Annotated in this window: 53 protein-coding genes, 1 tRNA gene, 5 pseudogenes and 1 other annotated feature (2 of these 60 cut by a window edge); of the genes and pseudogenes, 28 read left to right on the forward strand and 31 right to left on the reverse strand. The window is 41.0% G+C overall.

The genetic code is table 11. The features are described from left to right. Nucleotides 1–158 carry the 3' portion of a P-II family nitrogen regulator gene (locus B3Q63_RS05155; RefSeq protein ID WP_011514651.1) on the forward strand. The gene continues 181 nt to the left of window position 1, outside the view, so only the last 158 of its 339 coding nucleotides appear in the window; its start codon lies off the left edge, out of view; its stop codon occupies nucleotides 156–158. A gap of 83 nt (nucleotides 159–241) precedes the next feature. After that, on the forward strand, nucleotides 242–1504 hold the full coding sequence (locus B3Q63_RS05160; RefSeq protein WP_296174503.1) for an ammonium transporter: 1263 nt from the start codon (nucleotides 242–244) through the stop codon (nucleotides 1502–1504). Nucleotides 1505–1763: 259 nt separating this feature from the next. On the opposite strand, the gene B3Q63_RS05165 is transcribed toward B3Q63_RS05160, so the two are convergent. From B3Q63_RS05165 to B3Q63_RS05175, 3 genes are all read right to left on the reverse strand, one after another. Beyond that, nucleotides 1764–2147 (reverse strand): DUF2147 domain-containing protein, encoded by a 384-nt coding sequence (locus tag B3Q63_RS05165; RefSeq protein WP_201545882.1) that lies wholly within the window; start codon nucleotides 2145–2147, stop codon nucleotides 1764–1766. A 274-nt stretch (nucleotides 2148–2421) separates the two neighbouring features. Continuing rightward, nucleotides 2422–2685, reverse strand: a complete 264-nt coding sequence (locus B3Q63_RS05170) for a hypothetical protein (RefSeq protein ID WP_296174507.1) — start codon at nucleotides 2683–2685, stop codon at nucleotides 2422–2424. Nucleotides 2686–2759: 74 nt separating this feature from the next. Then, nucleotides 2760–3578, reverse strand: coding sequence for a DNA/RNA non-specific endonuclease (locus B3Q63_RS05175; RefSeq protein ID WP_296174510.1), 819 nt, complete (start codon nucleotides 3576–3578; stop codon nucleotides 2760–2762). A gap of 221 nt (nucleotides 3579–3799) precedes the next feature. Between B3Q63_RS05175 and B3Q63_RS05180 the strand changes: the two genes are divergently transcribed. Then, nucleotides 3800–3890 (forward strand) — tRNA-Ser (locus B3Q63_RS05180). Nucleotides 3891–4175: 285 nt separating this feature from the next. Next, entirely contained in the window at nucleotides 4176–5537 is a 1362-nt protein-coding gene (locus B3Q63_RS05185) for a tyrosine-type recombinase/integrase (RefSeq protein WP_201563709.1), read from the forward strand. A gap of 30 nt (nucleotides 5538–5567) precedes the next feature. On the opposite strand, the gene B3Q63_RS05190 is transcribed toward B3Q63_RS05185, so the two are convergent. Next, complete coding sequence (locus B3Q63_RS05190) at nucleotides 5568–7082, reverse strand: hypothetical protein (RefSeq protein WP_296174513.1); 1515 nt, start codon at nucleotides 7080–7082, stop codon at nucleotides 5568–5570. A 419-nt stretch (nucleotides 7083–7501) separates the two neighbouring features. On the opposite strand from B3Q63_RS05190, the gene B3Q63_RS05195 reads away from it, so the two are divergent. From B3Q63_RS05195 to B3Q63_RS05225, 7 genes are all read left to right on the forward strand, one after another. Next, nucleotides 7502–8404 (forward strand): YagK/YfjJ domain-containing protein, encoded by a 903-nt coding sequence (locus B3Q63_RS05195; RefSeq protein ID WP_296174516.1) that lies wholly within the window; start codon nucleotides 7502–7504, stop codon nucleotides 8402–8404. A 169-nt stretch (nucleotides 8405–8573) separates the two neighbouring features. After that, nucleotides 8574–8861, forward strand: coding sequence for a hypothetical protein (locus B3Q63_RS05200; protein ID WP_296174519.1), 288 nt, complete (start codon nucleotides 8574–8576; stop codon nucleotides 8859–8861). A 94-nt stretch (nucleotides 8862–8955) separates the two neighbouring features. Next, the gene (locus B3Q63_RS05205; protein WP_296174522.1) at nucleotides 8956–9948 is read left to right on the forward strand and encodes a DUF932 domain-containing protein; all 993 of its coding nucleotides are present in this window, start codon (nucleotides 8956–8958) and stop codon (nucleotides 9946–9948) included. 116 nt (nucleotides 9949–10064) lie between these two features. Continuing rightward, nucleotides 10065–11132 carry a YqaJ viral recombinase family protein gene (locus tag B3Q63_RS05210; RefSeq protein ID WP_296174525.1) on the forward strand — a complete coding sequence of 356 codons (1068 nt, stop codon included), beginning with the start codon at nucleotides 10065–10067 and terminating at the stop codon, nucleotides 11130–11132. Between the two features lie 123 nt (nucleotides 11133–11255). Then, on the forward strand, nucleotides 11256–12167 hold the full coding sequence (locus tag B3Q63_RS05215; protein ID WP_296174528.1) for a hydrolase or metal-binding protein: 912 nt from the start codon (nucleotides 11256–11258) through the stop codon (nucleotides 12165–12167). 168 nt (nucleotides 12168–12335) lie between these two features. After that, nucleotides 12336–12596: a helix-turn-helix transcriptional regulator gene (locus B3Q63_RS05220; RefSeq protein ID WP_201563721.1), complete on the forward strand. Its 261-nt coding sequence runs from the start codon at nucleotides 12336–12338 to the stop codon at nucleotides 12594–12596. Between the two features lie 132 nt (nucleotides 12597–12728). After that, nucleotides 12729–12995, forward strand: coding sequence for a hypothetical protein (locus B3Q63_RS05225; RefSeq protein WP_201563723.1), 267 nt, complete (start codon nucleotides 12729–12731; stop codon nucleotides 12993–12995). A gap of 401 nt (nucleotides 12996–13396) precedes the next feature. Here the strand turns inward: B3Q63_RS05225 and B3Q63_RS05230 are convergent. Beyond that, nucleotides 13397–14415, reverse strand: a pseudogene (locus B3Q63_RS05230) (IS3 family transposase). Then, nucleotides 14024–14140, reverse strand: a sequence feature (AL1L pseudoknot). (Overlaps the previous pseudogene by 117 nt.) Nucleotides 14416–14709: 294 nt before the next feature. On the opposite strand from B3Q63_RS05230, the gene B3Q63_RS05235 reads away from it, so the two are divergent. Beyond that, nucleotides 14710–14985: a CsbD family protein gene (locus B3Q63_RS05235; RefSeq protein ID WP_011512362.1), complete on the forward strand. Its 276-nt coding sequence runs from the start codon at nucleotides 14710–14712 to the stop codon at nucleotides 14983–14985. A gap of 138 nt (nucleotides 14986–15123) precedes the next feature. On the opposite strand, the gene B3Q63_RS05240 is transcribed toward B3Q63_RS05235, so the two are convergent. After that, nucleotides 15124–16119 carry a phosphatase PAP2 family protein gene (locus B3Q63_RS05240; protein WP_296174531.1) on the reverse strand — a complete coding sequence of 332 codons (996 nt, stop codon included), beginning with the start codon at nucleotides 16117–16119 and terminating at the stop codon, nucleotides 15124–15126. A gap of 370 nt (nucleotides 16120–16489) precedes the next feature. After that, complete coding sequence (locus B3Q63_RS05245; protein ID WP_201563728.1) at nucleotides 16490–16813, reverse strand: hypothetical protein; 324 nt, start codon at nucleotides 16811–16813, stop codon at nucleotides 16490–16492. Between the two features lie 386 nt (nucleotides 16814–17199). On the opposite strand from B3Q63_RS05245, the gene B3Q63_RS05250 reads away from it, so the two are divergent. Continuing rightward, on the forward strand, nucleotides 17200–17880 hold the full coding sequence (locus tag B3Q63_RS05250; protein ID WP_201563730.1) for a DUF421 domain-containing protein: 681 nt from the start codon (nucleotides 17200–17202) through the stop codon (nucleotides 17878–17880). Here B3Q63_RS05250 and B3Q63_RS05255 read toward each other — a convergent pair. Then, a complete protein-coding gene (locus tag B3Q63_RS05255; protein ID WP_227673518.1) occupies nucleotides 17877–18353 on the reverse strand; it encodes a CinA family protein in 477 nt (158 codons plus the stop codon). The two genes, B3Q63_RS05250 and B3Q63_RS05255, sit on opposite strands and share 4 nt — an antisense overlap. A gap of 371 nt (nucleotides 18354–18724) precedes the next feature. On the opposite strand from B3Q63_RS05255, the gene B3Q63_RS05260 reads away from it, so the two are divergent. The 3 genes and pseudogenes from B3Q63_RS05260 to B3Q63_RS05270 all read left to right on the forward strand — a co-directional run. Continuing rightward, nucleotides 18725–19354 (forward strand): DedA family protein, encoded by a 630-nt coding sequence (locus B3Q63_RS05260; RefSeq protein ID WP_201563734.1) that lies wholly within the window; start codon nucleotides 18725–18727, stop codon nucleotides 19352–19354. A gap of 181 nt (nucleotides 19355–19535) precedes the next feature. After that, complete coding sequence (locus B3Q63_RS05265) at nucleotides 19536–20114, forward strand: PepSY domain-containing protein (protein WP_296174546.1); 579 nt, start codon at nucleotides 19536–19538, stop codon at nucleotides 20112–20114. A gap of 275 nt (nucleotides 20115–20389) precedes the next feature. Then, a pseudogene (locus tag B3Q63_RS05270) lies at nucleotides 20390–20533 on the forward strand (IS256 family transposase); the annotation flags it as partial. Between the two features lie 246 nt (nucleotides 20534–20779). On the opposite strand, the gene B3Q63_RS05275 reads toward B3Q63_RS05270, so the two are convergent. Further along, nucleotides 20780–21508, reverse strand: coding sequence for a hypothetical protein (locus B3Q63_RS05275; protein WP_227671006.1), 729 nt, complete (start codon nucleotides 21506–21508; stop codon nucleotides 20780–20782). A gap of 735 nt (nucleotides 21509–22243) precedes the next feature. Between B3Q63_RS05275 and B3Q63_RS05280 the strand changes: the two genes are divergently transcribed. After that, complete coding sequence (locus B3Q63_RS05280; RefSeq protein ID WP_201563740.1) at nucleotides 22244–22399, forward strand: hypothetical protein; 156 nt, start codon at nucleotides 22244–22246, stop codon at nucleotides 22397–22399. 302 nt (nucleotides 22400–22701) lie between these two features. Here B3Q63_RS05280 and B3Q63_RS05285 read toward each other — a convergent pair whose 3' ends face one another. Next, the gene (locus B3Q63_RS05285; protein ID WP_110817436.1) at nucleotides 22702–23142 is read right to left on the reverse strand and encodes a hypothetical protein; all 441 of its coding nucleotides are present in this window, start codon (nucleotides 23140–23142) and stop codon (nucleotides 22702–22704) included. A 269-nt stretch (nucleotides 23143–23411) separates the two neighbouring features. On the opposite strand from B3Q63_RS05285, the gene B3Q63_RS05290 reads away from it, so the two are divergent. The 3 genes and pseudogenes from B3Q63_RS05290 to B3Q63_RS05300 form a co-directional block, all read left to right on the forward strand. Next, nucleotides 23412–23831, forward strand: a complete 420-nt coding sequence (locus tag B3Q63_RS05290) for a PPC domain-containing protein (protein WP_201563742.1) — start codon at nucleotides 23412–23414, stop codon at nucleotides 23829–23831. Between the two features lie 611 nt (nucleotides 23832–24442). Continuing rightward, nucleotides 24443–24715: a transposase gene (locus tag B3Q63_RS05295; protein WP_201563805.1), complete on the forward strand. Its 273-nt coding sequence runs from the start codon at nucleotides 24443–24445 to the stop codon at nucleotides 24713–24715. Between the two features lie 71 nt (nucleotides 24716–24786). After that, nucleotides 24787–25188, forward strand: a pseudogene (locus B3Q63_RS05300) (integrase core domain-containing protein); the annotation flags it as partial. A 142-nt stretch (nucleotides 25189–25330) separates the two neighbouring features. On the opposite strand, the gene B3Q63_RS05305 reads toward B3Q63_RS05300, so the two are convergent. Continuing rightward, complete coding sequence (locus B3Q63_RS05305) at nucleotides 25331–26194, reverse strand: DMT family transporter (protein WP_296174555.1); 864 nt, start codon at nucleotides 26192–26194, stop codon at nucleotides 25331–25333. A 147-nt stretch (nucleotides 26195–26341) separates the two neighbouring features. Here B3Q63_RS05305 and B3Q63_RS05310 point away from each other — a divergent pair, with 147 nt between their 5' ends. Beyond that, nucleotides 26342–27232 (forward strand): LysR substrate-binding domain-containing protein, encoded by an 891-nt coding sequence (locus tag B3Q63_RS05310; protein WP_296174557.1) that lies wholly within the window; start codon nucleotides 26342–26344, stop codon nucleotides 27230–27232. Nucleotides 27233–27556: 324 nt separating this feature from the next. Here the strand turns inward: B3Q63_RS05310 and B3Q63_RS05315 are convergent, their stop codons facing one another. Next, on the reverse strand, nucleotides 27557–28255 hold the full coding sequence (locus B3Q63_RS05315) for an LrgB family protein (RefSeq protein WP_296174559.1): 699 nt from the start codon (nucleotides 28253–28255) through the stop codon (nucleotides 27557–27559). Between the two features lie 9 nt (nucleotides 28256–28264). Continuing rightward, a complete protein-coding gene (locus B3Q63_RS05320; protein WP_296174562.1) occupies nucleotides 28265–28756 on the reverse strand; it encodes a CidA/LrgA family protein in 492 nt (163 codons plus the stop codon). A 135-nt stretch (nucleotides 28757–28891) separates the two neighbouring features. Between B3Q63_RS05320 and B3Q63_RS05325 the strand changes: the two genes are divergently transcribed. Then, nucleotides 28892–29779 carry a LysR family transcriptional regulator gene (locus tag B3Q63_RS05325; protein WP_296174563.1) on the forward strand — a complete coding sequence of 296 codons (888 nt, stop codon included), beginning with the start codon at nucleotides 28892–28894 and terminating at the stop codon, nucleotides 29777–29779. A 9-nt stretch (nucleotides 29780–29788) separates the two neighbouring features. Then, nucleotides 29789–29986 (forward strand): annotated as a pseudogene (locus tag B3Q63_RS05330) (integrase core domain-containing protein); the annotation flags it as partial. An 86-nt stretch (nucleotides 29987–30072) separates the two neighbouring features. On the opposite strand, the gene B3Q63_RS05335 reads toward B3Q63_RS05330, so the two are convergent. The 3 genes from B3Q63_RS05335 to B3Q63_RS05345 form a co-directional block, all read right to left on the reverse strand. Then, the gene (locus B3Q63_RS05335; protein WP_201563753.1) at nucleotides 30073–30435 is read right to left on the reverse strand and encodes a hypothetical protein; all 363 of its coding nucleotides are present in this window, start codon (nucleotides 30433–30435) and stop codon (nucleotides 30073–30075) included. A gap of 193 nt (nucleotides 30436–30628) precedes the next feature. Continuing rightward, nucleotides 30629–31222: a 2-hydroxychromene-2-carboxylate isomerase gene (locus B3Q63_RS05340; protein WP_201563755.1), complete on the reverse strand. Its 594-nt coding sequence runs from the start codon at nucleotides 31220–31222 to the stop codon at nucleotides 30629–30631. 36 nt (nucleotides 31223–31258) lie between these two features. Continuing rightward, the gene (locus tag B3Q63_RS05345) at nucleotides 31259–31987 is read right to left on the reverse strand and encodes an SDR family oxidoreductase (protein WP_201563757.1); all 729 of its coding nucleotides are present in this window, start codon (nucleotides 31985–31987) and stop codon (nucleotides 31259–31261) included. 102 nt (nucleotides 31988–32089) lie between these two features. Between B3Q63_RS05345 and B3Q63_RS05350 the strand changes: the two genes are divergently transcribed. Then, nucleotides 32090–32563 (forward strand): winged helix-turn-helix transcriptional regulator, encoded by a 474-nt coding sequence (locus tag B3Q63_RS05350; RefSeq protein WP_201563759.1) that lies wholly within the window; start codon nucleotides 32090–32092, stop codon nucleotides 32561–32563. On the opposite strand, the pseudogene B3Q63_RS13085 reads toward B3Q63_RS05350, so the two are convergent. Beyond that, a pseudogene (locus B3Q63_RS13085) lies at nucleotides 32558–32680 on the reverse strand (IS3 family transposase); the annotation flags it as partial. The gene B3Q63_RS05350 and the pseudogene B3Q63_RS13085 overlap by 6 nt on opposite strands. Nucleotides 32681–33115: 435 nt before the next feature. Here B3Q63_RS13085 and B3Q63_RS05355 point away from each other — a divergent pair. Next, complete coding sequence (locus tag B3Q63_RS05355) at nucleotides 33116–34888, forward strand: potassium/proton antiporter (RefSeq protein WP_296174575.1); 1773 nt, start codon at nucleotides 33116–33118, stop codon at nucleotides 34886–34888. 145 nt (nucleotides 34889–35033) lie between these two features. Here the strand turns inward: B3Q63_RS05355 and B3Q63_RS05360 are convergent, their stop codons facing one another. The 10 genes from B3Q63_RS05360 to arsC all read right to left on the reverse strand — a co-directional run bounded on the left by B3Q63_RS05360 (nucleotide 35034) and on the right by arsC (nucleotide 50462). Continuing rightward, nucleotides 35034–35888 carry a patatin-like phospholipase family protein gene (locus tag B3Q63_RS05360; protein WP_296174578.1) on the reverse strand — a complete coding sequence of 285 codons (855 nt, stop codon included), beginning with the start codon at nucleotides 35886–35888 and terminating at the stop codon, nucleotides 35034–35036. A gap of 107 nt (nucleotides 35889–35995) precedes the next feature. Further along, nucleotides 35996–36856: a M48 family metallopeptidase gene (locus B3Q63_RS05365; protein WP_296174581.1), complete on the reverse strand. Its 861-nt coding sequence runs from the start codon at nucleotides 36854–36856 to the stop codon at nucleotides 35996–35998. A 6-nt stretch (nucleotides 36857–36862) separates the two neighbouring features. Then, nucleotides 36863–40195: a type I restriction endonuclease subunit R gene (locus tag B3Q63_RS05370; protein ID WP_296174583.1), complete on the reverse strand. Its 3333-nt coding sequence runs from the start codon at nucleotides 40193–40195 to the stop codon at nucleotides 36863–36865. Further along, the gene (locus B3Q63_RS05375; protein ID WP_296174586.1) at nucleotides 40188–43517 is read right to left on the reverse strand and encodes a P-loop NTPase fold protein; all 3330 of its coding nucleotides are present in this window, start codon (nucleotides 43515–43517) and stop codon (nucleotides 40188–40190) included. The genes B3Q63_RS05370 and B3Q63_RS05375 overlap by 8 nt, the downstream gene beginning before the upstream one ends. Before the next feature lie 17 nt (nucleotides 43518–43534). Then, entirely contained in the window at nucleotides 43535–44791 is a 1257-nt protein-coding gene (locus B3Q63_RS05380) for a restriction endonuclease subunit S (RefSeq protein ID WP_296174591.1), read from the reverse strand. Further along, a complete protein-coding gene (locus B3Q63_RS05385) occupies nucleotides 44781–46316 on the reverse strand; it encodes a type I restriction-modification system subunit M (protein ID WP_296174594.1) in 1536 nt (511 codons plus the stop codon). Before B3Q63_RS05385 ends, B3Q63_RS05380 begins: the two co-directional genes overlap by 11 nt. A gap of 225 nt (nucleotides 46317–46541) precedes the next feature. Continuing rightward, nucleotides 46542–46955: a PaaI family thioesterase gene (locus B3Q63_RS05390; RefSeq protein ID WP_201563775.1), complete on the reverse strand. Its 414-nt coding sequence runs from the start codon at nucleotides 46953–46955 to the stop codon at nucleotides 46542–46544. Between the two features lie 897 nt (nucleotides 46956–47852). Then, nucleotides 47853–49163, reverse strand: a complete 1311-nt coding sequence (locus B3Q63_RS05395; protein WP_296174598.1) for an arsenic transporter — start codon at nucleotides 49161–49163, stop codon at nucleotides 47853–47855. Nucleotides 49164–49252: 89 nt separating this feature from the next. Continuing rightward, nucleotides 49253–50068, reverse strand: coding sequence for an arsenical resistance protein ArsH (gene arsH, locus B3Q63_RS05400; RefSeq protein WP_296174601.1), 816 nt, complete (start codon nucleotides 50066–50068; stop codon nucleotides 49253–49255). Next, on the reverse strand, nucleotides 50055–50462 hold the full coding sequence (gene arsC, locus B3Q63_RS05405) for an arsenate reductase (glutaredoxin) (RefSeq protein WP_201629380.1): 408 nt from the start codon (nucleotides 50460–50462) through the stop codon (nucleotides 50055–50057). Before arsC ends, arsH begins: the two co-directional genes overlap by 14 nt. Before the next feature lie 308 nt (nucleotides 50463–50770). Between arsC and B3Q63_RS05410 the strand changes: the two genes are divergently transcribed. The 3 genes from B3Q63_RS05410 (at nucleotide 50771) to B3Q63_RS05420 (ending at nucleotide 52324) form a co-directional block, all read left to right on the forward strand. After that, nucleotides 50771–51565: a YdcF family protein gene (locus B3Q63_RS05410; protein ID WP_296174605.1), complete on the forward strand. Its 795-nt coding sequence runs from the start codon at nucleotides 50771–50773 to the stop codon at nucleotides 51563–51565. A gap of 103 nt (nucleotides 51566–51668) precedes the next feature. Continuing rightward, nucleotides 51669–51956, forward strand: a complete 288-nt coding sequence (locus B3Q63_RS05415; RefSeq protein ID WP_296174607.1) for a PLDc N-terminal domain-containing protein — start codon at nucleotides 51669–51671, stop codon at nucleotides 51954–51956. Between the two features lie 2 nt (nucleotides 51957–51958). Continuing rightward, complete coding sequence (locus tag B3Q63_RS05420) at nucleotides 51959–52324, forward strand: phospholipase D-like domain-containing protein (RefSeq protein ID WP_296174703.1); 366 nt, start codon at nucleotides 51959–51961, stop codon at nucleotides 52322–52324. Between the two features lie 108 nt (nucleotides 52325–52432). Here B3Q63_RS05420 and B3Q63_RS05425 read toward each other — a convergent pair whose 3' ends face one another. From B3Q63_RS05425 to B3Q63_RS05440, 4 genes are all read right to left on the reverse strand, one after another. Then, entirely contained in the window at nucleotides 52433–53380 is a 948-nt protein-coding gene (locus B3Q63_RS05425) for a putative RNA methyltransferase (protein ID WP_414706311.1), read from the reverse strand. Between the two features lie 170 nt (nucleotides 53381–53550). Then, complete coding sequence (mraY, locus tag B3Q63_RS05430) at nucleotides 53551–54669, reverse strand: phospho-N-acetylmuramoyl-pentapeptide-transferase (protein WP_183621046.1); 1119 nt, start codon at nucleotides 54667–54669, stop codon at nucleotides 53551–53553. Nucleotides 54670–54672: 3 nt separating this feature from the next. Then, a complete protein-coding gene (gene murF / locus B3Q63_RS05435) occupies nucleotides 54673–56145 on the reverse strand; it encodes a UDP-N-acetylmuramoyl-tripeptide--D-alanyl-D-alanine ligase (RefSeq protein ID WP_296174612.1) in 1473 nt (490 codons plus the stop codon). 106 nt (nucleotides 56146–56251) lie between these two features. Continuing rightward, on the reverse strand, nucleotides 56252–57671 hold the 3' portion of the coding sequence (locus tag B3Q63_RS05440; RefSeq protein ID WP_296174615.1) for a UDP-N-acetylmuramoyl-L-alanyl-D-glutamate--2,6-diaminopimelate ligase. Its footprint extends 302 nt past the window's final position; 1420 of the gene's 1722 nt are visible here — the last part of the coding sequence; the start codon falls outside the window, past its right edge; it ends in the stop codon at nucleotides 56252–56254.

Raw genomic sequence — 57671 nt, forward strand, 5'->3', positions numbered from 1 at the left:
TCGAAGTGGCGGTGATGGATGAGATGGTCGAACCTGCTATCGAAGCCATTACGCGTATCGCCAGTACTGGCAAAATCGGCGACGGCAAGATATTCGTGACCAATCTTGAGCAAGTCATTCGTATTCGTACGGGTGAGACAGGTCCTGACGCTATTTAATAATTAAGCGCCAGACCATCTATAAACACTGATTTATAGGTCATCTCGATAGTTATATTGCATATATTCAAGGGGGAATTAACATGCAAAACCAAATCTTTGAGCTCCAGTACGCGCTAGATACGTTTTACTTCTTAATGTGTGGGGCGCTGGTCATGTGGATGGCAGCTGGCTTCACCATGTTAGAAGCAGGATTGATACGCTCAAAAAACACCGTCGAAATCCTCACCAAAAATATCGCCCTTTTTGCCACCGCCTGTACCATGTATATGATATGCGGTTATGCCATTATGTATGATGGCAATCTGTTTTTGAGCGGTATTGCTGGCACTGAAACCTTAGTAGCAGACGCATTGGCGACCTCAGCTGAAAATGGCTTTGCTGGTGATGCCGTATATTCGGCCGCCTCTGATTTCTTCTTCCAAGTGGTTTTTGTCGCCACCTGTATGTCAATCGTTTCAGGCGCCGTAGCTGAACGCATGAAGTTATGGTCTTTTTTACTGTTTGCCGTTGTTATGACCGGAGTTATTTACCCATTAGAAGGTAGCTGGACGTGGGGCGGTAAAGCCGTGTTTGGCCTATTTAGCCTTGGCGATTTGGGATTTTCTGATTTTGCGGGCTCAGGTATCGTCCATATGGCAGGAGCTGCTGCCGCGTTATCAGGGGTCTTGCTGTTAGGGGCACGTAGAGGTAAATACGGTCCCAATGGTGAGATACGTGCTATCCCTGGTGCCAATTTACCCTTAGCTGCGCTTGGTACGCTTATTTTATGGATGGGCTGGTTTGGCTTTAACGGCGGCTCAGTGCTCAAGCTTGGCGATATCGCCAGCGCCAATGCGGTTGCCGTAGTGTTTTTGAATACCAATGCCGCTGCTGCCGGTGGAGCCATCGGCGCCCTTATCATCGCGCGCATCATCTTTGGTAAGGCAGATTTAACCATGCTCTTAAATGGTGCATTAGCCGGTCTTGTCGCTATCACTGCTGAACCCTCTACGCCATCAGCGCTTCAGGCAACGCTATTTGGAATGGTGGCAGGCGTCATCGTTGTACTATCCATCTTAATATTGGATAAAATAAAAATTGATGATCCAGTTGGCGCTATCTCGGTGCATGGCGTGGCAGGCTTATTCGGTCTACTAATTGTCCCTCTGACCAATCCAGCCGCTACATTGCTCGGTCAAATTGCTGGTGCTGCGACCATCTTTACTTGGGTGTTTATAAGTAGTCTGATAGTCTGGAGCATCATTAAATTTGTCATAGGTCTGCGTATCTCTGAAGAAGAAGAATATCAAGGAGCAGACATTGCTGAATGTGGTATGGAAGCCTATCCAGAGTTTATAAGGTAAGCCTACTATCTACGATGGTTTTATTGAGGACTATTTTATCCACAATAAGACCATCATTAATAAAATTGGCATTGATAAAATCGGTATTAATAAATTTCACATTAAAAAAACATCATTGATAAAAGCGCCATCATTAAAAATCCCGCATAACCTTTCGGTCATGCGGGATTCTTTATGCTTTAAAGTTTTAACACTTTATCTTTCTATGAAGTCTATTATACGTTAACAACCAAACTTCATAAGGCAGAATTATAGCAGTTTATTTCTTTTTCCACGTTTGGCTACGTGAGAATGGACCGATATAACCTTTTAGTTTTAAAGTGCTGCCACTTAGATTAGCAGTCATGCGATAGTCTTTATTTTTTTCAGGGTCAGTAATCGTACCGCCACTGTATTTACCACCACCGTCAGCTTTCAGACCAGAGATAATCGTCATGCCAACATGCTTCTTACCTTTTTCTGAAGTCGTGCTGATAAGCTTACCCGTTAGGACGCCGTTAGACTCAGTGATTTTAACCACGCCTTTTGGCTGGCCTTCATCAAAAGTCTGCCAAGTAGTGTTGTGTAATGGGTCAGCGGCGAATGCCATGCTTGCTAAACTGATACCAGCAACTGCTAAAGTAGTTTTTGCGAATAATTTCATAAATTGACTCCCTTCATTCAATGATTACTAGAAACGTTGTGTTTCTGATGTCCTACGCTTATCCTTTTATCAACAATCTTTTATTGCAAGCTTGCAGCTCTATCCTAAGTTTCAGTTGAAAGCCGATATTAATATCTTATTAATGCTTAGCTTTGCAAAAAAAAGTTTGATCGACATAAGCGATGTCTTGACCCATTATAAGCAATTTTTAGATTTTGCCTAGTAATTTTTTTATAGTTTATTATTACTATAAAATCAAAAGCATATCAAACAGTTACAGGAACGGATTGTCTATAATTTTATCCGCTTGGTCATCTTTTTCTTTTGACTTATCATCGTAATTACTATATTGAGTGCGGTTTTCAAATGCCAGCATAATTTTACTAGTGAGCTCGTGTAGCTGCTGTGCTTGCTCATATCCCGCCTCATTAAAGACCAGATTAATGTCACCATAAATAATGATTTTATCTTCTTGATTTTCAATAACCAAATCACCAATCTGCATACTCTGGTGATTATTTGCAAATGGATCAATCATCTCGTCCTCCTTTACCTTAACAGCGCATTACCCAATCTTTCAATGCTGTGGGGATTTAGTTACATTTAAACCACTTATGCCCGTAATTGTGCCATGAGCCAGTCAATGATTGCTAGGACAAATAGCATCCAAACCGGTTCTTCTTGGGGAGTTTCGGGCAAATCGGAGCTGTCACCTGCTTTTAAAGGCAAATCAAACGCTTGGGCTTTGGTTTGGGCATCCAATACCGGTAACACATCGATGCCAATCTTGGCGGTTAATTCGTCAAGACTAATCACCTCTATACGCTCTGATTCATCATTGGGCGCATAATAGACGCCTGCTTGGTTGCTTGCAGGTATGTAAACGGCTTTAAAGAAATGACTGGGTACCAGTACACGATCCGCCAGTTGTTTGGTTTTTTTACTGGTAAAAGACACTCCCGTAATGGTGTAAACCTCGCCATATTGCTGGGTTAGATAGCGCGTGGCAGACTCAATATTACGCCAAATATAGCGATTATTACGCGGTGATTGCGGCGCGATGTTAGCAAGGCTAAAACTATCATACTGCTGGCTGCGATTGGCCATATTGCCATTGGGCGCTAAATGCCCGCGATCATAACCGGAGCCTGAATAATCAGACAGTTTGGCACGCATGGATTTTGGCAGGCGGCTTTCTTCATGAAAACTGTCTTCACGATCAATCTCTTTGGCTTGCTGCAAGCGCTTGCGGTCGAGATATTCTGCTGACCACAGCGGGGTGCGTGATACGCCCGAGTACATAACGGCAAAACCGTCCATACATAGCGCTTGGGTGTTATTACTGAGCTTAGGATTGGTAAATTCAGGATAGACGCCACCATAAAAAGACTGGCTACACTGACTCAGATCATCCGCGTGTGCAGACGACATCCCTATTAAGACAGTGAATACTGCCATTATGAGGTTATTTTTAACCCGTGCTTTATCTTTAAAAAAACTTATCATGCCACTTTCAACCATCTATGCCTGCCATTACGTATGCGCTATCCTAGCAGGCAGTTACCAATAAAGAAAGATGCGGCGTAAGTGGTGACATTTTAAATGCTATCCGCTATACTGAGGCAGCCAAAAATCTTGGTCTTGCAAAAAACGGTGAAGTGGGTGAGTGGCTGAAACCGCACGCCTGGAAAGTGTGTATACGTTCATAGCGTATCGAGGGTTCGAATCCCTCCTTCACCGCCAATCTTATTAAAAACCCATTTTCCCACCTCGCCCCAATTCTACCCATATACCAGTTAAGCCCTTTATAAATAACGCGTCTAGCGTTTTTTTTATGCCCACTATTTTCCCAACTCCACCCAATGGGACCCACCTATCACATCGCTTGTGTTGGTCTATTCGTTGGTCTATGATTCAATTAGACCTCAAAAAGACCAACATTTAATAGCTTTATGATTCAACTTTAGACCAACGTTTTTGTTGTATCGCTTGATTTATATAGCTTGTAGCCACAGGGGATAGACCAACATGTTAAGCGATAGTAAGATTCGCAAGCTCAAACCAAGTGAGAAATGCACACCTTCACGTCCTGACAAATATAGTGATCAGCATGGGCTACAGCTTTTGGTACGCAGTACAGGTACAAAGACATGGATAAGCGCCTATCGATTTGATGGCAAGCAGACACGCCTCACACTTGGTACTTATCCGATAATGTCATTAGCTGAGGCTAGACAAGCCAACACTGAGATCAAGACATTACTTGCTGACAGCATCGATCCAAAAAATAAAAAGCGTCAAGACAAGCTTGCCAATATCCACGCGCAAAAATTTAATGACTACGCATTAGATTGGCTCGCTGAGCGTAAACGTAACGTCAAGTCACGTACTTATCAGCAAGACTATAACCGTATGCATAAAGACGTATTGCCCCGCTTTGAAGGCATTGCGCTAAAGAATGTAAGCTTTGAAGATTGCCGAGCAATGGCAGATGAGATCGAAAAGCGTCTGAACAAGAACGGTGAGCCGCCACGTGAAGTGACTAGACGCACGATTGATCTGGTGGCTAATGTTTTAAGGCGTGCCAAACGCGAACGTATCATTGAGCAAAACCCAATCGATGATTTAAAGGCACTCTATCCTAAAGCCAAAAGCCAGCACATGAAGCATGTGGATATCCATGAGCTGCCTGCCCTACTCCAAGCTATCGAGGGCTACCATGGTCACAATCAGACTCGCTTAGGTATGAAATTCTTAGCCTATTCATTCTGTCGTACCATTGAGCTGCGTATGATGAAATGGGCGCATATCGATTTTGCTAACCGCTTATGGCGTGTTGATATTGATAACCTTAAAGTAGCGCGTAAACATGTCGTACCGCTGTCAGATCAGATGCTAGCCATACTAGATGAGATGAAACCCATCACAGGGCAGTATGAATATGTGTTTTACCACACTGGTATGCACCAACCGTATAGTGAAGAATTTATCAATAACGCGCTTGATATTTTAGGTTATGCTGGCAAACAGACGGGGCACGGCTTTCGTCACATCGCCTCCACATACCTAAATGAGCTTGGCTATAGGGGCGATGCGATCGAAAAGCAGATGGCACATGACAAAAAAAACGATATCCGAGCGGTCTATAATCATGCTCAGCACTTAGATGAGCGCCGCAAGATCATGCAAGTCTGGGCAGACTTTTTAGACTTGCTCAGAGACACAGGCGAAGTTGTTGACTTTCAGATAGCACGGCAGCAAATTGAGAAGTCGTTAGAAAGCAAACGTCCTGACTCATTACAAAATGCTGATAAGCAAACCTTGATCAAAGCATTGTTAGATCAAGGGATCACAGCAGATGAGCTGCAAGATTATGTTGATAATAGTTAAAATTATCAGAGACTACGAATAGTCAAAAGATTAGAGAGGTCTTCCCGCCCTCTTGTCTGTAATAAATCTTGAGTTACGTTCAAAAGGGCATTCTTCATCTATAGTCTGCTTGTCACGGCTTTGTTGAGGAAAAAATGGCTGTACTAGCCCCCTGTTATGACTTGTTTCAACAGCATCATTTAGCACAAATTTATTAAGGTGTGGAGTTGAATGACCTAACAGGTCATCACACGTATTATTCGGCTCTCCTTTATCGTCAATCCGTGAGGTTTCTTCAGAGATGAGTAGTTTCTCACTATGCTCGCTACTTGACTCCTGCTTATCTTTGGTTAGCGAAGTGTCATCAGAAATGGCCTCTCTCTCAGTATGTTCGCTTTGCAAATTAGAGGGCTGTACTAGAGGTATCTCATCAAAAGCCTTAAATTGATTAGGAAAAGGTGGGTCTAACTGAATTTCTTGACACATCATCTGACCATAAGCAGATTCAACTAAGTCGTTTAAGACTTCACGTTGTGTTTTACCATAAGCCTTAGCAAGATACTTTAGGTTTTTCTTATTGTCACTGGTAAGATTTATACCCTGTTCTTTCTTAATTTTATCACGGTCACGCTTCTGCTTCGCATTCCAAGCGTCATACATATTTTTTATAAATAAGGCTCTACTATTTATTTTCTGTTCATCTAATATAACATTCGTTATGTCAAACCAATAATTATCTAACCTCCAATAGTCAAGTGAAGCCAATATATGATCAAGCCTACTAGTTGTATCTGCTGCTTTAAAAAAAATAGTATCACTACAGATTAAAGCTTCTTTATAACCATCTTTATTGATTTCTTTTGATTCACCTTTTGTCAGATTTTTTTTGATATTTTTGGTCAATTCTTTTTCATTTTTTCTCTTTTCTTTATTTGCTAGCAAATTATTAATGTCATGTTTTTTTCGCATATACTGGTACAGATAACTTATTTTATTACTATTGCTATCAATCAACCATTTGACATCTCTTGGATCAACTTTATTACGAAAATAGGCCTCTTTTAAAAAATTCAAAGATACTTTTTTTTCTGAAACGAGCGACTCATTATCAGTATTGTGACCTGCCTGAAGACTTCTTCCTCTAATAAATAAATGCTTATTGTAAATAACATTATGAACAAAAATTGTTATATCAGATTCTATAAAAATTGATTCGGTCAGGATATTGTGTTTTTTTAAAACCATATTTAACCATAATGCTGCTCTTTTATCCTCGTAAAACCACTTGACATAGGACAGCGGTATGCTGTTCTCAGCACTAGCTTCTAAAAATATATTCAAACTTCTAGAGTCATACCTTTGCTTTTTTAAGATTCTTATCAGTTGTAATTTACAAAACGAATCATCTTTTAGTATGTTTTCTGCTGGTAATCGAGCTCTCGAACGTAGCTCAAAGAGGCACCAATAGACATTGTATATGCTAAGAGCGTTAATTCTTTTTTCGATATATTCTTCCTTTTTTCTATCTAGCTCACTTAAGCTTTTCTCATCTTCAATAACATTCATTCTTATTATGATTCCTTATATAATAATTAAAAGTAAAATAAAGACGCAAAATTATGTATTATTAAAAGATCATTGAAAGGTCATTAAAACGTCGGTAACTTTGTTAGGTTATGTCATATTCCATATGGAGTCAAACACTATTAATCACATATAACAAGGCAACTTTCTATCAGCTAACTCCATCTTCACCTTCTTCCCTAAAACACAGTAATTTGCTGTGTTGGGTTTTTCATAAACCCAAGGCTGGCTTACAAAAAGATTGCCTTTGGATACCTCTAAAATCTCGGTACGATAATATAAGTTATATTAAGTACTACTTAACTAAGGCGGATGCTATCCGCACTGAACAGTAAAAAAATACACAACCCTATGAATATATGTAGCACCCATTCAACTTTATATTCATAGGAAAGCAAGCCATGATCTACTCACCTGTTAATCACTCACAGCTTATCTCTAACGTCGACAGACTGGTTAGAGATGTATTATTTGGTACGATCAATTTTCAACAAATCAAAAGTCAATTGAACGAGTTCTATTACTCGTTCATGATTAGCCTTGATTCTGAATTCAGATACTCAAAACCTATCCAGGCATTTATAGAAAGCACCAATATGATTATTGGTGACGCTTACGCTTATAACGTATTTTGGAACGATGAAAAGACGGTGCAGTTTATTCAGTTACTGTCAGGTTATGAGAAGGTGATTAAGAAAGATTACAGCGCGTGGCGTTATCAGAGTAATCAAAATGGCAAAAACTTAGAGCTTAATATCAGAACCCTCATATCAGACCATTCAAGATTGTTGTTTGTTCGAGTGGATTTAAAATACATACAAGAGATCAGTCATCACATTACCATTCGTGATTTTGACTTTCATATGAAAAAATTAAGAGACGCCATTCATAATGGCGATACTTGTTTTAAGCATTTACTTAGCCATGCTTGGTCATTAGAACATGGTGGAAAAAATGGTGGCTTCCATTGTCATCTGCTGCTGATCTTTGATGGTGCGAAGCATTACAAGGACAGTTATTTGGCTGATCAAGTTGGACAAAAATGGCGAGAGATTACTGAAGGCGTTGGCTATTGCTTTACTTCAAATACTAGAGAACGTAAGGAAGAACTCGCACGCTACGGCAAACTTGGTATCGGCATGATTCATCGTAATAACTTACAGGAAGTCGAGAATGCGGTTAATGCTGCCTTGTATTTAACCCGTCCTGATAAGCCTGATGGTAGCTATCAACGTCTTAAAGTGTCTTTACCGAATATGAATACCTTTGGGCAAAGCATGCCTTCTAGCAAGGTTAATGGTTAATACAGCTAAAACGCGTGGGAATCTCTCATAGCAAAATAATTACAGATATATAGCATCCCTATGTGATGAGTATCGATGTCATCGTTGCCTCATCAATCTACCCCAAAACGTGTCATCAAGGTCTGCTTTATAGCAGGCCTTTTTTATGCGCCATTATCAAGGAGATCCTATGAAACCTATTTGTCCGAGCTGTCATTCAGCCCATGTCATCGAAAACATAGACACCAGTACACAAGGATTAACAGAGCAAGTACTCTCACCAAAGCTGCTAATTGGTCTTGGTATGAGCGTCTGCAAGTACTACAAGATTAACCCTATGATTGGCATGGTCGCAGGCAGCGCCCTTGCCACCGTCATTAATCTGGCACAGCAAAGACTAATGCAGCCGCCACTCATTAGAGCGGCCATCCTGCCGCGTTACTTATGCCGTACCTGTCAGCATACCTTTAGCGTCTGAAAAGCTCATTTATTAAAACCTTCAATGACTCATGTATCAAAGCATGAAGTCAGTCAAACCACTTAATTTATTCAACAATAAAAGGAATATTCTCATGGCACATTTATTAGAATCAATCGCATACGTCGGCGAAACCCCTTGGCATGGTTTGGGCGAAGAGCTGGCTCCCAAGCAGCCTATCGAGGTCTGGGCAAAGCAAGCGGGTATGGATTGGCGTATTGAATCATCGGATGTCAGCTACATGGCAAACAATGACAAAGGGCATAATCTGATTCTGCCCTTTGCCGAGCAAAAGGTGCTATACCGTAGCGATAATTTCGAGCCGCTATCGGTGGTCAGTCAGCGCTATCAAGAAGTACAGCCCCGTGAGATTTTAGAATTCTATCGTGATCTTACCGAGCAGTCTGACTTTGAATTGGAAACCGCAGGCGTACTTAAGGGAGGGCGTAAGCTATGGGCATTGGCCCGTACAGGCCAGTCAGCAACACTTAAGGGGAAAGATGTCAGTAATGGCTATCTTTTACTTGCAACGGCTTGTGACGGCACTCTGGCGACCACCGCACAGTTCACATCGATCCGTGTGGTTTGCAATAATACCCTAGCCATTAGCTTAGCTAACGGAAGCGGCGGCGTGGTGAAAGTACCGCACTCTACGTCCTTTGATGCAGACAAGGTCAAGCAGCAATTAGGCGTCTCGGTGAAGCAATGGGATGAACATAGCTATGAGATGAAGCAGTTATCAGAGCGCCGTGTGACCCAAGCAGAAGCCGCCAACTATCTAAGCCGTGTATTCAACGATCAGGACAATGACATCATTCTGTTTAACAGTGCTAAGAAAGAGAAAGACGCCGTGCCCAATGCTAAAGCCATGAATCAGGTGATGAACATGTTTAACGGTCAAGGTCGCGGAGCCGATCTAGATGCGGCCAAAGATACTGCTTACGGTCTGCTGTGCAGTATTACGGAATACGTCGATCACGAACGTAGGGCGATGTCGAGAGACCATCGATTAGACGGCGCTTGGTTTGGCTCTGGCGCTAAGCTTAAACAAAAGGGTTTAGAGGAATCCTTACTGATGCTGGCTTAACCAGTCACATTTGAAATCTGACCATACAATCAACCACGCCTTCGAGCGTGGTTTTTTTATGTCGTCTTTTTAATAAACAGTATTAACCAATAACCAATCTAACGAAGGAGTTCATCATGAACACAATCGCATTGAACCATATCGCTCAGCTAAGACAAGCCAAGCGTGCAACCGTTAAGGTGAAAGCGCCTATAACCACCGCTCAATCAACCACCGCTAAACGTCTGGTCAATACCAAAACCCTCAGTCATGAGGAATGGCTGAAAGTTCGTAAGCAAGGTATCGGTAGTAGTGATGCAGCAGCAGCCTGTGGTATCCATCCATATTTGTCGATGCTGGAATTATGGATGATTAAGACTGGTCGCCTGCATTCGCATCTAGATGATGATATTGATGGCTACTCACCATTGTACTGGGGTAATACCTTAGAGCCGATGGTGGCTAAATACTATCAACAGCACACAGGCAATAAAGTACGCCGTGTAAATGCGATCTTGCAGCATCCTGATCCTGACAATCACTTTATGCTGGCTAATTTAGATTACTCGGTGGTGGGGTCAGATGAAATACAGATTTTAGAGTGTAAAACCGCAGGGGAACATGGCGCTAAGCTGTGGAAGCATGGCGTACCTCTCTATGTGACGTGCCAAGTGCAACATCAACTGGCAGTCACTGGTAAAACTGCGGCTCACATCTGCGTGCTGCTATGTGGTCATGAAGCGAAGATTTATAAAGTTGAGCGTGATGAGCGCTTAATCCAGTCCATCATGGAGCATGAGCGTCTGTTCTGGCAATACGTGGAGACGGACACGCCACCAACCCCTGATCATTCAGAATCTGCTGCACGAGCCTTAAAGCTGCTTTATCCAACCCCTGAGCCCTCAAGCAAGGTTGATCTGCGGGAAGATGACGGAGCCAATAAGTTGTTTGAGCAACTGCTTAGCTACCGTAACGACATGCAAGAGTTAGAGCAGCGTCACGACCAAGTGAAGCATCAGCTGCAAAGCCTCATTCAAGATAATGAAATTGCGGTATTCGAGAAAGGCGCTATTTCTTGGAAGCGCTCGAAAGACAGCACCAGTCTTGATAGCAAATCACTAACCAAAGCGCATCCTGAATTGCTTGAGCAATTTAGCAAAACCCGCCCGGGCAGTCGTCGCTTTGTCATTCTTAACGATAACTAAGCCAGTGCTCAGTCATCAATCATAATCAAGAAATTACGCCACTCACTCACATAAGCGCATAACAGCCCACCCGTCATAGGTGGGCTTTTTTATGGCTAACTAAAACACATAAGGAATATCACCATGATTAAAGGTCTAACCATAACCCCGCCAGTTCTAGGTCGTATCAGCATTGGACGTGTCATTCAAAAGGACGGCAAACGTTTACCTGCTAAAGACGATCAATTCACCATCACCAGCCAAGTGCAGAATAAAGACGGCTGGATCAATCATCCCCTCGATGCAAAGCTACGCGCAAATAATGACGGTAAATTGAGGCAAATTCCCGTTCGTATGCTGTTTAATAATCCTGAATTAAACCTACGAGCTGAGTACACGCTATTTGATAGACAAACGGGTAGACCGTTATGTGTGGGTGACGGTGAGCAGTGCCAACGCCGCACAAACAAGGGTGTTGAGCAACTGCCATGTCCATCCCCTGATCGTTGCCCATTAGCGCAAGGCGGGGCTTGTAAGCCCTATGGCAGACTCTACGTCAATCTGTCTGAAGACGATGAGCTGGGCACGTTTATCTTTCGCACCACCGGCTTTAATAGCATTCGCACGCTTGCAGCAAGGCTGAGCTATTTTGCAGCAGTATCCGGTAATAAGCTGTCATGTCTACCGCTGCAATTAACACTAAGAGGTAAAAGCACCACACAAAGCTATCGAACGCCGATTTACTTTGTGGATCTGACATTGCGTGATGGGGTAACGCTTAAAGATGCGGTACAACATGCTGGAGCGATTGATCGTGAGCTTAGCGAACATGGCTTTGATCAAGCCGCATTGGAGGAAGCGGCTAAGGGTGGTTATAGCAATTCGTGCTTTGAGGTTGATAGTGATGGATTGTTAGACGTGGCTGAAGAGTTTTATCCAATCGAGACGGAGGATGTGAGCAGTACTCAGCAAGGGAATTATCAGAATGGGTTAGGCACTCAGAACGTGAGCAGCATTGAGCAAGGCTTACGAAAAAGCGTGACAGCAGTGAGCTAAAACCATCGAGCTAGAGATGCGACATAAGAAGGAGCTGATCATTCAGCTCCTTCTTTTATTGTTTCATACAAGGCCAGTCACTGGACGACATGGGATGCCGTAAAAAAATATGGGACTCCGTAACTGTATGAGAAGAAAGATTCTCATTAATTTACAAAGGAGATAATCATGCAATTATTAAATGTGAACACACAACAAAACGTATCAACAGCTAGCACTTTACAGATACCTCGCATGATACCGCTCAAGCAGGTAATGCATTATACAGCGCTTAGCAGTACTACGATTTATGAGATGGTCAATAAAAAATCTGATCGTTACGACCCAACATTCCCTGTTCAAGTAAAGCTATCAAAGGGACGTGTAGCATGGGTAGAAAGCGAAGTGGCTGATTGGATTGAAAGTAAGATGGCTGCGCGGATTCACTGATCAAGGATAGAAAACAAGGCGCGTAGTGCGGCTTGTTTTTTTGCCTCCTTTTTGATCCAGTAATTTAGTAGCATGCTATATGCAATGTAGCTTTAATTAGACATATATAAAGGTTAGATACAGACTATAGCTATGGATTTAAGAAAAGAAATAGCGTTGAATATTTCTACAGCGCTATCTAGAATCTTGTCAGATAAGATCACTAGACAGACTATCAGATGGATGCAAAACTTTGATACTGCATTAAATATGGGCTATCTCAAAAACTTATGGGATGATGTTTGCTATCAGCGCCAAACAGAAAAGTCTTTTTCATGGAGTTACTACGACGATATGATTTTATCGTTTGTAGCAGCCCAGCTCAAAGAGCTAAGCAACTATGAGGTTAATGGTATTTGATTGCAAACTGACGCAATCTACGATCAGCTAGATCATATGCAATCCAACGGGATGACTACAGCTAGCGCATACCCAGAAATTAACTTGCTTTGCTATATAAGTGATATAGCAAGATATGTGATAAATGAGTATATTTATAGGCAGGCAGATAGGTGGCAAAACGATAAACTCAAACAGCTACTAGGCTATTTTTGAAACACTTTAGATATCTTAACCTAGCTACATTTAGCTATCCTTAGCTGTTTTTAGCTATCCTTAGTGCTTTGCAAGATACCAAGACCAACCTTCAGAAACGACTAAACTGAACCGCCCCGACTTTATCGGAAGTTGATTTACTTGAGCTAGGCAGCTTCACCTAACAGATTAAGATTATTACAATACCCCTTTTCAAACTCAAAGGGTCACACATAACCAATCGTACTATGCAAACGGGTTTTATTGAACCAATCCACCCATTCAAAGGTTGCCAGTTCAACATCATTTACACCGTCCCAGCTCTGCTTTAAATAATGAAACACCTCAGATTTATAAATCCTATTAATCGTCTTAGCCAATGCATTGTTGCATGAATCACCATTGGTGCCCACAGACGCAATAATGTTCGATTCGGCAATTTTATTGGTGTAGCAGATGGATAAGCACTGAACCCCTCGATCACTGTGATGAATCACCTCCTTAGGCTTATTTCTGTCTGCTATCGCCTGATTTACCGCTGCTATATCAGTGTTCATACGACTAGATACTTTCCAGCCGACAATTACTCGTGTAAATACATTAATGATAAAAGCAGTATATACCTAGCCGCTCAATGTCTTGTAAGCCATAATGTCTCATTAATCGCTCAACAGTACATCGAGCAACCTCTAAACCGTTCGCTTGCATCTGCTGCCAAACCTTACGCACTCATAACGGCATTTACTGTCCAGCCAGATACCGCTGATTTCACTGATGTAGAAATCGACATGCCACTGACGCTGTGAACACTTTTCTGGGTTGTCGCTTAAATCTTTAGCGCGATAGTAAGCTGATGGGGCAATCGGTAGTACTCGGCAGATTGGCTCGATCCCGTAATTGTTTTTATGGTCATCAATAAAGTCGACCATTACTTGGGTGTACGGCCCGTCTCTGCCTGGGCGAAAAAAGTAGCAGCCTTGTGTATAATTTCACTGGCTTGCTTAAGCTCTCTATTTTCGCACTAGAGATCCTTAATACGTTGCTCTTGGCTTTGAGCTTGTACTGAGGCAGGAATGGTTTGTTGTATGTGCTTCTTATGCCATGATCGTAGGGCTTCATATGTACAGCCAATCTTTGACGTTATGGCTTGAATGGCTGACCATGTAGAGGGGTAGTCGCTCGACGCTTCAATCCGCATGCGAACAGCACGTTCTTTAATCTCATGAGTGTAGGTTTGTCTTTTCATTGTCGTATTCTCTAAGAATTTTTAGTCTCCGACAATCCCGAGTCGGTTCAATCTAGCCAAAGACACAACTTACATCGTAATAACATATTAGCGGACTTAACAATAGCTCAGCAACACTTTAAACATTCGTTGTACAGACAGCCCAATTGTGTCTCTCTATATTAGATATGTCAGCTTGAAGTTTAATAATTGCTGATAGCCTATTTATCAATAAAAAAAATAAAAGATGAATGAGCATAGTATTGGTATAAAGACAATGAAGCACAAACTCATAAATGGAAAAGGAAAACCATAATGGACAATCAAAATGTGAACGAAAAAAGTATGGATGAACAGTATAAAAACAATCAAAAAATGGATAATGATATGAATAACCAAACACTAAAAGGCGAATGGAACCAACTCAAAGGTTCAGTAAAACAAAAGTGGGCAGATTTAACAGATGACGATCTAACCCATATCGAAGGTGACCGTGACAAATTGGTTGGCCGTATCCAAGAGCGATATGGTCATTCACAAGAAGATGCTGAACGAGATGTAGATGAGTGGCGTAATCAAAATAAATATTGATTATTGTATCTTCAATAATCATACCCTGAAAATGTAAAAAGCCCGTGACTATGGTCACGGGCTTTTTTAGTCAGTTTAGTTAGGACTTGATCCTTTAGCTGTGTGTTATTGATGCTTCATCGTGGCTTACTACGATGCTTAGGATAACATTGTAAATTGATAGATTTTTGCGTAAATCAACGTGCTAATAAATACACCTAATCCGCTCAGCCATATCATGTATGCATGAGAAGTTGACCACTCGACTTTCCATATGATTTTACTTTCTACGCTTAGCCACTCTGTAATACTGATGCCAAGTGTCAACCAAAATGCACCTACTAGATAACCGCCCAGTACATCGCTTAGATAATGCTGGTTCAATACAACTCTGCTCAATCCGATCAAGAGGATAAAAAGAATCGCTATTGTAAATATACGAATTTTTTGAGCAAAATCTTGGTTGAATCGAATCAGTAGGTAAGCGATAAATCCATATAACGCCATAGCGGTCGTCGCATGACCACTTGGAAACGAATAAGTTTGCACAACTAATAAGCTATTAGCAGGCCTTTCACGCTGAAATAAATATTTCAACAAAGAAGTAAATGCAGTGCTGCCTAAAGTAGCAATCAATAACCCTACTATTATATAGCGTTGCTGCTTTACCCAGCAATTCACAGCAACAAACAAAACGACCAAAACGGCAATAGGGGTAGACGCAAAGCTGGTTATCAGGACGAAAAAACCAACAACGTCGGCATCGCGTAGTAAGCTCATCTGCGCCGATATAAAATAATCGATGGAAACAATAGAATTCAACGTAGCCACAGCTTCAGCCAATGCAATGAATAACACCAGCCTGCAACCTATCACTACCCATAGAAATGTCAGTGACAGCCCATAAAAATCCCGTAAATCAAACCGCCGAGACATTATCACATCCAGCTTGGGATACTTATCTCTGAATTGAATGATATTTTTATTTTTTGCAAGGTTCCGTTTTGTCCTCACCCAACAGCGGATTGCTTGAGTAAAAAGATGCTGACCATAACGAATAACCACATACTGAAAAACCAATAGAACAGAGATAACCAGAAAAATCAGAAGACCTAAGGCGAACAATGGCTGATTTTCTGATATTAAAGATATCATTATTGAACCTTTTCCGAGAGTATTCTGAACCCTGAATAATTACTTTCTAGTTAAAGCTCTGGATAGAACTTCTGTTTAAGTCACTAAGTCTTAGTTAGTAAACGATATTGAGTGATGCTACACTCAACAATGAAGTGATCTAGTTGTAAAGATATGATGATCTTAACCTATTAGGCATAGCTGTCTGTCTCAAGTAAATCAACCACCGATATAGTCAGAGCGATTCAAGCTGATCACAACCTTACAGAAACCCTTTAATCTTTAATGGATTAGACCTCTTGCATAAGTCATCGCTAGCGCCTGTAGCTTCGTCAGTTGAAGTCAATGAACTGGTACTTTTGCAAGAGGTCTATTGTGCATTTTCTGATACTTACTGCACTCCATCTGCTGGTGTTTGATCTAAGTTCGAGTTATTTTCATTGACAGTAACCGTATCATCAGCCTTCTGATCATTTTCTACACTGCCATTACTAGAATAGTACGCTGTACCCCCCGCACCTTCTACATCCTCTGTGGAAGCAGGGGCTTGATCTTCAGCCTCGGTTGCTGTTTGCACAGGTGTCATTTCGCTAGATTCTGTATTAGGAGCTGGCTCTTCTGTTTCACTGCTGCAAGCGCTGAGACCAAAGAAACTCACTAAAAACATTATCCATAATTTATTTTGAAGCGACTTAGTAGGTACTGATGTTTTCATTTTAATATCCTTATTATAATTAAGATCGAAATATTTAAAAAAACTCTAGGAAACCATCATACAGTCATTGAGCTGAGCCAATTTAAGTACTAACGCAGACCATTTACTCTTTTTATCATTTATTGCTGTCATTCTTTTATGAAACCAAAATAACGCTCAACTAACAAGTTAAACCTAACAGACAAATTTAATGTTTTCACGTGGTGAAAGGTAAGAGTTTGTTAGCTTGTGTGCCATATATTTTTTTAAAGAACATATGGTTCTTATAAATACCTAGGATTTAAAGTCATAGTACAATCGCCATTTGGGGATATGGGAAAGCCATTTCCAATTCTCCACATGGCACTATAAATTTAGCTATACGGTGTATACCAAGGAAAAACAAAATGGATTGGATAAGTATTTTTATTTATGACACTACATGGGCTTTTGCGGCAGAAATAGTCATACGTACCACCATTATGTTTTGCTTGATCATTTTGTTATTACGAAGTACAGGCAAGCGCGGTATCCGCCAACTTTCAATTTTCGAATTAACTATAATTTTGGCACTTGGCTCTATCGCTGGTGATCCAATGTTTACAGAGGATCTGCCACTTATCCAAGCGGTGCTCATCATGAGCCTTGTCCTTTTTCTCTATAGACTTTTTACGTGGTTCAGCACAAAACATAAGCTTTTTGAGCTGTTATTAGAAGGCAAACCTACTTATATCGTAGAAAATGGCATGTTAATAATGGAAGATGTCAAGAAAGGTAAAATGTCGCACGATGAGTTCTTTAGCGAGATGCGCCAACAAGGCGTGCGTCACTTAGGACAAGTGGAAGTAGGATTGCTCGAAACAGATGGTGAGTTTAGTGTATTGTTATTTCCACACGAGGACACACAGTATGGACTACCCATTTTTCCTAAAGAGTTTCAGGCTACGAAAGCCATAAAGGATGGTCAGCTCTATGCTTGTATGCATTGCGGTTATGTCGAATGTATTTCAGCGCCAAATGAAGAATGCAATCGTTGCCATCATTCAAGAGGATGGGCTAAAGCTTTAAATAATAAGATTGTAAATTAGTCAGTATGGCGGTTTACCACCTCAATAATGCTCTTACAAATAAGACTATTGATGCTGCGTAGCTTTTGCTCAGGCGCGCCTTGACAGATGCTGCGAAAATCATAAAGCTCATCTTTATAACCAATGCAATAAAAAAACGTTCCGACAGGCTTCTCCTCCGTTTCAGAGCCTCCAGGCTTTAATAAACCTGTACAAGCGACATGCAAGTCGGCATCAAACATTGTCTTAGACTTATTAACCAGTTCTTTTGTTACCTCTAGTGATTCAGGCGTACACTCAGCAATTAATTGGCTTGATATATTTAACACGTTCTTTTTTATCGCAACGTCGTAACATACCAAGCCGCCCATTAATATATCGCCTGAATAAGGACTCATAGAAAAGCGATGCGCTAGATAGCCCGCGGTCGCACTTTCAATAAAAACTATGGTTAATTGCTTATCTGCCAACAACTTTGCACAGCTATTAGTCACAACGCCCTCCATATCAACATTAGAACAATCAAGGCTATTACAGTCCTTTCCTATTAAAAACTCAATTCATATCGTGATGAATTTGCGTAACAGTCTTTTTTAATTAGGTTTGCACTAGCAAAGGTAGAATAGGTAATAGTTTAGGTTCCGTGATCTGATTAGATTAGGGCATGCTATTTTTCTCGATAACCACTTTAAAGCATTTGGTTTGGTATTCTATTATGTCAATTATGACTGTGTCTGATGTCAGTATACTTTTTAGAACACCGCTAAATAATTATTAGTAACTATTGTTACAAATTACCTTTAATTTGAATCCGCTTTATTCCACTATAATAAGAAATCAGTCATCAACAAGATAAGGTAAATTAATGCATCAAATGAGTGAGTGGGTGCTGGCTATCATGGCAAAGTTTGGCTATGTCGGCATTTTATTCGCTATGTTTGCTGAAAATGTTTTTCCGCCTATACCATCTGAGCTTATTATGCCAGCAGCAGGTTTTTCGGCCGCTAGAGGTGATTTAAATATACTATTAATCATAGTAGCCGGTACGTTTGGTAGCGTCCTTGGTGCATTACCTCTTTATTATCTGGGAACTTTGTTCAATAAAGAACGCTTAATGGTATTTACTGAAAGGTACGGAAAATACGTATTTATTAAGTCTGAGGATGTTTCGTTGTCCAATGCGTGGTTCGATAAACATGGTAAGAAAGTGGTCTTTTTTGGCCGCATGGTACCTGGTATTCGTTCATTGATCTCCATCCCTGCGGGGATGAATAAGATGCCAATGGCCTCTTTTTTAGTATTAACGGCTTTGGGATCTAGCATTTGGACGACAATATTGGCCCTAGCAGGATTTTACTTAGGTAAAAATTATGAGGTCATTACGACTATGTTAGCGCCTTACTCCAAAGTTTTCTTATTGCTTGCCATAGTCATTATTATTGTTTGGTTTATTAAACGTCGACTGTCTGATCAGCATAGTAGTAATAATATTTAATACAAAACCGATTTATTTGACTTCCAAATTTTAATGGTTTTTTTAAATAAAACACAGCTACTGTAACCCTCAACCAGCGCTACTCTTCACCTATGTTTTCTTCCCTATACTGAAATTATAAATACAGTAGATGGCACAACCCATCTGTCATAAAAAACACTCAAAGACAAAGGATAACATCATGAAAAACTTATCAACTCTAAGCAAATCTATCATTATGGTACTTAGTATTGCAGGTGTTAGCACCGCTGCTATCGCTGTAGGGCAAAGCACCACTACAAGAACCGAAGTCAGTAAGGCTGTAGCAGCGGCACAAAGCAAGGTCAGTCTTGAGCAAGCCATTGTTATTGCTAAAAAAACCATTAAAGGTGATGTTGTTAGCGCTGACTTTGATCAAAATGACCATTCAGCAGGTGGCAATTACGAGGTTAAGACTATCGCTAATAATACTGAATATAAAGTAAAAATAGATGCCAATAGCGGTAAGGTTTTAAGCAATAAGCAAGAGAAACTTGATAAAGAAGATATAGCAGAATATAACGCGATGAAAAAGTCTAAGACCAGTTTGAACCAAGCAATACAAAAAGCGAACCAAAGTGTGAAAGGAAAAGTCATTGAAGCAGGGTTTGATATGGATTTTGGCAAACCTGCCTATAAGATTGAGATTATTAAAGGCACTCAAGTACATAAAGTGGTTGTCGATAGCATGACTGGTAAGATTATTCGTAGCCAAGTAGAAGCAGCTGATAATGATGATTAATATTACAGTAAGTCGAACTGATAAATAAGTTAACACCCATGTCTAATGATTTCTAAAAGGCTCTAAGCGCCATCCCCAGATCGCTTAGAGCCTTTTGGTTTAGCGCGGCCACTATAAAAATGTGTTAGTGCAGATTAGGATGGCTGTGATGATTACAGAAAATTGAATCAATAATATACTGTTGAAATTGCGCCTAAAACAAGTTGATTTAGCTATTTTGAGCCTCTCCTAAAGGGAATGTAACTGCTTATAATACACTAACAGGAGAATAAGCAATGACTACTCAATCTGACATTAAAAAACTGGCCGGGCAAATGGCTGGTAGCATGAATAGCTTTGATGACATCAAAGCTATTCAAAAGCAGCTCATACAATCCTTTATCGACACTATAAATAGTAGTAATGCTGAAGAGGGACTGGTTATCTTTAATAAAGGCGTATTTCACTAACTGTGATTTGCGAAGTACACGGTGGTCTCATTCGAGCATAGCTCTTATCTTGCGTCGGGGCGAAGCAGTGCTTCATTTCCTATTTCTATATTTAAGGTATCTCATTCATCCTGAGCTGCCTAGCTACTTTGCCGTCGCTGAAACATTTTAGTTGTTTTCTGCTATTTTTTTGATGGCTTCAGTCTTAAAAGTTACACTATAGGTTCTACAGTTTCTTCAGCATAGCTCACCCTTACCTGTGCGCCGTGCCATCACATCTGCAAAACGTTCAATACGTTTTAACTCTTTCCCTTCTCCCTCTATGGTAAAGCTGGCCTTACTTTCTCTCAGTGTCATCCATACGGAGGCGCGCATCAGTAAGTCTTGTCCAAACTCATCGTTAAGTTTGTCAACCATCGTGGCAATATCGAGTGCAGCGGCTTGCGTAAAGGCCTCTGTTTTCACCAGTTGAGGACAGAAATGACGGGTTCCTGCAAGATTGTCATTGATACGCCAACGAGCATTCTTTATGACATGCGCAGGGCTTGAAGTAACCTGCTTCTTAGCATCTAAAGCGTCCACATAGTTACCGCCTAAATTACTCGGTACTGCTAACTGCTGACCCATAAGCCATTCATACAAGAAAGCCATTCTACGGGCATAGCTGCCTGTGGGCTCAGCGTTTACCCATGCTTGTACGTCATTAGCCCCTATCTGCTCAAACAAACGAGTCAGTAACTCTAAACTCAGTACTTCATGACGCATGTGGAACTGTAAGTGCGCAACGATAGTGTCCAGTGGCCGCGCAGTTTCCTGATAAGCGTTATGGATGACATCACCGTCTTTATAGGTTTGCCTGCGCCCACCGATACTACTGCTGACATATAAAGGAGAAACCAGATTGATTCTGGCATCGCGGATAAGCCATGCTGCGCCAATAGGGTCTGACGTGTGGTTATTCATCATGAGTGGCTCAAGCGATTATAGATAAGCCATTTTGCAGAAAAGCGATTATGAATGCAACATAATGGTTATTATCAAGCTTTACTGCATTAAATCGATTTTTATATGACGTTGTGATACCTTTAGATAAAAATCAAAAGGCATATTAAGTGGATATAATGGATCGAAATTGAAGGTGGTAAATACCCCTCTTTTAACACAGCTACGTAGTAATAGAGTGCCTATTTCCGTAAATAACGCCTTCTTACGTCGCGTATAAATCCTTATAAACCAGCTATTTATAAAATAAAATATTGGCTATTCCCAATCAAATGGCCACCTATTCTTAAATTGATAAGCTCACTTATTATTATAGATAATGAACAGTTGATTTACCATTTAATGTCCGAATGTACCCAGTCTATTTTGATTAGTTCCATGATAGCAGTCTATTTTAAGTGGTCTATAGTCAGTTCAAAATAAAAGCGATACGTTATAGCTATGTGCGACTGGTATAAATTTTCCTTGCTTGCTGTTATCACAGAGGCTACGAAAAATTCATCCCAGTCGCACTGTATCGATTTTAAAGTAATTCTACTATATTAATGGGGTTGAAGGATGAAACAGATGGTTCCCTATTTGAACTACCTTACAAAAAATAAAACATGAGAACACGCTACAGCTCTATTAATTTCTAATTCGTATAAGATATATCCAAATAAATATCGTTATAGTTATTTGTTTACCTAGGATCTCTATATGAATAATAAGATGATAATAATCATTGCTGTCAATGCTATTTTTGCATTTTGGCTAGGCATCAAAGCCCATGAATTTTATTACGATGATATTTGCTTGGATCTAGGCGGTGGCAGAAACCCAAGCGGTTATCCTATTTGTGTCATTGAGCGATAACTATGCTGCGACAATCGACTTCATAGTTGTTAGCCTCACATACAATACTGGCAGTTCGATGCCTGTATAGCGCACCGATCTCGAATAGAATATGCATGGTAAGTACATCATGAAGTACACCACAGTTATCACAACAACTCAAAACCGCGATATCATTAGCCTGAAGCTGAAGGTTCGTCCTCACTAGGAAACCGAACCCGTGAAAGCGCGTGATTAGTTATTTTGACAACTTTTTCATGCCTACAACGATGCAATGTAATTACTCTCATGGGTATACATTGGCTACCGCTTGGGCTTATCTGCTATGTGGGCGCAATTTCTATTGCACCGGCAACGGCACAACCCTGATATGCTTTGCCTGCGTAAGTTAATATTGCAGTAAATTCATTTTGATAGCCATTGTCATCGATACAAAGGTTATTTTTTATATTCACAACAATAGGCTGTCCATTGACAGTACTCGCGTATTCGACACCTTCAGTATTGACAGAACCAGAACCCACCACGGTAACTGTTGCTGTCGTTGGCTTTAAGAAATTTGCCTCTATACTTAGCTCATTTCCTTCAATCACTATTCGCCAAATTTTTCCTTTGTTTCCAAAAGCAGTAAATGCCCCTGACGCTACCGGCGCTTCTATTGTAGGCTGCTTACTCAGATCCGTGGTGTCGGCACGATGGTTACTACAAGCCACTAGAGCTAAGCTGCCCGTTAAGCACATTGTCGTTAGAAGCAAAGAACGCATAATTTTTCCTTTAATATAATAAGAGAACACTACTATTTAGCAGTGTTCTCTTTGTTTACGTGATGAAATTCAGGTTTTTACTACCATAGGTAGGTTTGCGGTAGAACTAGAAGCTAGGGCATTAATTAATACTATCCATTACGGGCAGCCTTATTCAGTAACTTACCAACGCACTCTCTATATTAGTAATACTAATATAACATATCTATAAAGGTTGACAGTGTGCAATAAGATAAAATCGTTTTTTTTACTGCTTGAGTGTTTAAAATATGAAAAATTTAACTGCTGCTATTCTAATTGCGCTTCCTGTTCTAATGGTAAGCCCTACAGTAATGGCCGCCTCTTCAGATGCAGTGGCTAAAACTGTTGATGTTCAATTTAAAAAAGGCGCTAGTTCAGCTAACTATTATGGGAAATTAAAGGGTATTAAGTACGATTCCTATACATTTTATGCCAAAAAGAACCAAAAGCTTTCTGTTAAAACAACGGGAGGGAATGTAGATTCTTATTTATTCCATAAGAATTTAGCAGACTCTGTTAACGTAGGAGAGTACGCCCCTGAGCTGGATGACCAAGGTTATTACACGCTTCCATATTCAGGTAAATATGAATTACGTATTCTTCAGCCACGTTCTCAAGCTTCTAAAGGAAAAACACCCCCATATTGGCTAGAAGTATCTATTCTATAGGTATATAAGCTTAATAATGGAGAGCATCCTATATTCTGTGTAACAGCCATGTGGCTTTCATCAATAATTACACAAAATGTAGGATGCTCTCAATATTTTTTAAATTAAGTCTCTTTTTAGTTAAAAAAATCTTTAACCAAACATCGCATTCTTTACAATCTTACACTTTGTAAAAGTCAGTCAACTTGGATGTTTTTCTATTACCTATATTATTAAGCCTAACCTATGGACAAACCATTGAAAAAATTTAGCCTAGTATTCTTACCATCATTTTTGTGGGTCGTATTAACTGGGCTAGGATTTGGCTCTCAAAGTTTATCTAATTTGATTGAACTTATAGGAATTTTTATAGTATCTGTGCTGTGTTTATTTAGCCCAGAACGATTTATAAAATACCAATACCTTCTTGTAATACTCTTAATAATCACTGTCTTAGTGCGTTTTTTAACCCCACATATTCCGGAATAATTTCTTTAGGCTTATTAAATCAGTTGGCTATCTTTTATTTGCACTTCTACTAACTGCCTGCCAATCAAGTCTCAAAGTTACTGAACCAAATTCTTCAAAGCCAACATTTACAGTTATACTGAACCAAATTCTTCAAAGCCAACATTTACAGTTATACTGAATCAGGGCTATTTAAGGGCAAGTCTCGCTTAGCAAAGAATGGCTCAAGTGATATCAGAGCAAAACTGTATATGCCGGCGCTAGTCGCCATTAAGCATAATCCTGACATTAAGACGCAGTATAAGCGACTGCTTGCTAACGGTAAGTGTAAAATGCAGGCTTTCTGCGCAGTTATGCGTAAGCTTGTGCATATTTGTTTCGGCGTGGTTAAACATCAGCAGCCTTACCAAGCAAGAGTTGATCTAATTAGCACTTGATTTGGCTTTTTTAGGATAGTATCTCTTATACGCTGTCCAGTTTTATTATGCCATTACAGAACGCCGTCTTTAAGATTTATTTCTCACTACTAATCCAAAAAGTCATACGTAGCTTAAACCAGCTTATTGAATATGAGGGTAAGCCCGTGCAAATAAGATGTGACAATGGCCCTGAATATCTTAGTAGTGCGCTCAGAAACTGGGCTTTCGATCAAGTCATCATCTTAATTTAGATTGAATCTCGCAATCTACAGCAAAATGCTTATGTGGAGCGTTTTAACAGAACGATGCGCTATGATTGATTAAATCAAGAACTGTTTGATAACCTAGAGCAAATACGCGAACAAGCAGTAAATTGGTTATACCATTACAATAATGAACGCCCAAACATGGGCAATGGCGGCTTTACGCCGATACAGAAGCTAAATAAGGAAGCGTTATTCTATTTGGTAAGTGTTTTATTGTGGGGATGATTACCCTGCGTTCTCTAGCAACGCTGATAAAAACGCTTTAGACTGGCTATAAGCTCAGTCCATTCAATTAAAATCCTCACGCTCAAACACCAGTCTGAGGGATTTTTAAAGAAAGCTTTTAGCTTTATGACATACAATTATCCTACCCAATCTTTTGTCTAAACCTCATAGATTCAAGAGTAGCAAGCCAAATCAAAGGTATAACAATTAACGCAGACCCTACTAAAAAAGTCATATTTGGCACTTCATTAAACCATATGATTCCGACCACCACCGCCCCTATTAAACCTGAGTATTCCGCACTAGAGACTTTGTACGCTTCAATATGTCGGTACACCTGTACGCATATACCCGCATAAATCAAAATAAATACATTTGAACTGGCAGCCGTAATCAATGAGCGCCAGTCAAATGGCTGTCCCTCCCAAATAGCCAACCCAAGCGCGAACGGTATTCCAAATAAATTGGTCAAAAGTAGCGTTTGATAGACAGAATGATTTTGTGGAAGTTTACGAACTAAGAGATTGTTTATCGCCATGGTTACCGCTACTATAAGCGCAAAAACCGCCCCTAAATTGATCTGTTTTGGTTGTACAATAACGAGGATACCAGCAAAACCTAACATAGATACCGCTATAGTTGGAAAGGTTAATCTGTCTTTATAAAATAAAAACCCTAGCGGCAATATAAATAAAGGGGCGGCATAAAAAATGGCGTTCGCAGTCGCGAGAGGTAATACTTGAAGAGACAGTACCATGAATATCACACCTAACAACCACACGTGACTACGAACAAAGTGCCATTTCATATTACTGAATAACTTGCTCTTTTTATAGAGTAAACAAAATGGCAACAGCATTAAAACCGCTGTTAATTGACGAAATAGGATAAATTGATATACCGCCGTCTCAGAGGGCAAGTCCTTTATCAAGGCGTCCGAGAAGACCGCAATGATATTTCCTAGTACCAATAGCGTCATGGCAAATGCAACACTTATCTTTGGCATTCTTATCCTCCCCGCCCTACTTTAAATTCAGAAACTGTTAAAACCCCAATGGGTTCATGCTGATTTAACGATCTGTCAGGCAGTATATTCAAGTAACGCTATGATGTATAATGATATAAAACATACTTAGTATTAGCTGAGGTAATAATGGATTTGCCCCCATTGCGTGCCATACAGTGCTTCGAATCCGTTGCACGGCTTAACAGCTTTTCAAAAGCAGCAGAGAGCCTCAATGTGACACAAAGTGCCGTGAGTCACCAAATACGAATCCTTGAGAAGTATCTTGGGGAAGCAATGTTTTACAGGCAAGGCCGGACCTTTTCGTTAACAGAGGTTGGTGAGCGTTATTTCACAGATGTGAGTGGCGCTTTGGGTCTTCTTTCAGATAGTAGTCAGATTATTAAGCATGGAAAACCTGGGCATATACGCTTAGCTCTGTACAGTTCAGTCGCAGTAAATTGGTTGATCCCTCGATTAGAAGACTTCTATAGACAGTATCCAGAAATAGAACTCACTTTAGATATGGTTAATCATCCGTCTGATCATAATGAGCAAAGGGCCGATTGTTATATTACCGTCAATCCCCCTCCACATGCTTTCATCAGTAAGTTTTTATTTTCTGAAACTTTATATCCTGTTTGTGGTCAAAAGCTTTGGGAGAAAATAAGAGATAAACCACTTCCTGATACATTGTGGCGGCATCCAATATTATCCGTGAGGTATACAGATATAAGTGAGAATACAGCGGAGGATTGGCTGCGGTGGTGTAAGGCAGGCGGATTTGAGTTACCGAAGGATATAAAGATAAATCATTTTAGTCATGTACTACTAGCGATAGAAGCCGCACGGTATAATCTGGGAGTTACCCTCGTTAACAACTATATGATACTAGATCCATCTTATAAGCAGAAACTCGTTAGAATCCCAATGCATGAACTACTAACAGGGGATAAATTTTACTTCGTTTACAAGGAATTAAAGAATAATCAGGATGATATTATTAAACTATGTAAATGGTTAGAATCTCAGTGTGAGTAAAGAAATCCTCTATCTTATTTGTTGTTACAAGAAAAATAATGATTTGTTAAGGGATTTAAAATGATGATTTAGAAAATCCCGATTCAATAACTCATAAACACTCGTATCCTCAAAAAATAGTCATTCATTTTATCTGATATTCAAATAATATAAGTTAATAGGTTGAAGTTTAAAAGAAATAAAGCTCATTACATTTAGTGAAAGTCGAATTAACTTTAGAATAAAAACGGAAATTTATACGTTTTTTTATTGTTTATCTGTTAGTGATAATGGCTGTTATCATATCTACTCTTAATATGGATTAGGGTCTATATATATATTTATTTAAACTTGCCCAAATAACATTACGCCATGTATTAATGAAGGGCCTAAGAATACCATAAATAATCCCGCTAAAATCATTGTTAAACTGGCTATAACGCCCTCATCCTCATTGCGCTGACTTGCCCGGGCTGTACCAAAACCGTGTGATGCATTACCAAATGCGATTCCATTTGCAAGATGGGAGCGAATACGAAAAAAAGTCAAGATCATATCCCCTAAAATCATTCCCACCATCCCTGTAATCAAAGTAAACAATGAAACTAAAGAGGAAGATCCGTGAATTTTTTCAGATAAGTCTAACGCAAATGGTGTCGATATTGAACGGGCCATCAAGCTATAGGTCAAGGTCCTATCAAAATGGAACAAGCCAGCGAATATATATATGCTTAAGACTCCCACCACCATCCCAACAGTTATAGAAGCGGTCAAAGCCAAAGCATGTTGACGTATTAAACGACGATACTCATAAATAGGTATAGCAAACGCAACCGTTGCGGGGGCAAGTAACTGCACAATCCAAGCTGTATCCTTCCAGTAAGTATCATAAGAAATATTAAAAATAATCATTAATGAAAGCGTTATTACTGGAACCGTCATAGCAGGGTTTAGCCAAGATTTTCGATAGCGCACATAGATTACTTTAGCCATATAATAAGCAGCTAATGTCCAAATGAGACAAAGGATTGACCAAGTATTCATCGCAAATACTCACGCATTATTATCATTTTTTAGGTTTAATTGGGCTTTATGTATCTGATGACGATACAATCTACGTTGCAAACGGCGCCCCATGATAAAAGTTAATGCTGAGCTTAACATCACCATCGCGGTACTCAAGATAATTGTCAGCATTAATTGCCATCCCTGACTGACAAACAGCGCCTTATACTGAAGTATTGACATCATAAGCGGGATAAACATTAATACTAATTCACCCAAAACAAATTTTGCACCCAATCTGACCCAGTTAACCTTAATAGCACCACTCATTAATAAGATCAGCATTAAAAGCACTCCTAAGACGCCTGAGGATACGGGTAAATGCAATAACTCAACCAATATCGCAGCACAATACCAGACAGCTGCGATAATAGCGCATTGCATAAGGACATGAAGCAAGGGTTGACGGTAAAACTTTTGAAGTGTAAGTTTTTTTTTAGCTACAAAAGAGAGGAGTAAGCGAATATTAAGATTACGCATAATAGTTGTTGTTTGTTAATTAGAGACCACTTATTATAAGAACACTACAGTCATAAATTATGAATTATATTTTTATTTTTATTCCTAATTTCTATAATAAATTTCATTATCCTTCCTAACTGTGGTTTATTATTTATGATAACTTTGAAACAATTACGCTGCTTTGTGACAGTCGTAAAAACAGGTGGGTTTCTTCAAGCCAGTATTCAACTCAATTTAACCCAACCTACCGTTACCAAATCCATCAGTAATCTTGAAGAACATTTAGGCGTAGCTCTGTTTGATAAGCCTTTAACTCATAAAAAGCGGCGAGTTAATTTAACGGAAATTGGCGAAAACCTCTATATTCAAGCAATGGATATCTTACAAAAGGCAGATAATCTTGAACAAACAGTAGTAGATTATCAGCAATTAATAGGTGGTAAGTTGCGTCTGGGGATTTCACCGTTAGGCAGTGAAATACTAAGCAAAGCTATTTTTAACTTTTACCAAATGCATCCTAGTATAGAAACCTCACTTATCGAAGATGGTGCTGAGTCACTTAAGCAGGCCCTTCTAGAGGGGCAACTTGATGTGGCAACATTGATGAAGCCGATTGACGATGATTTTGACTACTCGTCGATATGTTGCTATCCAGTGGTGGTCGTAGCAAATAAAAACCGTATGGGTAAGCGAAAAACCAAGGTAACACTTAAGTCACTATCAAATGCACCCCTAATTTTATTTACCTCCAATTCATCATTTACTCCAATGATTATAGAAAACTGTCAATCACTAGGTTTTGAACCTAATATTATTTGCCAAACCAATCAGTGGCACTTGCTTCTTGACATGGTAAAACAGGATATGGGTGTGACTCTTTTGCCTCAATATTATACTCAAAAGTTGGATTTAACAGGATTAGTCTGCTTGCCACTAACCCAACCTCAGTTAAAATGGGAGCTTGTCATGGCTTGGCGTCGTCATCGCTTGCTTACACCAAGTATGCAAGCTTGGCTTGATAACATAAGAAAAAATATATAACCAGGCCTTGATAATGCTTTGGCTGAAACAGGGAATAGGTTATACAAAACAGAGGTAATTGAATATTTAAAAGCAGATTGGCAAGGTTTAGCGAATGTACAACTTGCGACATTGAATTGGGTAGATCGGTTCAATAAAAAGCGTATACACAGTGCATTGGGCTATGTATCGCCTTTTGAGTTTGAAAGCGGTATTATTATAGTTTGATCCTGTCAGGCATTGCTACCTGACTCAATTAAATCGGCCTCCGATAAACTCGGGGCGGTTCAGTATTGCTATAAGCTAAATGACAGTTACACAGAATCTGGAATGGTCTCTAGTAAATTACCATCTTTATCGAATAGGCAATCGACCACAACCAGAGGAGTAGTATCCACGCTATTTTTAGCGTAGTAATGCGTTGTAACTTTGAAATTACCGTTATTTAATAGTCTGTAGTCTGTATTTTTGCGGTTAATCTCCATAGACTTAAGGTTTTTAAGCATAGGTTTTGTCGTTTCTTGGCACTTCGTTAGCAGTGCAATCTTTGATGTTTTGCGAGCTTGTTCGAGTTCAGTGTCTTTTTCTTCATAAAATGAGTTACTGTCGCTTTGAATCCAAATATAAAATGCTGCAAATGTAATAATAGACAAACCTGTCAGCGTCTCTTTTTTCATGATATGACCCGTTTATTAGTAACAGATGAAGATATTTACCAAAATACAATCATAGTTCATTAACCCATACAGTACACCACAAAAGTGTTTATTCAATCAATTTACAATTATAACTAATATTCTTATTGGTCTCTGTCATCATTAGGAAAGAGCTCAGTCTAAACGCTTTCAATTCATGCTATACCGTTGCTAATTAAGGCCACTCTTTTAAAGCAACCTCAACGAAACTTAAGCGATCTTGACCAAAAAACATCTCACCGTTCACGAAGAAACTAGGCGCACCAAAAACACCTCGTGCCACAGCTTCTTCAGTGGTATCTTTCAAACGCTCCTTGACCTCAGTCTCACTAATACGTGCCATAAAATCAGTCACGTCAATGCCTGCTTTGGTCAAAACTTCAGCCACAACCTCGGGTGACTCCATGTTTAGCTGTTCAGACCATAAAGCGTTGAAAATGGCTGCTAAATAAGTCTGGAACTCAGGTTCTTCCAAGTAAGCGGTCGCACCTCTCATTAAATGCATCGTATTCAACGGGAAAAATGGATTGAAGTTAAACGGCACCCCATAAATATTTGAAAAACGCTTAAGGTCTTTGAGCATATAAGCACCTTTAGCAGGAACCGCAGCTGGTGACGCATTACCAGTGGCTTGAAAGACAGCACCAAGCAGCATAGGCCGCCAAATGATTTTAGCGTTGGTGCGCTGTGCAATACTCTCTAATTGTGTCCATGCCAAATAACTGGCTGGGCTGCCTACATCAAAGAAAAACTCTACTTTTTTACTCATCTCAAAGTACTCCTGACAAAATATATTAAAAAGTTTCTAAAAAGTCTCTAACCATGGGCGTAGATCAAGCTCATGCGTCCAGCTGTCTCTCGGTTGACAATGCAATTGCCAATACTGCTCAGCGATATGCTCAGGATTTAAGATCCCGTCGTGGTCTTTAAGTGCATAGCGCTCAGGAAAATTGTCGCGAATAAAGGCGGTATCAATGGCACCATCAATGATAGGGTGCGCCACATGTATACCTTTTGGCCCTAACTCTCGAGCCATACTTTGCGCCAAAGCCCGTAAAGCAAATTTAGCACCAGCAAAAGCAGAAAAACCTTTACTACCTCGTAAAGAAGCCGTCGCGCCAGTGAAAATAATCGTACCCTTTCCACGGGGAAGCATTGCTTTTGCCGCCTCTCTACCTGTGAGAAATCCAGATAGCGCTGCCATTTCCCATACTTTTCGGTAGACTCTTTCTGTGGTGTCTACAATGGAAAAATGGACGTTCGCACCAATGTTAAATACCACCACTTCAATCGGCCCAATGTCTTGTTCAATATGGGTAAACAGCTCAACCATCTCTTGCTCTACACGCGCATCACAACCAAATGGCTTTGCTATTCCACCAGCGGCTTCAATATCACTGACTAGCGAGCTAAGTTTGTCGACACTCCTTCTGGTCACGCATAAGGTAAAACCTTCTCTTGCAAAACGTCTCGCAACAGCGCTGCCGGTGGCATCGCCTGCGCCAATTACAACTGCTACGGGTGCTCTATACATCTCTATTTCCTTATAGGTTCCTTTTTAGAACTAACAAAAATATAGCTTTCTTTTCAGAGACTGTCAAGCTAATCTATTACTCACACATGTAGGAGGTAACATATGCGTTGGGATGAACTTGATAAACAGCCTTGCTCAGTAGCTCGCACTTTGGCAGTCATTGGTGATCGTTGGACGCTAATGATTTTACGTGACTGTTTTTTAGGTGTCAGACGTTTTGATATATTTGAGAAACGCTTAGGCATCACACGTCATGTCTTGTCTGACCGGCTTCGTAAGCTGGTTGAATTTGACGTTCTGAAAAAAGTAGCCTATCAACAGCAACCACTGCGCGAGGAATATCGATTGACAGAGCGTGGTTTAGATTTGCATTCAATCGTTTTAGCATTGGTTAGCTGGGGAGACAAACACATGGCTGATGAACGGGGTGCGCCGCTGCTACATAGACACAATAAGTGCGGCCAAATAATGCATTCCGTAACGGTATGTTCAGAATGCCATGAACCAATTAATGCACGGGATATTAAGGTTGAAATAGGACCTGATTGGATAGGTGACGATGAGCTTACTATATGAAGAGAGTGTTCTGCCAAGCGGCTTTGCAGTTGCTGAGATATTGCCATTATTGTCTACTATCTGTTTAACTGCTTGAGCTTTAAGGTAGTTTCTGTAGGCCCTGATTTTTTTATGCATGATAAACGCCTGTTATGATGCTTAGTCTACCAAGTTCATCTCTACGGTCTTTTCAGCATAGCTCAATATCAATATCGGGGTGGCTCATTTGAATAGGCAGGTTATTCAATAAAAATCTATCAGGCTTAGCTGCCTGACTCAGAATGTTAAGTCTCCGACCATCTCAGGACAGTTCATTCTTAATGGCCTTTTTAAGAGATCTACTCAAAAATAAGTACTCTAGATTTGATTCTAGATGTTATTCTTAAGGAATGCTTTAAAACCATAACTAACTGCTTGAAAGCAAGGGATAAATAATGTTTCCGTTCTAATTAAATAAGCTTTGGTATTAGAACACTATGCGCTGTCCCCAGCAAAACTAAACTACCGCTATCGCAACAACCCAACTCCCAACTCCCAACTCATCATAACTTATAAAATAGGGCTTAATAAAAGATGGATACCTTAAATATCGTGTATCTCGTAGGAGCAGTGTTAATTTTTGCCAGTATTATGGCGAGCACTTTATCAGCACGTTTGGGTGTACCTCTTTTGCTATTATTTTTGGTCGTTGGGATGCTGGCTGGTGAAGAGGGTATCTTGGGTATTGAGTTTTCTCAATATGCAATAGCCAATTTTGTCGGGCAGGCGGCATTGGCTTGTATTTTGCTAGACGGTGGACTGCGTACTTCTTTTAAATCGTTTCGAGTTGGACTAAAACCAGCAATTACGCTAGCTACTTGGGGCGTACTTGCGACCGTAATGATACTAGGTGTATTCGTCACGTGGCTGCTTGATGTCGATTGGCGCTTTGGGCTATTGCTAGCGGCAATCGTTGGTTCTACCGATGCGGCAGCGGTGTTTTCACTGCTGCGTAATGGCGGTGTTAAGCTTAACGACCGCGTCCAAGCAACTTTGGAACTTGAGTCTGGCGCCAACGACCCGTTAGCGATTTTATTAGTCACAGGATTAATTGCTTTAAATGTCGACCCCGCTGGGCAGACAGCGCTAGGCTTTTTAGGGCTGCTATTACAGCAGCTTAGCTTTGGTCTAGGAATGGGCTTGTTCTTCGGGTACTTCCTCTCTCGGTTATTACCCAAAATACACTTGGCAGAAGGCATGTATGCCATCTTGATATTATCGGCTGGCTTAGCAGTGTTTGCTGCCACCAACTTACTAGGCGGAAGTGGCTTTTTAGCCGTCTTTGTCACGGGTATTCTGATTGGCAACCATAAGGTACGCTCAACTGAGCATGTCATGCGCGTAATGGACAGCTTTGCGTGGTTGTCGCAAGCGGTGTTATTCGTCGTATTGGGTTTATTGGTCACACCATCGAACGTTCTTGAAGTTTGGCCTTATTCAGTGGCCATTGCTACCTTTATGATTTTAGTGGCTCGTCCTATTGCAGTCTATACCAGTGTTTTACCTTTTAAGTTTAAAAACAAAGAGATCGGTTTCATCTCTTGGGTTGGTTTACGCGGTGCGGTACCTATTACCCTTGCCATGTTGCCAGTGATTGCAGGGGTAGATAATGCCTTTATGCTATTTGATATTGCTTTTGGTGTGGTAGTTTTATCATTAGTATTACAAGGGACGACCATTCCTTTTATGGCCAATCTGTTTAAGGTGCGTATTCCTAACAATAAGGGCCCAAAAGAAGAGCATGAAGTGTGGGTGTCAGATAGAGCAAGCATTACGTTGTATGAATTTGAAGTAAAGTTAGGTGCGTTTGCAATTGGTCGTCATCCAAGGGACATCTCTACGCGCATCAGCCCTGAGGAAATCCGTGTTTTTGCCTTGGTGCGCGGTCAGCAAATTTTAGCGATTAATGAAGACACCAAGCTTAAATTTGGCGATAGCGTTTGGTATGCCATGAGTGGCGATTATGCCGGTCAGATTGCGGATGTTTTTAATGACACGACGTTAGACCGTAGAGCCATCGATGATTTTTATGGCGATTGGATGCTATCGCCGAGTGTCAAACTTAAAGATGTGCCATTCTTTACCGATAGGATGAAATCCGAATCTCTAGAAGATACCCTGAACACGAAAAACATGTGGGAACAAACGGTTGCTGAATACATTAAGGATAGCTTAAAGATGGCACCCGTAGCAGGCGATACGGTTGCGATTAATGAGGAATGGTTGTTGGTTATTAAAGAAGTTGATGACCAAGGAAGACTGAGAACGATTGGCTTAAAACAACAAGAGGTGCCAACAGTGGTATAGTCTATATCACTGTTAGATATAGCATGGGCTAATGACTGAACGGCAAATATCTCAACCATAAGATACTTATCCAATAGAATTAAGCTGCATTATTTAACAGTTAATGTCTAATTTTAAGCATTCTGATTTATTAACGGAATTATCATTAAAGTTTATGCCAATCTTCAATCGCTTTGTACCCAGTTTCTAGTCCTACATCATAGCTATAACGGATTTTAGCTTTATCTTTAGATAATCGACCTGCCATATTTTTCAAGTCGGGTGGGCAAACTTCTAAAAACTTCTGTGGTGATGCAGAATGTAAAAATTGCACCGCATCATTATAACGTTGGGTTCGTGTTAATAAGCTTTGGGCAAAACCATATCGTTGCTTAGAAAAATATTTAGCCAACAGCTGATCGCCTTTGCGACCTGCTTTATAGTAATTTTGAGGGCGAGTACGTATTACCATTAGCTTAGCAACACGATCTTGTTGAGCGGCCCAATGCACAGGCAAAGCATCAGCTACACCACCATCGAAATAAGGTTCGCCAAATATCTCGACCGCTTGTCGAGTTAGCACTGGAATAGAACTTGATGCTCTTAATCCATCCAAAATATTGTCTTTACAGGCTTTAATATAGTTAGCTTCACCTGAAATAGCATGTGTTAGCACCATGTAAAACTCAGCATGACTGGCAAATAATTGTGCCTGATTTAGTGGATGCTCTTGTTCCACCACATCCCACATCCACTTTAGATCCAGTAAGTCCCCGCCTTTAAGGAAACGACCATAATGGATAAATTCAGGTCGAAGTGAATGATCTAAGTAAATCTGCAGGGTGCGACCTCGTTGTGCAGCTAAATAGTTAGCAACGTTCGTTGAGCCTGAGGACACCCCCACACAAAGATCAAAAGGATTAAATTGTTGTTGTAAAAATGCGTCTAAGACACCACTGGTAAATGCACCACGCATTCCACCACCTTCAACTACTAGTGCTTGTCGATGTTGTTTAAGCATTGAAAACCTCGAATTTTTGTGAATACCACCTTTTTAACTCAACCATTACATAGAGTAATTAAGTGAAGCGCCTCGGGTATATCGGAGGCTGATACTTTTCCAAAAAATCATCTTAAACTACCTAGCTCCAAATTCCACTCATTCAAGTAAAGCTCAGCCATCCCGTCGAGCCTAGCCTTCACCTCTTTCCAGTTCGGCATTACTTGAGTTAGTAAGCGCCAAAAGTTCTCGCTATGGTTATGCTCAGCTATATGACACAGCTCATGCAATATCACGTAATCAATGCACTCCTTTGGGGCTTTTATCAAATGAGGATTTAATATTAAATTGCCTTTAATTGAGCAGCTCCCCCATTGCTTTTTCATGGTCATTAATTTTATTGAGGGACTACTCTCGACCCACGAGGCCTTATATAGCAAGGCTTCAAGCCTCTCTTTAGAGATCGACCTAAATTTATCTTTATACCATTTACCAATCAAGCTTTTCACGAGAACTGCTTGTTTTTCAGAGTCTAATTCAGAATCACTTTGAGACAATTCTACATTCAACTTACCGCGACTAAGCTTCACAGTGCTGTTTATTCTATCGTTAGTTTTTGCATCTGTTATCACTTTTAACACATAACGACGACCCAGATAAAACTGGGTTTCACCGCTAACATAACGCTTAGGCAATACATGGTCTTTTTGCTTGGCAAAGTCTTGTAGGCTTTGCCATATCCAACGAGCACGCTTCATCATCGCATCGTGTATCACCTCATCGGTAGCATCGACAGGCGCGGTAGCAACCACACGCTGATCAGGATGTACCTTGATGACCACTTTTCGGGGTTTGCGAGGTTTGGTCTTTTCAACAATTAGCTTATCGCTTTTAGATTTGCCTGTCTTTTCTTTATAAGTTGCTTCTTTACGCACTACTTCATAATGAATCTTATCTTGACCATAATAAAAGTCACCATTCTCAGTCATTGCCTACTATCCTCTTGCTGCTCGTGGGCTACTTGTCTCTCTCGACAGCCCAAGTCGGGTGATCTTTAGCACGGCTTCAATGAGCTGCTGCGCTTTATCGATACCTAAGTCAGCAAACAACATTGGCAATAATCGTCTATTAATCGCATTTTCAATTTCACTGGCATTGATGGAATATTCCGCCACATTGGTTTTGACTACTTCATCAATCTCAAAGGCGTAAGCGACCATCTTGTCATTATCTAGCTCTTTATCCGCTAAGCTATCATTATCACCACCAGCGTCAAATAAAAGCTTAAACAAACCAAAATAAGCCTGAGCATGCTTATTTAATTTACCATTATCATCGATAAACGCATTCGGCACATCAGCAACAGCACGGTCTTTTACTGCTTGCTCAAAGTCAGCAAACATCATGTACTGCTTTACAGGTGCATCAAACATCGCCTTGGCATCAGCAATCGCTTGCTTAAGTAGTTTAGAGAAGTACTCTTGCGCATAAGGATCATCAGCCAAATCTTGCTCAATCATCTTAGTGACACGACCAGTGATTTTATCGGTTTGGTTGCGTGCTTCATTATCACTGAGCGCTTCGGGCTTAACATTCTTACCTAAGTTGCCGACCAAGTAAGCCCCTTTTGCTTCGCGAACTTCAAGGCCTGCGATATGCTTATCAAGCAAGCTGCGAATATCTGCTTCATATTCATCATAGTCGATGGTTTCATCTGCATCTTCACGGACTTGCTTACGTAGGTTAATAAAGGCTTTTAAATCCTGCTTATAGCGATCACGTTTACTATCGAATGATTTATCTGCAAAGAAAGACGCCGATTGCAACGCAATTTTCATAGCGTTAGAAAATGCGGTCAAGGCAGCATAAAAGTCGTCACGCTCTTTAAGCCTGGTATCGACTACTCTGCCGTCGATCTCCTGCATCTTTGGCGCCAGCACCTGCCTTAACGCTTGCCCATCTTGCTTGTTTTTTACCGATGAGAAGATCGCCCACAACACGCTATGCAATCTTGGTAGCTGTTTGTATTCGGTATCCATCGCGTTATACAGACCCTTAAGGTCTTCGATATCAAAGCCGCCTTGCGTACGTTCTGCTAAGTCTTGGTATTTTTCAATGGTGATATCCAGCTCTTTTAAGATGCCACGATAATCAATCAGATAACCAAAGCGCTTCTTCTCATGCAAGCGGTTAACCCGCGCAATCGCCTGAATCAGGTTGTGCTGTTTTAGTGGCTTATCAATATACAGTACGGTATTTTTTGGCTCATCAAAGCCCGTCAATAGCTTATCGACGACGATCATAATGTCAGGACCATCGTCCTGACTAAAGGCTTCTATAATGGCTTTGGTGTACGCTTTTTCATCACCGCCGTACTCTTTGGCGACATTATCTTGCCACCAGTTCTGAACGATGTCTTTTGATTCGCCATCGACGGTGTCATGCCCCTCACGAGTGTCAGGCGGTGACATGGCAACCACAGAGGTCACTTTGCCAATCTTATCCAAAGCGATCTTGTAGCGGATAGCTGAGGCTTTAGAATCACAAGCCAATTGACCTTTTAGGTGCTGCTGTTTAAAGTTTTGAAAGTGATCAGATATATCATGAGCAATCAGCTCAATACGACCTTCAACCTGATAGATTTGACCTTTTTGGGAGAACTTACGTTTTAGGTCGGTTTTTTGATCATTGGTGAGCTTTTGGGTAATACGATCAAACCATGCATCGATGGCTTGATCGTTGGTATTCAGCTCAGGGATACGCTCTTCGTAGAGCAATGGGGTGACGGTTTTATCTTTGACGGCTTGCTGCATGGTGTAGGAGTGAATGATGCTGCCGAATTTGTTTTCGGTCTTATCGTCCTTTAGCAAGGGCGTACCCGTAAAGGCGATAAAGGCAGCATTTGGCAAGGCTTGCGCCATGCGAATATTATTCTCACCATTTTGGCTACGGTGACCTTCATCGACCATGACGATGATATTGGGGCTGTCGTTATAGCACTCATCATATTTAACGGCTGAACCAAACTTATTAATAATTGAGAAAATAACCCGCTCATTACCCTGCCCAATCTGCTGCGCTAGACGGCGACCAGAAGTTGCCATCGCATCCGTTTTGTCGCGATCACTAAGCATACCACCAGAAGCAAAGGTTTTACTAAGCTGGGTCTCAAGATCAACACGGTCGGTGACGACAATAACACGGCACTTCGCCAGCGCTTCTAACCAAATGAGCGCCTTGGAGAAAAATACCATAGTGAAAGATTTACCACTGCCTGTAGTATGCCAAATCACTCCACCCTCACGACTGCCCTTCTCGTCAAAGGTGCTAATACGTTCAATCAGGGCTTTGATACCAAAAACTTGCTGATAACGAGCAACAATTTTGCCAGCCTTTTTATCAAACAAGGTAAACATGCGCGTCATTTCAAGCAAACGCTCAGGCTGCAAAAGACTGATGATTAAGCGGTCTTGGTCGGTGACGACTAAATCACCACCATCAACTAGTGACTGATACTCCTCTTTAATAGAGGTAGGACGATCACCAAACAAATTCTCAATTTGCTTAGGACTGAGCGCTTGGTTCTTTAAACGATGAAACTCAGGCTCAGAGATCTCTTCTTCCACCCATTTTGCCCAAAACTTCTCAGGCGTACCGCAAGTGGCATACAGACCGTCATTGCCATTAACTGCTAGCAATAACTGGCTATAGGCAAATAGATGCGGTATTTCTTTTTGCTTTTGATTACGGATATGCTGGGACACTGCTTGGGCATTGGTAGATTGCCACTCTCTACTGGAGTCAGGGCGTTTGGCTTCGATGACTGCCAGCGGTAGACCATTCACAAAGCAAACAACATCAGGTCTACGGCTACTCGTGCCCTCGCTATTGAGTACGACCAGCTCTTCGGTAACGTGAAAGCTATTATTGTCGATGTTATTCCAATCGATCAAACTAATGGTTTGCGAAGTTTTTTTACCGTCGATAAACTCAGTCACGGTCACGCCATAAAGCATAGCGTTATATAGCGCCTCGTTTGCTGCCTGCAACCCTAAGTTCATAGCAGGGTTTAGCTCGTGCATGATTTTATCAATAGCGCTGTCTGATAAAGGATGCGCCTGACCTTCAAACGTAAAAGTTTGCTCGGCTAAAAATGCACGCATGATAGGCAATAACACCACTTGGTTGGTGGCTTTGTTTGAAGCAACTTTTGAGCGCATGGCGTTGCATTCATTCGGCGGAATAAACTGATAACCCAGCGTGGTGAGCAAGGTTAAGGTAGGGATTTTTGAGCTAAATTCTTCTTGGAAGTTGGGTGTATTATTCATCGTTTACAACTTTTAGATTAGATTCAGTGGTTTTGCTATTCTTAGACCTTCTTACCCTTATACCTAAATCTAATTTCTTATTTAAATTTCTATAGATTTTTGATGTTTCATTCTCTTCCAACTGCATTTTATTCTTGATGGTAGCAAAAAGCATTTGTAATGGTTCATTCTGTGTACTTACATCAACATTCAAAAACCATTCTAATTTTTTAGTGTACACATTATCTATCCAGCTATTTAACTTCATCTCATAATCAGATTGTTGTATATCTTTCATGTAAGGCTTCATAAGTGGAGCTATAAGCATGAAATTTTCTTCACTTAGATAATCCTTTTCATGAAATTCAAAATACTTTCTTGTGATATCTCTAAGGTGAACATCTGTTAAATCTAGAACTTTATCTTTCAAATTAAAATTTGACTTAAATATATTATATTCAGGCTCTTCTATCTCACCTATAACTATTTTCTTAAAGTAATCAGACCACTCCATACTGAAAGCAGAACTATCATTTGGGACACAAAGTAATAACTCATTATCATTTTCAAAAGCTTTCAGCCACTCTTTCCTGTCAAAAGAATTCAATATAGACATCACCATTTCTTTTGCACTATCACTTCCGTATTTATTTATTAGATAAATTACCTTGCTATAAGTCTGTGGATCTTCCTTAATACCATCTTCAAGATTTTTTATAGCACCATTATCACAAAGTTTAATAATAGTATTTTCTAAAATTAGTTCGGAACTCCAGTTAATTTCATCAACATACCTAGCATCACAAGAGAACAAGGCTCCATTATCAATTTTCTCTAGAATCTGTATCGCAAATATATTGTCTTTATCTCTAGCAAGCTCCCAAATCACATCTAATTTATTTGTTTTTTCAAACAACTCAAAAGCCCATATAACCATTTCTTCATTGAGTTCTTCAGATAGATACTCTTTGATGAAAGACGATATATGTTCTTTATCTCTAAAATCTATATCTAGGATAGCGACTAGAAAAGGTAGAGATGGATTATTAACTATCTCAGATAAAACTGCTCTCTGCCAAAATTCTTGACCAGTAATACACTCTTTTAATAAAAGCTCTTCTTTCTCGCTAATTCTCGGTAATAAATTGATTATCAATTTATATATAGGTTCGGCATCGGCGTCTCGGCTAGGAAGATTAAGCCAATTAATAATGGATTGAATCAATGAATCCCAATGACTGTAATCGCTAGAAATCGTATAAGTTTTATTTAATATATCAACGGAAGCCATATTTAAAGCGTTATTTCCAAACTCACATTTTTCAATAATTTCTTTATATATACTCTTCTTAGGAAGTACAGATTTCATTTTAACTTTTTGAGATTCACACTCTTGTAACCACTTACTCCACATCTCATAATCTAGATTAAAATAATGGAACGTCTTTAGTGAAACACCTTCTGACTCCAGTAATAATTTTAGTTCTTCCAAATGCTTTAGCTCATTTCCACCGAACTCTTCTTTCTTTATGAATGCGTCCAACCTCAACTGTAGCTGTTGTTTACAGCTTTCTAATAAACTCTTTTTATCATTAGACATCTCAAATAGATAAATCACTACTTTTGAAAAACTATAGGTATCTAAGTCCAGTTCTTGAAAAGAGTTCAGAATAGCATATTCAATTCTATCTATATATTGACTAAGCTGATCATAATTTTCTATAAATGCATCATGTAATGCTGTTATTGAATCAATTTTATATTTATCATCATGTATCTCTTTAACGATCCAGTCATCACTACTTGCTCTAAGGACAAGCCAAAAAGCATCCTTGTGTGTAGACTCAAGTGATTTAAGTAGCTCGCCATCACCTTTTAAAAGAGATGTTTTAATTTCAGGAGCAAGAAGTAACTGCATACCTTTAGATGCATCTACTCCAAATAGAATACCAGCAAGCTCAGCCTTTACTTTTTTAACTTTTTGAGTGGTCGGAAATGACTCTGGTACACCGTCATTTATTAAGGCACGTCTAAACTCGATCTCCGTTAATGACTGCTTGGCTAAACTATATATACATAAAGATTCTGCACTAAACTCACCTTTCCAATGCAATGCTAAAATGCCAGCCCGATTTATTGTATTGTGAATTCTTCTAGGCGAAGGCGAATCATCTAATTTGCTCATACACTGTATGTAACTTTCGATATAATCTTTTTTAAATTCCTCAGGCCAACCACAGAGCGATTTATCCACGCATTTTTTGAAATAATCGATCCATGCAGACATAACAGACGGAGAAACCTCAACTGTTATTTGGAAGCATTTCTCCATAAAAGAAGTAGCTATCACATTACTTTTTTTGCCTTCCAAACTATCACTTTGCCAAATTTTTTGAATAGCTTCTCTATCAAAAGGAATTAGAAACCAAAGCTTCTTTTTCCACTCATGATCGCTTGAATTAAGGGAAGAGCTTTTATGTTGAAAAAAAGTTTGAAGAGTAGACCAAATAGTTTGAGCGTATTCAGCATCGACTCGATCTAAATTGTCTATAACAATCACTGCCTGTTCATACTGATATCTAGATTCAGTATCAAACAAATAATTTAAAGTCTCATTGAAAAATCTTTCAAATTCAATTGAAGTTCTCTCACCGTCTTCAGTAATATCTTGAGTATAATTTTCAGTTGACTGGGATTCAAAAAAGTCCCACTTGATCTTACCTGTCGAAGAATCTTTTTCTCCAAATACACCCCAGAAGAATAAAGCCATTAGAGGTAATGATGAAAAAATCAGAGCGAACAATAATATTAGGTTTACTGTCGTTGCGGAATCGTGCCAAGGCCATAGCAAATCTTCATATGGCACAGCGGTTAACAAGGCCGCTCCAACAGGTATAAACACAGCACTAATTGATAATATTTTTCCAAGCTTAGAAGCAGATTTTTCTGTTGTAATATTTACAGTTTTCTTGCGAGCACTAACTTCATTCTTGAGTTCATTTAGCTTTTGATCCTCCTGACTAGGATCTATGGAGGTAATTAGACTTTCCAAAAAGATCTTTCTAAGAGGATCGCCATCATGCGCCCATGCATCAAAAGCAAAGAAAAAGACTTTCTTGTCATTAGTTAATAACTTTTGTCTTAGAATGTTTATAACAGTAGACTTACCTGAACCCCAACTACCTTCTAGTCCAATAGTTAAACCGTTTTTTGTAGTAGTCATTAAACTATTTAGAGTTTCTGCTACTCGTTCGTGTGTTTTATCTTCAAATAAGTCCTCTTCCGAGACCTGTTCGAGAAGTACATCAAATGAGTAATCATACTGAACATCTTCTTCTAACATAATTCAACATCCTAGTTTTAGGTTTTTACCCGCTTCTTACCCGTCAACAATACCTGCATCAACGCCTTTTTCTCTTGCTGCAAATCAGCCAATTGCTGCTCAAGCAACTCAATCTCTTTATCGGCATTGGTTAACACAATGGCAATTTTTTGTTGCTCTATAACTAACTTAGGCATTCGTAATTTAAGCTTTTTAGAACCTTTAACATCTAGATGCAAAACTGTTGAACCACTTGCTCTGGCTCTCATGAAGTTTCGATTAGAAGCTAGTTGCAATAAATAATAAATAAATAGTTTATCTACTGAAGGTTTAATCTCTAGCTTAATTAAATCCATCGATATGTAAGCTTTTTCAAATTCTAGCTCTGGGACAAATATAGGAGCACCAACTACTTCAGCGTTTCTGGTCAAATCCGTTACTGCGAATACAACGTCTCCAGATTTAACTGCAAATTTCTCATCTACTGAAGCCAACAGGTATTTGATTCCAGAGGCACTATACCCTCCGCCTCTAAGAATACTTTTCAAAGTAAGAAAGCCGTAACTAGTTTTATCCTCTGAATACTCGCTAGATTTATAAGTATAGCCTTTTTGATATTTACTTATATCACCTAAACTCACTTCCTCCCACTCACCCTCAAACCGATTACCCGACTCATCAAGCAACCGCTTCTTACCCGTCAGCAATTGCTGCATCAGGGCTTTTTTCTGCTGGGTACTATTCTCAATTAAACGCTCGGTGGTGCTAATCGCTTTATCCCAAGTGGATAGAATGTTGGCGATTTTTTGTTGTTCTGGGAGAGGTGGAATTAAAACTGATATTTCTCTAATTTGAGTAGCTGATAGATTAGCTTGCTTAGTTCCACCAGGCAAAGAATATAATTTTGATAGAAAAATCTCACTTTTTAATACATTTAGAACAAAACCTTTAGCGTCGCTGTTTCTTGGTTCGATTTTTAAAACGCGTTGATTGAGCAAACAATCCTGAGTATTTTCAGGAATTTCTACAGCAAAACCATAGTCTCTTTTACCCATTGTTCCAGTCATTGACATCACTAAATCACCTGACTGTAGCAAGAATTTTCTATATTCAATGACGAAGTCATCAGGTAAATATATTGGGCTTCTATCAAGTTGGAATTGATTTTGATATAAATTACCCATTCGTACTAAAGGTATTCCTTCTTTTACAAAGTCATTACTTTTAAACGCATACCCCATGACTGTATCAGCTAAATCTGAAACTAAGCCTTTTTTCCACCCACTAGGCACCATAACCCAACTCCTTTAAAAACCCTGCCATCTCAGTCTCTAACGTATCCAATTCAGCCTTTAACTCCAGACGCTCAGAACGTACCCCATCCAGATCAATCTCCGCCTCTTCTTCAAATGTATCGACATAACGCGGAATATTGAGGTTAAAGTCGTTTTCTTTAATTTCATCAAAGCTGGCTAGGTAGGCATATTTATCCACGCTCTCTCGCGCCTTGTACGTCTCAATGATTTTAGCGATATTGTCTTCAGTCAGCTGGTTTTGATTTTTACCTGATTTAAACTCATTACTGGCATCGATAAACAGTACGGAGTCATCAACTTTACCACTGACAGGATCGGTTTTGTTCTTTTTAAACAATAAAATAGCCGCTGGAATCCCCGTGCCAAAGAACAGCTTTTCCGGTAAGCCAATTACCGTATCAAGTAGGTTTTCTTCTATCAGTTGCTGACGGATTTTGCCTTCACTCGACGCACGGAACAGCACGCCATGCGGCACGACCACACCCATACGGCCAGTCGCAGGCTTGAGCGTTTCGATCATATGACTGATAAAGGCATAGTCGCCTTTGGTCTTGGGCGGCACACCGCGATGGAAGCGGCCATAGGGATCGCTACTGGCATCCTCATGGCCCCATTTATCCAATGAAAACGGCGGATTGGCCGTCACCACATCGAACTGTAATAAGTGCTTGCCGTCTTTATCGAGTAGCAGCGGATTACGGATGGTATCGCCCCACTCGATACGGTGGTTGTCCTCACCGTGTAGGAACATATTCATCTTGGCCAGTGCCCATGTCGAGCCAATGGCTTCTTGACCGTATAGCGCATACTTCTTAGAGTTTGAGTTTTTGCGTACCATTGCCCCGCACTTAATGAGTAGTGACCCTGAACCGCAAGCAGGATCACAGATTTCATCACCCTCAACAGGCTCAAGGATAGTCGCTAGTAAGTTAGACACTTCAGGCGGCGTATAGAACTCGCCAGCTGTTGCCCCACTACTAGCTGCAAAGTGCTTAATCAAAAACTCGTAGGCATTACCAATAACATCGAGGCTACCAACACGCTCTACACTTAGGTTTAAGATCTCTTTGCCAAAATCTTCTAATAGGTGGCGTAGTAGCTCGTTCTTTTGCTTTTCTTGACCCAGTTTATCGGTATTAAAACTGATGTCTTGGAAGACGTTTTTGAGCTTAGTACCGTTGGCTTCCTCGATCGCATGTAGCGCTTCATCAATACGTTGACCGTTGCCTGGCTGATGACGCTGCTCGTATAGATCCCAAAAGCTGGCGCCTTCAGGCAATACAAAACGCTGCTTGGACATCATGGCATGGATCAGTTCTGGGTTGTCGCCAAACTGCTCAACCAGTTTGTTGTACTCATCGCGATAGACGTCTGACAAATACTTTAGGAACAACATAGTTAAGATGAAGTCTTTATAGGTATCGGCGCTAATGACCCCACGGAAGGTGTCACAGGCATTCCATACGGCTTTATTAATATCGTCTTGATTGATTTGGCTGGGCATTTATGGTTCCTAGATACTTTGGAAGGTAAGAGTTTTTATAGTGAGGTAATGATAGCAGGGTCTAGGCTGGTTGACGGATATTAGTGGCTAGAAGTTCAACTCTAGTAGATATTTATATAAATTAATTGAATAAACTAAGGGGCCAAAGCACAAAAATACTTGATAACAATGTGACTATTATGGGTACTGAGAAGATATGTTTAACAGTGTATATGTATAAGTCATTTAATCATGCTTAGGCGGTACGGAATAGGTGCCAACAACATGTGCGACCAAGTCACTAGAGCCCTCTGAATATAAAGAAACTTCGCCTACGATAAGCGTGCGACCTACTTTTAGCAAGCTACACTCAGCAATAATACGTGCTTCTGCTGAGGGTTTACGCAAAAAATTAATGGTCAGGCTTGTCGTCACTGTCAACGGTACAATTCCAATCTTGCCAAGTATAGCTACATAGAGTGCGACATCAGCAATACTCATCAATACAGGACCTGAGACAGTGCCACCAGGACGCAGCTCGTCTATACCGATATCATGTGATAAGGTCGAACCACTATTACCTACTGCTTCAACAATACATTTGGTTTGAGGAAACTCTAACGCTAAAAAGGCAGCTATTTCTTCTTTGGTTGCAGACATACATACTCCTAGAGTCTAATTATTCTTATGACCTAACCGACTTTCTCATCAAAGGTTAGTGGTCTGTTACTATCGTCGAACGTAAGGAGTGGACATTTATTTAAATGAGTTAAAAATCTTATCTAACTTGTAGGATAGCATTACTGAAAAGCAAGACAAATAGAAAGCTTCATTACCATCCTAACCATTTATCTCAAAACTTCACGACAATCATCGTCCTCTGATTCTTACCTGCGCTCAGATTTTTCAATCATCTATTTCTATATCTAAAGTCATCTTTGCAAGGCATCGTTCTATCTGATTAACATAAAAGTTGGCAGTATGATTTATACCAGCATCTATCCCAATACTACTCTAATAATTGATCACTCGCTGACAGCTTGCTGCAAAAAAATTATCACTGCACTGGTAACAGAATGCTTCATCATCATAATATTGATAATAAGTGAAAAAATTATCTTACGAGTATACAATGAGAATCATGCAGACATCTTGGTTAAGGAACCATTGGCGCTGTTTGGCGTGACTATGACAATGCTACACGGTTTAAACAATATGAGTGAAAAATGAGCCTAACTTACTAGAAACAGTTTTTTAGTGATAGTATATGTTTGAAATCAAATAATGACTTAGAAATACTTAGTTACATTTTATTATGAGATAAATCCCAATATCCATCTTGCATTCAATACTTAATAAGTGTTGGTCTAATAGCTGGTCTATAAATACAAACGTAAATATTAATACCTTAAGTATCAATTACCTATAATAGTAGTTGGGCTTCCTCCTTCACCGCCAATCTTATATATCCTCTGCTTTCCCTATCTATCTTAAACACCCATTAATTCCTTTGAAATACAAAGCCTAAAGCTTATATTTAAGCTTCAAGACCCACCCTTAAACACTCGGCAATTGAGGTAACCAAAACACCAATGCCAATAGCGTGGCTAATAATACGGGCGGCGTTATCAGCAGTCCGACCTTCATATATTGTCCCCAGCTTATCTTATAGTCTTTTTCTGCCAATACGTGTAACCACAATAGCGTCGCCAAACTACCAATAGGTGTGAATTTTGGTCCCAAGTCATTGCCGATGACATTGGCATAAATCATTAGTTCTCGAGTAGCAGTGGGCACTTGGGCGCTATCAATTGCCAGCGCGCCTATCAGCGTCGACGGCATATTGTTCATCACAGACGCTACGATGGCGGATAAGAATCCTGTGCCAACCGTCGCAACGAGCGCGCCTTGTTGACCTAACCAGTTAAGTATTTGCGCGCCATAGGCAGTAAGTCCTGCATTGCCCAAACCATAAACCACCAAATACATACCAATTGAAAACAATACGATTTGCCACGGGGCTTTCTTAAGAATATTAGTCATAGAAAACTTGGCATCACGACCACCTTGCCACCAGCGTCCAGCAATCGCCATGAGTATAAGCGCCGCGGCACTCGTCACTACGGAGATAACCAGCCCGAGCGATTCAGTCGCGAAATAAGCGATTAATAATAATGCCAGCAGTGGAAAAGCCGCTCGAAACACCAGCGGGTCTTTGATAGCGGATTGTGGTGAGCTAAGATTTGCCGTTGAGTAGTGTTTAGGAATATGCCGCGCATAAGCAATCCACAATACCAATAGCGTTGCTAGGACAGAGACGATATTTACCGGTACCATCACCGCCGCGTAGCGACCAAAACCAATATCAAAATAATTGGCACTGACGATATTAACCAAATTAGAAGTCACTAATGGCAAACTTGCGGTATCAGCAATAAAACCAGTGGCAATAATAAAAGCTAAAGCGGATTTGGGGGCAAAATCAAGGCGCAGTAGAATAGCAATCACAATCGGCGTCAGCAGTAAGGCCGCGCCATCATTGGCAAAGAAGGCGGAGATAAACGCTCCTAACAGCACAATCATCGGAAACAACAAACGCCCGCGCCCATTGCCAAGCCGAGCAACGTGTAAGGCCGCCCAGCCAAAAAATCCCGCTTCATCTAAAATAAGGGAGATAATAATCAGGGCGACAAAGGTAAAGGTAGCATCCCAAACGATATCCCAAACGATACCAACGTCAGACCATTGCACCACACCAAATACTAAGGCGACCAAAGCGCCGCCCATCGCACTCCAACCAATGCCAAGCCCTTTAGGCTGCCAGATGACTAAGACCAAAGTTACGATAAAAATAGCGAATGCGAGCATGAAGTAACCTTAATGAGCCAATTGAAGCAATAATAAAACAATGAAAATTTCATCAGGGCAATAATAAAACCAATAATAAAACAAAGAAGTTAGAGCGATTTTTGATTGACGCGTTGGGATACTTCTGCAGCGCTTTCGACCCGTTCTGAATAGCGATCGGTCAGATATGCCGAACGTCCACGGGTAAGCCACGTAAATTTGACCAACTCTTCGCATACATCGACGACTCTCAAATATAATGGTGACATTTTCATGCGATCATTATCATCGAATTCCAAAAACGCTTTTGGGATAGAGGATTGATTAGGGATGGTAATCATGCGCATCCAGCGCCCAAGAATACGCAACTGATTGACGGTATTAAAACTTTGGCTGCCGCCACTGACTTGCATAATAGCGAGCGTTTTACCTTGGGTCGGGCGTACGCCGCCTAGCGCCAACGGAATCCAGTCAATTTGCGCTTTCATAATACTGGTAATGCTGCCATGGCGTTCTGGACTGACCCATAGCATGCTTTCTGACCACTGTGCCAGCTCGCGTAACTCTTGTACCTTTGGGTGGTCGCTATCGGCGTCATCTGGCAGTGGCAAGCCTGATGGATTAAACATTCGCACTTCACAGCCATACCAACGCAATAGACGGCTTGCTTCTTCTGCCGCCAATCTGGAAAATGAGCGCGCACGTAAAGAGCCATATAACACCAATATTCTTGGTGCATGGCGTGGGTCATCTTTACCTATCAAAGACTCAATATCAATAGCTTGTATTTGACTGAAATCAATATTGGGCAAATCGTTTTTAAGTAAATCAGCAGCGGGTAAATCAGTAGCGCCAATATTGCTATCACACTCGCTATCAAGATTGTCTTCTACTGCTAGGGTTGCGGTGTCTTTAACCTTTGACATGTTTGACGATTTCCCCATCTTCTTTGGTAAAACTACTGACTGGATTTTCCAGTAATTCAAACACTCGCTCTGACGGTCGGCACAGCGCCGCGCCTTTATTGGTAACAACAATAGGACGATTGATTAAAATAGGGTGCGCTATCATGGCATCAATCAATTGCGCATCGGTCAATGTTGGATTGTCTAAGCCAATCTCGCTATAGACGTTTTCTTTACTGCGTATTAGCTCGCGCGGCGTGATGTGCATCAATGCCAATAGCTCAACTAAGTACTCACGAGACGGCGGTGTTTTTAGGTATTCCACCACGTCTGGCGTCTCACCTGAAGCCTGCATAATAGCAAGTGTATTACGAGAGGTGCCGCATTTTGGATTATGAAAAATCATTGGCGTCATAAGGTTTTCCTCTTAACGTTAAAGGGATGAGATTTGGTATATATTGAATCCAATATAAAAGAAGTATGTTAAGAATAGTGTTTTGCTGGTATAAATTTTCCTCGCTTGCTGTGTGTTTCGCACTCCAGAGGCTTCGAAAAACTTATCCCAGCAGTACTGTCTTCTTTTTAAATTGAATCGACTATATATATGAATATTACCAAACAGCCAGGTAATTAAAACAACGTTTTATGAAATAAACAAAGCAACATTTGATTCATTAAAAATTAAACTAAAGAGAAGTATCTTTACCTAATAAAAGCAAAACTATGGCAAAAAAATTACTCATTATAGCGCGAGTTGGATTGGTGGCTATCGGTGCCGTTATCATGGTTGATTGTGCCGTGTTAATGACGGTCGGAAAAATCAACTTTGGCACTGTCGTGCCGTTTTTATTGGGCAGCGCCTTTGTCACCCATGGGATATTTTGGCATGCCATCCGCAAATTTACTAGGCAAAACCCTTTCCGCAATCGTCTTTGGTATGCGCTATGGCTGCTGTTTTTCATTTGGCTTATTAGCTTCGGGTTATTTATTTTCTCGTTGCAGCAGCAGATTAAACGCAGCGCACAGCCTGTACCAGAGGTCGCGGCGATTATTGTATTAGGTTCAGGTACTATCGCAGGAAAGCCAACACCGACGCTTGCTCAGCGTTTAGATACGGCCGCCCCGCTGATTAAAACACAGCCAGAGGCGCTAGCGCTGACCAGTGGCGGTATAGGTATGGGGCAGACGCGCAGTGAAGCCAGTATTATGGCGACTTATTTACATGAGACACATGGCATTGCCTTTGAGCACATTTTACAAGAGGGCAAAAGCACCAGTACCGCCGAAAACTTAATCTATAGCCAAGTAATTTTGGCGGCAAAAGGTATCTCTATTACCGCGCCTATTGCGATTGTGACCAGCGACTTTCATACCATTCGCGCCGCTGCCATTGCCAAGCATCAAGGCTACCAGCAGCCTATTTTATTCGCCAGCCCAACACCGCTATCCATTCGCTACAATGCGTGGTTTCGCGAGTATTTTGCCTTTGTCAGTGGTTGGCTATTTGGCGAATATTGATAGAATTTAATAAAGCGGTTCATAAATTAGCCCGATAAATAAAACCGTTTTTTAATAAAGATAATAACCATAATTAACCAGAATAATAATGGACGGCAGCCCTATGCTCATCGACATCTTATTAACCATTCACTTTATCCTACTGGTGCTGATATCCTTGCGCGTCCTATCGCGCGATGATTTAACCGCACCAGCACGCTTGGCTTGGATTGTTATCTTATTCGTCTTACCTTATTTTGGTGTATTGGTTTATTGGATGTTTGGTGAGGTGCATTTAGGGCGCAACTTCGCGCGTGAACGTGAAGACATTATCAATAAATTACGTCAACACCGTCCTGCAGTGCTCGGTAGCGATGTGGCGTTAACACTGGCCGTCGCGGGGTTGAGGTGACGATGGTTTTCCCGAAGAAAAACGACTCCTTTATCGTCGCTGCAACCAGTCATAGCTACTATTGGCAACTGCTTGAAGCAGGGGTGAAAATCTATGAATATAAGCCTGGGCTGCTACACGCCAAAACTCTGACCGTCGATGGTCAAATCAGCTTGATTGGCTCGAGCAATTTGGATTTACGCAGCTTTGATTTGAATTATGAAAACAACATTCTCTTTAGTGATAAAGCGCTCACCGCGGCTATTATCGAGCGCCAATATCAATATATCGCTGACTCCGATGAAGTGACGCGCGAAGAAGTGAAAAACTGGCCGCTGTCTTATCGGATTTGGAATAATATCGTTGCCACTATGGGACCCGTTTTATAAATGAATCTTTGTTAATGAGTACTTATTAATGAGCCCTTATTAATGAGTCCTTGTTAAAGAAAAATGATTAACATGAAATAATTTGTCATTAAATGTGCTTTATTAATTCTATTGAACAGCTGTTTTTTGCAAAATATAGATGACAAACTTAGCTTCTGTCGCAAAAGGTTGTGCTGCCACTTCTGCTAGTAGCGCCTGTCTCTTGTCGCTACGCGCACGATACGCATAAGGGGTCATGGTCATTAAGTCTGCCAATTCCTCTGCCGATAAATTTAAACTACTGCTGATATGATGGGTTTCTAGCAGCTGGAAATAAGGCGCTAATTCCTGTAAAAACTTCTCAGAATCATGCTCATGGACGTCATCAAATAACGCCTCACGCATCGTCGCTAAATGCCCTATATCGGGCTTGGCAATGATTAGATAGCCTGCATCACTTAATACCTCATTAAACGCTTCTGGCAAGATGGGGCTAAAGATACTGCTAATACCATTGATACTATGCGCGCGTAGCGGTAAATGCGCCGCGCTGGTGACCAGTGGATAGATGGCTGCCGCTTTAATTACCTCTGTGGCAGAATCGTCTTTAACTGGCTGATACCAAAGACGACCTAAAGCCTTACTGGTTTTTGCAAGCTCCACAACGGCAGGTTTACTGATATCCGCCGCAATAAGCACATCCATGCCCGTTTGCGCCATTGCCTGCGTGTAATAGCCTTCACCGCAGCCAATATCCAGCCAGTTGATAGGCTTATCTTTTTGGTTAATACTGACTTTTTGTGCCGTCAATAATGCCGCCATCTTTTGGCAAATTAAGTCATTTAATGGCTGATAATGTCCAGCATTTAAGAACCGTTTGCGCGCATCAATTGATTGCTGACTGTCGCCCGGTGCTTTGGATTTTTTTTGTTGTACCGGTAATAGATTGACATAACCCTGACGCGCCACATCAAACGGATGAGCCGTTTGCTTTGGATGCAAGCTGCCATCACAGCGCCACGTATCGTCAGCTGGTTGCAGAGGTGATTGGCAAAGGGGACAAATAAATAAGCTCACAAGTATCTCAACGTCATCACAATATGGCTGCCATTTTAACAAAATTCAGGCTTCGTAAGGGATAAAAGGCATAACAAAAGAGAAGATAGCATAGGACATAAAAAAGCCATCTTAGATTTTAAGATGGCTTTTGATTTGAAATTTTTTTTGATTTGAAACTGTTTGACGACTTAACGCAGTTTTAAGGTCATCAGCCCAAGAATCACAAGGATAATGGCAATAATCCAAAACCTTGCCACCACTTGCGTCTCTTTCCAGCCAATTTCTTCAAAGTGATGATGCAATGGTGCCATGCGAAAGACGCGCTTTTTACGCAGCTTATACGAGCCAACTTGTAGCATGACCGACAATGCTTCAGCGACAAATAAACCACCCATAATGGCAAAGGCAATCTCTTGACGGGTCATAACCGCAATCGTACCGAGCATCGCGCCCAATGCTAACGCCCCAACATCACCCATAAATACTTGCGCTGGATGAGCGTTAAACCATAAGAAACCAAGCCCGGCGCCAATCATCGAGCCACAGACAATAATCACTTCCGAGTTATAGGCAATATAAGGTACATGCAAGTAATCCGCAAAGCGCACGTCACCTGAGACATAAGCCATGGCGCCTAAACCTGCTGCAACCAAGACCACCGGCAATATAGCTAAGCCATCCAAGCCATCGGTTAAGTTGACAGAGTTAGAAGCACCATTAATCACAAAGTAGGTAAAGATAATAAAGCCAATACCAAACGGCACGGCTGAGAAGGGAATTATCCAATCTTTAAAAATCGGTAGCAGCAAATCTTGCATCTCACGTGTGGTGGCCATATCTGGCTGCAAGGTAGCAATATAATATAAAGATATACCGACGAATAACGCGCCCATCGAGAGCCAAAAGTATTTTTTGCGGGCAATCAGACCTTTGGGGTCTTTATACTTAATTTTAAGCCAATCATCTGCCCAACCAACCGCGCCAAAGATAATCATGACAATGAGCAAAATCCATACATAGGGATTGTTTAATCGCGCCCACAGCAAGGTTGAGACCCCAATCGCGCTCAAAATCAGTACCCCACCCATGGTTGGCGTACCGGTTTTGGCCAAATGCGACTGCGGACCATCATTACGAATCGCCTGACCGTATTTCAGCGCACGCAGACGTCGAATGACGCGCCCACCAAAAATCATGCTAAAGGCAAGCGCGGTAATAACCGCTAGTAACGCGCGCAGCGTCAACGAAGAAACCGCAGAAAACGGCGTATAATACTGACCAAGCCAGCCAAACAACCAAACTAACACCGCCTACTCCTCGACTAGCGCATTGATAAGGGTTTCCATTTCCATGGAACGTGAGCCTTTAAACAGCACCGTACAAGGCTGCGCCTGCTGTGCTTGTAAATAAGGCTGTAAATATGCCAATAAACTGTCTTTATCAGCAAAGGCATGGGCGTTGATAGCAGAAATCTCTTTTGCGCCTGCCACCGTATAAGGGGCGTATTCACCAACACACAGCAGCACATTGATGCCGGTGGTCGCAATCGTACGACCCAAGCTTTGATGCTCGCTGACCGCCGCTTCTCCAAGCTCGGCAATATCACCGAGTACCATCACTTGCGTACCCGTTTGCGCTGCAAGCACCTTAGCTGCCGCTCGCACCGAATGCGGATTGGCATTATAAGTATCATCAATCAAACGATGCATACCGAGTAGTTGGCTGTTTAAGCGCCCCTTAGCAGGACGGGCATTTTCAAGTCCGACGACGATATCACTGATATCGATATTTAACGCATGGGCACAAGCAGCAGCGGCCAAGGCATTATTGACATTATGCTCGCCCGCTAACGGCAGATTAATATCATGAACTTGGCTGCCAATATGCAGCTTAAACTCGCTGCGTTCAGGCTCAACATCTAAATGGCTGGCACTGACATCGGTATTACCAAAGCCAATCACATGAGAGGTATGCTTTTCAGCGATACGGCGCAGCTTATTGGTAAAGTCATCTTTATCAGGAACGATAGCGTACTGCGTGTCATTCAAAGTATGGTAAATCTCAGCCTTGGTTTGGCAAATGCCTTCACGGCTGCCAAATTCCCCTAAATGCGCGGTACCAATATTGAGAACACAAGCGACATCCGGCTTTACAATCTCAGTAGTATAAGCAATCTCACCAATATGGTTAGCGCCCAGCTCCAAAATCGCATAGCGATGATGATCGGATAATTCGAGCAACATCATCGGCACACCTAAGTCATTATTTAGGTTGCCACGGGTAATCAGCGTCGGCGCCAAACGTCCAAAGATACTACCGAGCATCTCTTTGCAGGTGGTCTTGCCGCTAGAACCAGTGATGGCAATCACGGTCAAATTTTTATGCTGCTGACGACGATAAGCTGCCAATTGTCCTAACGCCAAACGCGTGTCATTAACAACTAATTGTGCAATATCAGCAGAAATAGGGCGTGAAACGATAGCCGCAACCGCACCTTGTTCGATGGCAGTAGCGATATAATCGTGACCGTCAAAATTATCACCGCTGAGCGCCAAAAAGATATCACCCGCTTTAATAGTACGAGTATCGGTAGCGATACGAGTGCTAGTAATTGGCTTGCTTGTGTTTGTGCTGTGTGTGTCCGTGCTGTTATTGCTTGATGTCGTTTGACCGTCAGCAAATTGCCAATGTCCACCCAGCGTTGCGGTTGCCGCAAGCAGATTGTCTACTTGCCAAACATACAGCCCTTGCGACTGAATGCTGTTATCGTTGTCGGCTGTCATAATGATTACCTTATATATGATGACTACTTATCTTTGATATTTGAGAATGTATGTTTTTTAAAAGTATAAAAAATGAGGCGCAGGCGCTATTATTTATCTATAAAGGCTATACGCGCCCTGCTTGCTTTAAAGCATTTTGCAAAATAACACTGTCGTCAAAATCATAACGAACATGGTTAATTTCTTGATAGGTTTCATGACCCTTGCCCGCGATAACGACGATATCATCAGGCGCTGCTTGATTGACCGCATATTCAATGGCTGCTTGGCGCGCAGGTTCGATATGGGTGCGCTGATATTGCTCGTTTGTCATGCCCGCTTGCATATCTTGCAAGATTACATTTGGGTCTTCGGTACGTGGATTATCCGCCGTCAATACAACTTTATCGGCGCCTGCCAATCCCGCTTGCGCCATCAATGGGCGCTTACCTGCATCGCGGTCGCCGCCACAACCAAACACTGCCCATAGCTGACCTTTACAATGGGTTTTTAGACTGGCAAGTACTTGGCTTAACGCATCAGGCGTATGGGCATAATCAACAATAAAACAACCATCATTGGATGGTACACGCTGCATACGTCCAACCGCACCTTGTAGCTGCGGGATAACGGCCGCAATGCGCTCCAGGCTAATATCTAAAGCTACAGCAGCGCCAATAGCAGCCAGCAAATTGGCAACGTTAAAACGACCCAATAATGGGCTGACGACGTTTATAATATTAATTTTTTCATTACCAAAATCAGTACGCAGCGCAATCTCAACACCGTGCAAACTTGGCTTGATTTCAGCGGCAACAAAGGTTGCAGATTTTGCTGGGTTTAAACTATAGGTCCAAACCGTTATTTGGCTGGCATGCGCGGTATCGAGCATGATCTGTGCATGCTCATCATCGATATTGATAATGGCGTGGGTTAACTCTGAGAAATGTGCTTTATCAAACAGCTTGGCTTTTGCCGCAGCATACTCTGCCATATCGGCATGATAATCTAGATGATCGCGGCTCAAATTGGTATAAATCGCCACCGATACTGGCATACCTTGTAAACGCTGCTGATCGAGACCGTGCGAGCTCGCTTCTAATGCCAATAGCTCAGCATTCTCTGTACCCATTTGATATAAAAACTGCTGTACCGCTAAGGCATCACCGGTGGTATGGCTGGCTTGCACCAGAGCGCCTAATCTACCGTTACCTGCTGTTCCCATCACGGCGCTACTCATGTCAGTTAGCTGCGTCAATTGCGCCACCAATTGGCTGATAGTGGTTTTGCCATTGGTGCCCGTTACTGCGACGACCGTTGGCAAACTCACAGGCTGCTGATATTGCAAACGCGCCTGAATCAAGTCACCTAAAAAATCACGGATATTGGGCACATATAATACGGGGCAAGGCAGGCGGTCCAATTGCTGCTGTACGATAGATTCAGCATTATCATCAGTTAAAGCAAGATTGGTATGTGGCGGTACATTAGCTTTAATAAGCAAAGCGCGCGGGTCAATTTCTGCTAGGATAAAAGCCGCATTTTGC

Origin of the sequence: Psychrobacter sp. UBA2769, assembly GCF_002352555.1 — a bacterium.
GTDB lineage: Bacteria > Pseudomonadota > Gammaproteobacteria > Pseudomonadales > Moraxellaceae > Psychrobacter > Psychrobacter maritimus.

Bases quoted from the DNA above. Each gene is read 5' to 3' on its own strand.
- B3Q63_RS05160 (WP_296174503.1), top strand. From the start codon at position 242: ATGCAAAACCAAATCTTTGAGCTCCAGTACGCGCTAGATACGTTTTAC.
- B3Q63_RS05165 (WP_201545882.1), bottom strand. From the start codon at position 2,147: ATGAAATTATTCGCAAAAACTACTTTAGCAGTTGCTGGTATCAGTTTA.
- B3Q63_RS05170 (WP_296174507.1), bottom strand. From the start codon at position 2,685: ATGATTGATCCATTTGCAAATAATCACCAGAGTATGCAGATTGGTGAT.
- B3Q63_RS05175 (WP_296174510.1), bottom strand. From the start codon at position 3,578: ATGTCGTCTGCACACGCGGATGATCTGAGTCAGTGTAGCCAGTCTTTT.
- B3Q63_RS05185 (WP_201563709.1), top strand. From the start codon at position 4,176: ATGTTAAGCGATAGTAAGATTCGCAAGCTCAAACCAAGTGAGAAATGC.
- B3Q63_RS05190 (WP_296174513.1), bottom strand. From the start codon at position 7,082: ATGAATGTTATTGAAGATGAGAAAAGCTTAAGTGAGCTAGATAGAAAA.
- B3Q63_RS05195 (WP_296174516.1), top strand. From the start codon at position 7,502: ATGATCTACTCACCTGTTAATCACTCACAGCTTATCTCTAACGTCGAC.
- B3Q63_RS05200 (WP_296174519.1), top strand. From the start codon at position 8,574: ATGAAACCTATTTGTCCGAGCTGTCATTCAGCCCATGTCATCGAAAAC.
- B3Q63_RS05205 (WP_296174522.1), top strand. From the start codon at position 8,956: ATGGCACATTTATTAGAATCAATCGCATACGTCGGCGAAACCCCTTGG.
- B3Q63_RS05210 (WP_296174525.1), top strand. From the start codon at position 10,065: ATGAACACAATCGCATTGAACCATATCGCTCAGCTAAGACAAGCCAAG.
- B3Q63_RS05215 (WP_296174528.1), top strand. From the start codon at position 11,256: ATGATTAAAGGTCTAACCATAACCCCGCCAGTTCTAGGTCGTATCAGC.
- B3Q63_RS05220 (WP_201563721.1), top strand. From the start codon at position 12,336: ATGCAATTATTAAATGTGAACACACAACAAAACGTATCAACAGCTAGC.
- B3Q63_RS05225 (WP_201563723.1), top strand. From the start codon at position 12,729: ATGGATTTAAGAAAAGAAATAGCGTTGAATATTTCTACAGCGCTATCT.
- B3Q63_RS05235 (WP_011512362.1), top strand. From the start codon at position 14,710: ATGGACAATCAAAATGTGAACGAAAAAAGTATGGATGAACAGTATAAA.
- B3Q63_RS05240 (WP_296174531.1), bottom strand. From the start codon at position 16,119: ATGATATCTTTAATATCAGAAAATCAGCCATTGTTCGCCTTAGGTCTT.
- B3Q63_RS05245 (WP_201563728.1), bottom strand. From the start codon at position 16,813: ATGAAAACATCAGTACCTACTAAGTCGCTTCAAAATAAATTATGGATA.
- B3Q63_RS05250 (WP_201563730.1), top strand. From the start codon at position 17,200: ATGGATTGGATAAGTATTTTTATTTATGACACTACATGGGCTTTTGCG.
- B3Q63_RS05260 (WP_201563734.1), top strand. From the start codon at position 18,725: ATGCATCAAATGAGTGAGTGGGTGCTGGCTATCATGGCAAAGTTTGGC.
- B3Q63_RS05265 (WP_296174546.1), top strand. From the start codon at position 19,536: ATGAAAAACTTATCAACTCTAAGCAAATCTATCATTATGGTACTTAGT.
- B3Q63_RS05275 (WP_227671006.1), bottom strand. From the start codon at position 21,508: ATGATGAATAACCACACGTCAGACCCTATTGGCGCAGCATGGCTTATC.
- B3Q63_RS05280 (WP_201563740.1), top strand. From the start codon at position 22,244: ATGAATAATAAGATGATAATAATCATTGCTGTCAATGCTATTTTTGCA.
- B3Q63_RS05285 (WP_110817436.1), bottom strand. From the start codon at position 23,142: ATGCGTTCTTTGCTTCTAACGACAATGTGCTTAACGGGCAGCTTAGCT.
- B3Q63_RS05290 (WP_201563742.1), top strand. From the start codon at position 23,412: ATGAAAAATTTAACTGCTGCTATTCTAATTGCGCTTCCTGTTCTAATG.
- B3Q63_RS05305 (WP_296174555.1), bottom strand. From the start codon at position 26,194: ATGCCAAAGATAAGTGTTGCATTTGCCATGACGCTATTGGTACTAGGA.
- B3Q63_RS05310 (WP_296174557.1), top strand. From the start codon at position 26,342: ATGGATTTGCCCCCATTGCGTGCCATACAGTGCTTCGAATCCGTTGCA.
- B3Q63_RS05315 (WP_296174559.1), bottom strand. From the start codon at position 28,255: ATGAATACTTGGTCAATCCTTTGTCTCATTTGGACATTAGCTGCTTAT.
- B3Q63_RS05320 (WP_296174562.1), bottom strand. From the start codon at position 28,756: ATGCGTAATCTTAATATTCGCTTACTCCTCTCTTTTGTAGCTAAAAAA.
- B3Q63_RS05325 (WP_296174563.1), top strand. From the start codon at position 28,892: ATGATAACTTTGAAACAATTACGCTGCTTTGTGACAGTCGTAAAAACA.
- B3Q63_RS05335 (WP_201563753.1), bottom strand. From the start codon at position 30,435: ATGAAAAAAGAGACGCTGACAGGTTTGTCTATTATTACATTTGCAGCA.
- B3Q63_RS05340 (WP_201563755.1), bottom strand. From the start codon at position 31,222: ATGAGTAAAAAAGTAGAGTTTTTCTTTGATGTAGGCAGCCCAGCCAGT.
- B3Q63_RS05345 (WP_201563757.1), bottom strand. From the start codon at position 31,987: ATGTATAGAGCACCCGTAGCAGTTGTAATTGGCGCAGGCGATGCCACC.
- B3Q63_RS05350 (WP_201563759.1), top strand. From the start codon at position 32,090: ATGCGTTGGGATGAACTTGATAAACAGCCTTGCTCAGTAGCTCGCACT.
- B3Q63_RS05355 (WP_296174575.1), top strand. From the start codon at position 33,116: ATGGATACCTTAAATATCGTGTATCTCGTAGGAGCAGTGTTAATTTTT.
- B3Q63_RS05360 (WP_296174578.1), bottom strand. From the start codon at position 35,888: ATGCTTAAACAACATCGACAAGCACTAGTAGTTGAAGGTGGTGGAATG.
- B3Q63_RS05365 (WP_296174581.1), bottom strand. From the start codon at position 36,856: ATGACTGAGAATGGTGACTTTTATTATGGTCAAGATAAGATTCATTAT.
- B3Q63_RS05370 (WP_296174583.1), bottom strand. From the start codon at position 40,195: ATGAATAATACACCCAACTTCCAAGAAGAATTTAGCTCAAAAATCCCT.
- B3Q63_RS05375 (WP_296174586.1), bottom strand. From the start codon at position 43,517: ATGTTAGAAGAAGATGTTCAGTATGATTACTCATTTGATGTACTTCTC.
- B3Q63_RS05380 (WP_296174591.1), bottom strand. From the start codon at position 44,791: ATGGTGCCTAGTGGGTGGAAAAAAGGCTTAGTTTCAGATTTAGCTGAT.
- B3Q63_RS05385 (WP_296174594.1), bottom strand. From the start codon at position 46,316: ATGCCCAGCCAAATCAATCAAGACGATATTAATAAAGCCGTATGGAAT.
- B3Q63_RS05390 (WP_201563775.1), bottom strand. From the start codon at position 46,955: ATGTCTGCAACCAAAGAAGAAATAGCTGCCTTTTTAGCGTTAGAGTTT.
- B3Q63_RS05395 (WP_296174598.1), bottom strand. From the start codon at position 49,163: ATGCTCGCATTCGCTATTTTTATCGTAACTTTGGTCTTAGTCATCTGG.
- arsH (WP_296174601.1), bottom strand. From the start codon at position 50,068: ATGTCAAAGGTTAAAGACACCGCAACCCTAGCAGTAGAAGACAATCTT.
- arsC (WP_201629380.1), bottom strand. From the start codon at position 50,462: ATGACGCCAATGATTTTTCATAATCCAAAATGCGGCACCTCTCGTAAT.
- B3Q63_RS05410 (WP_296174605.1), top strand. From the start codon at position 50,771: ATGGCAAAAAAATTACTCATTATAGCGCGAGTTGGATTGGTGGCTATC.
- B3Q63_RS05415 (WP_296174607.1), top strand. From the start codon at position 51,669: ATGCTCATCGACATCTTATTAACCATTCACTTTATCCTACTGGTGCTG.
- B3Q63_RS05420 (WP_296174703.1), top strand. From the start codon at position 51,959: ATGGTTTTCCCGAAGAAAAACGACTCCTTTATCGTCGCTGCAACCAGT.
- murF (WP_296174612.1), bottom strand. From the start codon at position 56,145: ATGACAGCCGACAACGATAACAGCATTCAGTCGCAAGGGCTGTATGTT.